We start from the raw sequence: 55,227 nt of genomic DNA, 5'->3' as shown, positions 1-55,227 counted from the left end.
AGGTCCGCAAGGCGCTCCAGGACGACTCCGGCCACGGACCCGATGTCATCGAGGTCGGCAACACCCAGGTGCCGCTGTACGCCGACGGCGGCAGGCTCGCCGACCTCACGCTGGAGTCGATGCGCGACTGGGGCAAGGACACCTGGCTGCCGGCCCTCGCCCAGCCCGGCAAGGACGGCAACGCGCAGTACGGCATCCCCTGGTACGCGGCCAACCGCGTCGTCATCTACCGCAAGGACCTGTTCGAGGCGGCCGGCATCACCCGGGTGCCGAAGACCCGCGAGGAGTGGCTCGCCGACACCGAGAAGCTGAACTCCCGCGGCAACCAGGGAATTTATCTGGCCGGCCAGGACTGGTACACCCTCTCGGGGTTCATCTGGGACGAGGGCGGCGACCTCGCCCGGCAGAAGGACTACAAGTGGGAGGGCGCCCTCGACACCCCCGCCGCGCTGCGCGGCATGGACTTCTACCGGCGGCTGCAGGCGCTGGGCCGGGGCCCGGTCGGCGCCGACGAGGAACACCCGCCCCAGGCCGGGGTGTTCGCCGGCGGCAGGGTGGCGCAGATCATCGCCGTACCGGGGCTCGCCCAGTCGATCGTGCGGCAGAACCCCGGTCTGCAGGACGAGCTGGGGTACTTCCCGGTGCCCGGCACGACCGCCGCGCGGCCCGGCACCGTCTTCACCGGCGGCTCGGACCTGGTCGTCCCGGAGAACACCAAGGACCAGTTCGCCGCGACCGCGGTCGTCGGGGCGCTCGTCGGCGCCAAGTGGGACACCGAACTCGCCCGCACCATGAACTACGTGCCCAACAAGAGCACGCTGGCGAGCGCGGTCGCGGGCGAGGAGGGGGTCGCCGCCATGGCCGCGGGCGCGGCACACGGCCGGGCGACCCCCAGCACCCCTCAGTGGGCCGACGTCGAGGCCGACAACCCGATCAAGGAGTACATGACCCGGGTGCTCCAGGGCGCGGACCCGGTGACGGAGGCCCGCCGGGCCTCCGCGAGGATCACCGAGGAACTCACCCCGGACGTGTGACTCACCGCACCACGCTCAACGACAGCGCGAAGCGGCCCTGGGCGTCCGTCCACCAGTGGGTCAACTCAAGCCCGGCGGCCGCCAGTTCGCGGGTCACGCCCTCCTTGCGGAACTTCGCGGAGACCTCGGTGCGCAGCTCCTCGCCGGCCGCGAAGTGCACGGCCAGGTCCAGCGCGGGCACCTTCACGGTCTGCGCGACCCGGGAGCGCAGCCGCATCTCGATCCACTCGCGCCCGGCGTCCCACAGCGCCACATGGTCGAAGGCGTCCGGGTCGAAGTCGGCGTCCAGTTCACGGTTGACGACGGCCAGCACGTTCTTGTTGAACGCGGCCGTCACCCCGGCCGCGTCGTCGTACGCCCGGACCAGCACCCGCTCGTCCTTGACCAGGTCCGTGCCGAGCAGCAGCCCGTCGCCGGGGGCGAGCAGGGAGCGTACGGAGGCCAGGAAGCCGGCCCGTTCGGCGGGCAGCAGGTTGCCGATCGTGCCGCCGAGGAAGGCCACCAGCCGGGGGCCGGGCGTCTCGGGCAGGGCCAGCGGGGCGGTGAAGTCCGCGATCAGCGCGTGGACGTCCAGGCCCGGGCGCTCCGCGACGAGCGCCTGCCCGGCCTGGGTGAGGGCGCTCTCGCTGACGTCGACCGGGACGTACGCCCCGGGCGAGAGCGCGTCGAGGAGATAGCGGGTCTTCTCCGAGGAGCCGGAGCCGAGTTCGACCAGCGTGCGGGCGCCGCTCGCCGCGGCGATCTCGCCGGACCGGCCGGCCAGGATCTCCCGCTCGGCGCGCGTGGGGTAGTACTCGGGCAGCTCGGTGATCTGCTCGAACAGCTCGCTGCCGCGGGCGTCGTAGAACCACTTGGGCGGCAGCCGTTTGGGGTGGACGGTGAGGCCGTGCAGGACGTCGGCGCGCAACGCCGCGTCCGTCGCGTCCTCGGGGAGTGTGCGGGTGACGTGCAGGGGGCTCACGTACAGGGCTCCTTCGTTGGTGCGGCCGCCGGATCCTCCAGCGGTGCGAGCAGCACGCCGGCGCGGCTCGCGGTGAGCACGGTGCGGTCGGGGACCTCCTGCCAGAGGGGGTCGTCGTCGTAGGGCTCGGAGGCGACGACCGTGCTCCGGCCGGGCTCCGTGCGGTACCAGAGGGTGTCGCCCCAGGCGGTGGCGGCGATCGTCGTGCCGTCCGTCAGCAGCAGGTTCAGCCGGGAGGCCGGGGCCGCCCCGGCCAGCTGACGAACCGTTTCGCCGAGGGCCTGGTCGAGTTCGTCGCCGCCGCGCAGCCGGTGCAGGACCAGCGCCCACACGAACGCCGAGTCGGTACGGGCCTGCAGCGACAGCAGCTCGACCGGGGGCAGGGCGGAGACCAGCGGGGCGACCGAGTCGGGCCAGCCCGCGAGGGCGCCGTTGTGGCTGAACAGCCACCGGCCCGAGGCGAAGGGCGCCGCGGCGGCCTCGGCGTCGGCGCCCGCGAGCGTCGCGTCCCGTACGGCGGCGAGGACGCACCCGGAGCGCACCACCCGCGCCAGGTCCGCGAAGGACAGGTCCGCCCAGATCGGCCCGGCGCGCCGGTAGCGGGCCGGGACGGGGTCGTCGGGGGCGTACCAGCCGACCCCGAAACCATCGGCGTTGACCGTCCCGTAGCGCTGCCGCCGGGGCGCCCACGACTGGCGCAGCAGGCTGTGTTCCGGCTCCACGAGGATCCGGCCGAGCGGTGCCTCGGGCCCCAGGTAGGCCAGGTGACGGCACATCAGACGGCCTCCGAGCGGGCGGTGCGGAACCCGGAGAAGATCTGCCGCCGGATCGGGTGGTCCCAGTTGCGGAACGTCCCCCGGCAGGCCACCGGGTCCACGGCGAACGAGCCGCCGCGCAGCACCTTGTAGTCGGAGCCGAAGAACACCTCCGAGTACTCCTTGTACGGGAAGGCCTGGAAGCCCGGGTACGGCAGGAAGTCGCTCGCCGTCCACTCCCACACGTCACCGATCAACTGCCGTACGCCGAGCGGTGACTCACCGGCCGGGTAGCTGCCGGCGGGTGCGGGCCTGAGGTGCCGCTGGCCCAGGTTGGCGTGCTGCGGTGCCGGGTCCGCGTCGCCCCACGGGTAGCGCAGGGAGCGGCCGGTGGCCGGGTCGTGCCGGGCGGCCTTCTCCCACTCCGCCTCGGTGGGCAGCCGCCGCCCGGCCCAGCGGGCGTAGGCATCTGCCTCGTACCAGCACACGTGCAGCACCGGCTCGTCCGGCGGGACCGCCTCGGTGAGCCCGAAGCGGCGCCGCAGCCAGTGGTCGCCGTCCCGGCGCCAGAACAGCGGCGCGGTGATCGCGTGCCGCCTGATGTGCGCCCAGCCCTCCGGCGTCCACCAGCGCTCGGTGTCGTAGCCGCCGTCCTCGATGAACGCCTGGTACGCCGCGTTCGTCACCGGCGTGGTGTCGATCCAGAACGGCGCCACCTCCCGCGCGTGCGCCGGGCGTTCGTTGTCCAGCGCCCACGGCTCGGCCGAGGTGCCCATGGTGAACGGCCCCCCGGGGACGAGGACTTCGGCCGGGCCGGTGAACAGCGGGGCCGGCTCCGGGTCCGGGGCGGTGAGGGCCTGCGGGCCCCTCCTGAGCTGATGGGTGATCAGCATGGTCTCGTCGTGCTGCTGTTCGTGCTGGGCGATCATCCCGAAGGCGAATCCGGCCTCGGTCAGCCGGGTGCCGTGGAAGTCGGCCTTCTCCAGCAGGTCCATCACCCGGCCGCGCACCTCGGCCGCGTAGTGCCGGGCCTCGGCGGGCGGCAGCAGCGGCAGCGAGGGGCGCTCGGCCCGCGGGTGCTCGAAGGCGTCGTACAGGCTGTCGATCTCGGGCCGCATGGCGTCCCGGCCGCCGACCGCCCGGAGCAGCCACAGCTCCTCCTGGTTGCCGATGTGCGCGAGGTCCCACACCAGCGGGGACATCAGCGGCGAGTGCTGGGCGGTCAGGTCGGGCTCCTCGACGCAACTGGTCAGCAGCGTGGTGCGGTCCCGTGCGGTGGTGAGGGAGGCCAGCACCCGCTCGCGCAGCGTCTCGGTGTCCGCCTCGGTCGTCTCGGTGTCGGTCTCGGGGGCGGTCATGTGCGGATGTCCTTCCTCCCGTGGGCGGTGCGGCCGGACCGGTGCGCCGGCAGGCCCCTGCCCGCCGGCCGGTCCAGCAGGTCGTCGGCCGGGCAGCGGCCCCGGGCGACATAGCGGTCCAGATACGCGGCCACCGCGCCGGTCACCTCGGCGGTGGCGCCGAGCCGGGGCAGGGCCTGGAGCGCCGCCGCGAAACACACGGCGGCGACCTCGCGCAGCTCCGGGTCGGCGAGACCGAGGCGGGCCGCGTCGGTCCACAGCGGATTGTGCGGGGCGGGCAGGTTCAGGGCCCGTTCCGCGAGGCGCTTGACGCTCCGGTACGCCGTCTCGGCGGCCGCCGGGTCGTCGAACAGCGCCGCCGTCACCGCGAGCGGCACGATCCAGCCGTCGTCGCCGGGCTGCGCGTCGATCATCCGCAGCTCCAGGTGGCCCCGCGGCCGGACCGGCGGGAACAGCGTGGTCAGGTGGTACTCCAGGTCCGCCCGGGTGGGCGGCCGGGGCGACCGGGAACGGGTCCACTCCCGGAAGGTGAGCCCCTCGGGCACCTCCCACGGCCCGCTGTCCCGGCGTACACACATCACCGGGGAGTCGAGCACGTGCCGGGCCCACGCGGCGCGCGGCTCGCCGTCCAGCGGGGGAGCGCCCGCGCGTCCGGCGCCGATCTCCATCCACATCAGCTGCCGGCTGGACCGCCAGCCCGTGGGCTCGCGGCCGATCAGCGGGGAGTTGGCGAACGCGGCCACCAGGACCGCCCCCAGCTGATGGGCCAGCCACCAGCGGCGCCGGTACCCGAGCGGGCCGGGCTCCTCGTGGCCGGCGTCCACGCAGACCTGCACGGAGGCGGAGGCGCACATCATGTGCCGGCCGGCCGGACCGGTGCGGTCCAGGCAGGCCTCCATCGCGTCGTAGCGCGGCTCGTGCAGGAACCGGCGGGGGGCGTGCCAGGGGTCGTGGCCGATGCCGACCAGACCGAGGCCTTCCTCGGCGAGGACGGCGCGGACGGTGGCCAGGTCGGCGGAGACGGTGCCGATGCACTCCATCAGGGAGGCGGCGGGCGGCGAGCTCAGCTCCAGCTGGCCGCCGGGCTCCACGGTGAGCGGCGAGCGCAGGGGCAGGGCCCGCAGCGCGGCGTACACCGCTTGGAGTCGTTCGGGTGTCACGGGGAGCTGCGGGGCGCGCAGCTCATGGACGAGCCACTCCAGTTCGACACCGAGCGCGCGGGGCGGCCCGGTCTTGAAGCAGATGCCCCGGACCAGGGCCTCCACCTCGGCTTCGGCGACGGCGGTGCGGTGGTCCGTACAGTCGCCACCGTCGCTCTGTGAATCGGACATGTCGGGATCCTCCTGAGATTCCACCATGCCACCGGCCCCGTTCGGACGCGGGGCCGGTCAGGCGCGCGTTCCACCCAAGACCCTCGAGCCGATTCGCACAAGGGTGCCCCTCGGTACGTTCCGGTTCGGTCATCTCCGTTTCCGTACGCGTTCTCCGGACCGTTCCGGGGGCGGGAAACTCCGTTGCACCGCATCACCAGCATCACTCAGGATGCGTGCATGAGCACGACGGGGGAGACCGCGCAGGCCGCGGACACGGCGCCCACGGGGGTGGCGCCATGAGCGCGCGCCTGCGCGGGATCGCCGCGGAGACGGAAGCGATCGTGGCCGCGGGCCGGTACCGCGCGCCGGACGGCCGTGAGGTGTCCCTCGCGGCGGAGATCGAGGCCGCGCGGGCCGGTACGCGGATGTTCGGTCCGGAACCGGTCTCCGTCCCGGAACGGGTCTCCGTCCCGGAACCGGTCTCCGTCCCGGAACCGGATTCCCGGGCGGCCGCCGGTACCGTCTTCGAGGTCACCGGGGAGAGCAGCCTGGAGGCCGCCCGCCGGCTGGCCGGGGCCCCGGTCGCCGTCCTGAACTTCGCCTCCGCGCGCAATCCCGGCGGCGGCTATCTGAACGGCGCGCAGGCGCAGGAGGAGGCCCTGTGCCGCGCCTCCGCGCTGTACGCCTGCCTGCTGGCGGCCCGCCCCTTCTACGACCACCACCGCGCCCACCGCGACCCCTTCTACACGGACCGGGTGATCCACTCCCCGGCCGTGCCGGTCTTCCGCGACGACCGGGGCCGGCTGCTGGCCGAGCCGTACCTCGCGGGCTTCCTGACCGCCGCCGCCCCCAACGCGGGTGTCGTACGGCGTACGGAACCACGGCGGGCCGCCGAACTGCCGGGCGCGCTCGCCGTGCGGGCCGAGCGCGTCCTGGAGACGGCCGCCGCGCACGGCTACGGCCGCCTGGTGCTCGGCGCCTGGGGCTGCGGGGTGTTCCGGAACGAACCGGTGCAGGTCGCGGGCGCGTTCCGGGCCCTGCTCGGTCCCGGCGGCCGGTTCGCCGGGACGTTCGCGCACGTGGTGTTCGGGATCCTGGACAGGACCCCGGGTACGGCGGTGCGGGAGGCGTTCGTCAAGGCGTTCCCGGCCGCGACCGGCGCGCCGCGCGCGGGTCAGGTCCAGCCGTAGCGCTCGTGCAGCCGCTGCCGGACGAGGTTGAAGCGCATCCGGTCCAGCGCGCACGCCTCCCGGCGCATGCCCTCCTCGTGGAGCCGCAGGACGCGGTCCACGTCCACCCATGAGTCGCGGCCCGACCGGTCCCACGGCCCGCTGCCGATCGCGACCCACTCCCGGTCGCGGTCGTGCCGCTTGCTGGACAGCTGTACGGCCAGCAGCGTGCCGGTGGCCTCCCGGGCGACGACCAGCACCGGGCGGTCCTTGCCCCGGCCGTCGTTCTCCTCGAACGGCACCCAGGTCCACACGATCTCGCCGGGGTCCGGGTCGCCGTCATGGGCCGGGGAGTACTCGGTGCGCACCCGGCCGACCGCGCGCGGGTCGGCCTCGGAGGTCGCGTGGGGGCCGTGGCGGCCGGGGACGTTCTCATCGGTAAACGTGGTCACGGGGGCACCCTAATGGGCGGCTCGCGGGGTGCAAGGGGCGCCTGCCGTGAGGGCGTTGCCGAGGCGGCCGCACGGACCGGGACGGCCGGTGAGTACCCGGTGGCCGCTGGGGAAGGCGGGCCGGTGAGTACCTGGTGGCCCGGGCCTGGAAGGCCGGTGGAGTGGGTGTCAGGTGCCGGGGCGGGTGCCGATGCGCATTCCCGGGCGGCGCTGATGCACGGTCACATAGGTCAGGCCCGCCTCGCCGGCGGTGATGCTGCGCGGTGCGCCGTGCGGCAGCCAGGCCAGGGCGCCCTCCGTGAGGGGCCGCGGTTCGTCGGCGTGGCCCGCGCCGAGCACGCCGTCCCCGGAGACGACCAGGAGCATCACGTCCAGCTGTGTCTCGGTGTGCGCCGTGATCCGGTCGCCGGGGGCGAGCCGGACCACGTTGGCGTCCAGCTGCCGTCCGCTCTCGGCGAGCTTCCACAGCACCCCGCCCGGCAGCGGCGGACACTCCGCCAGGGCCCGGGTGTCGCACAGCACCCGGGCTTCGTCCACCTCGTCCGCCTCGTGCGCGGTGCGGCCGGCCGGCCCGGTGCCGGTCGCGGAACGCGACGTCATCTGGTGTTCCCCTCGACTCTTCCGTTTCCCCGTGGACACGTACCCACTGCTGACCCTGGATGTCCACTCTACAATTAATACATGTAGGCTTCGTGAAAAATCAGCGCAGGTGGGAGCGGAGGTTCGCAGATGACCACGCGGGAGAGCCCGCGCCGCCGGGAGGTGCTCGACGTACTGCGCGCCGCACCCTCGCCGCTCGGCGTCGCCGAGACGGCCGAGCGGGTGGGCGTCCACCCGAACACCGTGCGGTTCCATCTGGACACCCTGGTGGCCCAGGGCCTGGTCGAGCGCCGGGCCGAGCCGTCCCCGGGACCGGGCCGGCCCCGCACCGTCTACACCGCGCGTCCCGGCATGGACCGCGGCGGCGTGCGTGACTACCGGCTGCTCGCGCGCATCCTGCTCAGCCGGTGGGCGTCCGCCGACCCGGCGGCGGCGCGGGAGGAGGCCATGCGGACGGGCCGGGCGTGGGGCGGCCACCTGGTGCAGCCGCCGCCCCCGTCCGAGGCACCGACGGCAGACGGCTCGGTGGCCGTACTTCTCGCTCTGCTGGGCGACTTGGGCTTCGCCCCACAGGCGGAGGGAGCGGACAAGCCCGGCGGGCCGCCCCGGCGGATCCGGCTACGGCACTGTCCCTTCCTGGAACTGGCCGAGGAACACGGCGCGTTGGTGTGTCCGCTCCACCTGGGCCTGATGCAGGGCGCGTTGGCCCGGCTGGACGCCCCGCTGACCGCCACCGGCCTGGAGCCCTTCGCCGAACCCGGCGCCTGCGTGGCCCACTTGACCGCCACCCGGGCCGCATAGCCGAGGTCGCTCCCTCTCCTGCACGTACCGCACCGCCGCCCCCGGCGGAGAAAGGCCCCCGCACATGAACGTCACGTCCGCCGCCACCGCGAGCGCGGTCACCTTCGTCTGGCTCGGCATGGTGCTGGCGATCTCCTTCCTGGAGGCGCCGCTGAAGTTCCGTGCCCCGGGCGTGACCATCCCGGTCGGCCTCGGCATAGGCCGGCTGGTCTTCCGCGCGCTGAACGCCGTGGAGGCGGTGCTGGCCGTCGTCGTCATCGCCGCGATCGCCGTGGGCGGCGCCCCGGCCGGGATCACGGCGCTGACCGGGATCGTCGCCGTACTGCTCCTCGCCCAGCTGGCCGCCGTCCGGCCCTGCCTCAACCGCCGTTCCGACCGGATCCTCGCGGGCGAGGAACTGCCCCGCTCCCGCAGCCACTTCTGGTACGTGGGCCTGGAACTCCTGAAGGTCGTCGTGCTGATGGCCCTGGGCATCGGCCTGCTCACGGTGTGACGCCGCAAGGCCGTCCGGCCGTCAGGCGGCGCGTGGCGCCGAGGCGGGCTCCGGCGGCCACCGGTCGTGCCAGTGCAGCTCCGCCTCCAGCTGGGCGGCGACGGACACCAGCAGCGGTTCGCTGTTGGCCGGGCCGAGCAGCTGGGCACCGACCGGGAGGCCGTCCCCGGCGAACCCGGCGGGCACGTTCACGCCCGGCCAGCCCAGCACGTTCCACGGCCAGGCGTACGGGCAGGCGGCGATCATCGCCCGGTCGGTGGCCAGCCCGCCGAGCCGGGAGAAGGCGCCGATCCGGGGCGGGGGAGCGGCCGTCGTGGGCGCGAGGACCACGTCGTACGACGCGAAGAACCGGCCGATCCGCCGGTGCAGCACCGCCTCCGCACGCCGGGCCACCCGGAGCGGGGCCCCGCCGAGCAGCCGGCCGAGCCGGGCCGCGTCCCGGGTGCGCGGATCGAGCAGCGCGGGGTCGGGCGCCTCGCGGACGTACTCGGCGATACCGGCGGTGGCGCGCGGCACGAAGGTCAGCCCGATCTGCCCGTACGGCGGGTCGGCCTCCTCCACGTCGTGCCCCAACTCGGCGAGTTTCCCGGCGAGTTCGAGGACCCGGGCGCGGATCTCCGGGTGCAGCCGGGCCGGTACGGCGGTGAACGGCGGCTTCAGGGACAGGGCGACGCGCAGCCGGCCCGGGTCGCGGCCGACCGCGTCCGCCACCGTCAGGGCGGGCGGCCGGTGCGGGTCGCGCTCGTGGTTGCCGCTCGCCGCGTCCAGCAGCAGGGCCGCGTCGGCGACCGTCCGGGCGAGGGTGCCGTTGACCGTGATGCCCTGGAAGGCCTCACCGCGCGGCCAGGTGGAGACACGGCCCCGCTGCGGCTTGATGCCGACCAGACCGGTCCAGGCCGCGGGGATGCGCACCGAGCCGGCGCCGTCGGAGCCGAGCGCCGCGGGGACGAGCCCGGCCGCGACGGCGGCGGCCGAGCCCCCCGACGAACCCCCGGGCGTGTGCCCGGGGTGCCAGGGGTTGCGGGTGTCCCCGAACGCGGGTCCCTCGGTGAACGGCCACTGCCCCAGCTCGCAGGTGTTGGTCTTGCCGACGATCACGGCGCCGGCCGCGCGCAGCCGCCGTACCGCCTCCCCGTCCTCGGCGGCCGCGGGGAACTCGCCGGGGCAGCCGAACGCGGTCGGCTCCCCGGCCACGTCCATGTCGTCCTTCACCGCCACCGGCACCCCGAGCAGCGGGCGCCGCGCCCCGTCGGCCAACTCCCGGTCGGCGGCGTCCGCTTCGGCGAGCGCGGCCTCGGCCCGCACGATCCGGAAGGCGTTCAACGTGCCCTGCGCGGCCTCGATCCGGGCCAGCGCCCGCTCTACCAACGCACGCGAGGTCACCTCCCCTTCGGCGAGCGCACGCCGCGTCTCCATGAGTCCGGCGGAACGGTCGTGCGTCATGGGCGGGCACCTCCGGGAGACTCCGGGACCTGTGTCTACCGAACGGTAACGTCAGGATCGAGCTGTTGTACGGGTTTCGCCGGGATGCCGGTCAGGTGGTGGGAGCGCGGGGCTCCCCGGCGGTTCCGGCGCGGGGCGGGGTCACGTCACCGCCGGGCGTCCGGGTGCGGTGCCCGGCGGGCCACTGTCAAGGCGTCGGCGGGCCACCGGCAAGGCGCCGGCGGGCCGTCTCGGCGGCCGCCCGTGCGGGAGTCACGCCTTCGCGTTCCGCGGTGTCGAGCAGTTCCGCGACGGTCTGTTCGATGGCCAGGACCCGGCTGCGGGCTTCGTCGGGTCCGACGCGGTGTTCCAGCAGGTCAGCAACACCACCCCCGCACCCCTGCCCTCCTGATCCGGAGCCGGCCGAGGTCCGCCGGGCGGTCCGTGCGCCCAGGTGCCGTACCAGCCCCAGCCCGGTCAGCAGGGCGGCCAGAGCGCACACCCCGGTCCAGCCGTACCCCGCGTACGCCCGGGAGCCGAGCCAGGAACCGAGGCCGCCGCCCAGGTAGGCGCAGGTCATGTAGGCGGTGTTGAGGCGGCTGCGGACGTCCGCGCCGAGGGCGTAGACGCGCACCTGGTTGGCGACCATGCCGGACTGCATGCCGACGTCCAGCAGCAGCGTGCCCGCCACCAGGGAGACCAGGCCGGGGGTGCCGCCGAGGCCGCCGAGGGCGAGGATCGCCGCGGAGGCGAGGACCAGCAGGAAGCAGACCACGTTCACCGCGTCGGCGCCGCACCGGTCCACCAGCCGGCCCGCGACCGGCGTGACGAGCATGGTCACCGCGTTGACCAGCGCCAGCAGCCCCACCGCGTCCGCGCCGAGGCCGTACACCGGGCCCGTCAGCAGCAGCGCCACCCCGGTCCACACGGCGGAGAAGCCGGCGAACACCGTCGCCTGGTGGAACGAGGAGCGGCGCAGGGCCGGTTCGGTGCACAGCAGGCGGACCGGCTCGGTCAGCAGCCGCGGGTAGCGCTGCCGGGACGGCGGTGCCGTGGCCGGGAGCGCGCGGGCCAGCAGCAGCGCCACCGCGAGGGTGAGCAGGGCCGCCAGGACGTACGGCGCCCGCCAGCCCAGCCGGTCGCCGAGGGCGCCGCCGGCCGTCCGGGACAGCAGCATGCCCGCGAGGGCCCCGCTCAGCAGCGTGCCGCCCGCCAGGCCCCGCCGCTCCGGCGGCACCAGACCGGCCGCCAGCGGGCCGGCCAGCGGGGCGATCACCGTGCTCGCGCCGACCAGCACGCTCGCCGCGAGCAGCGGCGGCAGCGCGGGCGCGGCGGCAGCGGCGCACAGGCCGAGGCCGGTCAGGCAGAGCAGGGTGACCAGCAGCGGGCGGGGCGGCAGCCGGTCGCCGAGCGGGACGAGCAGGAAGATGCCGGCGGCGTACCCGAACTGGGTCGCGGTGACCACCCCGGCCGCCGCGCCGGGGGAGACGCCGAGGCCCGCCGCCACGAGCGGCGCGACGGCCTGCGGAAAGTACACGTTGCCGACCGCGACCCCGCAGGCCAGCGCCAGCAGCGGAACGAGGCGCGGAGTACGCTGCCCGGTGTGGTGATCCGTCATGTGCCGAAGTCCACGCCCCGCGCGGGCGGTTGGCGAAGGATGTAGCCGGGGGCTAAATGATCAGCTTCCGGCTCGGGGCCGACGACCTCGCCGACACCCGGTTCGCCATCTCCCCGCTCAGCCAGCTCATGGAGAGCCTGCGCGTACTGCGCGCGCCCGCCCTGCACCTCCTGCACCGCGACTGGCGCCGCCGCGTGCTCGCCGCCCTCGACCCCGCCGATCTGCCCCTGCTGTCGGCCCTCGTCGGTCCGGCCCTGGCGCTGCCCGACTTCCTGACCCCCCGCCCCACCGGCTACGCCCCCACCCTGGACGAGGAGTTGACCGTCGTACGGGCCACGCCCCCGCAGGTCGTACGGGGCGATCTGCGCGCCGCGCACGCCCCGCGTCCGCTCCCCGGCGCGCTGCGGCGGGCCACCGCGCCCGGCGACGGCCCGGTCCTCGAACTCCTCGACGCCCTCTGCTCGTTGCTGCACCGCTACTGGCAGACGGCCCTGCTGCCCCACTGGCCCCGGATCCGGCTGGTGCTGGAGGCCGACATCACCCATCGCGCGGGCCTGCTGGCCACCGGCGGCGCGGGGGCGCTGTTGTCCGGTCTGCATCCCAACCTCGGCTGGCGGAACGGCGTCCTGACCGTCGACAGGATGATCGGCCGGCACGCGGTCGACGGCGCCGGGCGGGGGCTGCGGCTGGTCCCCTCGGTGTTCGCACACAAGCCGGCGCCCCCGATCAGCGCCGACGCGCCGCCGATGCTCGCCTACCCGGGCCGGGGCACCGCCACGCTGTGGGAACCGGAACCCGCGCCCGACGCCGACGCCCTCACCGCGCTGCTCGGCGCACCGCGCACCACCCTGCTGCGGCTGCTCGCGGAACCCCTGCCCACCGTGGAACTGGCCCGCCGGCTGGGCGTGACCCCCAGCGCCGTCTCCCAGCACCTGCGGGTCCTCGACGCCACCGGCCTCGTCACCCGCGCCCGGGACGGCCGCAGGGTGCTGTACCGGCGCAGCACGCTGGCCGAGCGCTTGGTCACCCGCCGGGGTGACGCGGGCGGCTGACAGTTGGCGGCCGACGGCGGACGGCTGACGGCTGACGGCTGACGGTTGGCGGCTCCGGCCATGCGAACGCGGAAAGGGGCCGGACGGGATCCGGCCCCTTCGCATGCTGCGTGCGGACGGCTCAGGCGGCCGCGACCTCGCCCACGTTGCCGTGCAGACGGGCGACGACCTCGGTCAGCTGGGCGGCGACCTCGGCGTCGTCGACCGGGTGAGTCTCGGCGAAGCGGGTCAGGGAGCCCGGGATGGACAGCTTGATGTCCTCGATGACCTTGCCGCCGGCGATGCCCACGGCCTTGCGGGCCTCGTCCTGCGCCCAGACGCCGCCGTACTGGCCGAAGGCGGTGCCGATCACGGCGACGGGCTTGCCGCCGAAGGCGCCGGCGCCGTACGGGCGGGACAGCCAGTCGATGGCGTTCTTCAGGACGGCCGGGATGGTGCCGTTGTACTCGGGGGAGAAGAGCAGGAAGGCGTCGGCGGCCTGCGCGGCCTCGCGCAGCTTGGCGGCGGCGGCCGGGACGCTGCCCTCGACGTCGATGTCCTCGTTGTAGAAGGGGACGTCGCCCAGGCCCTCGTGCACCACGACCTCGGCGCCCTCCGGAGCGAGCTTGACGGCGGCCTCGGCGAGCTGGCGGTTGGTCGAACCGGCACGAAGGCTGCCGACGAGCGCGAGGATGCGAACAGACATGGGGACTCCAAGGAGGCTGAAACATCGCCGTTACGAACCGGACCGAGGTCCGGTTTAAGTTTGTAGCACTCTAAGCGGACCGTGGTCCAGTTTTGTTCCCGATGCTTTACGCTGTCTTCATGTCCCGCGCGCTGCCGCCCTTCCCGTCGCCTCAAGAACCCCTCGACGCGCCTCAGTTGCTCGAGGTCGGCATGGGGCCCGAGGAACCGTGCCTGCGGGCCGACGCCGCGCGCAACCGGGCCCGCCTGCTGGAGGCCGCCGCGCGGCTGATCGCGGAGCACGGGGTGGCCGGGGTGACCATGGAAGCGGTCGCGGCGGCGGCCCAGGTGGGCAAGGGCACGGTCTTCCGCCGCTTCGGCGACCGGACGGGACTGCTGATGGCCCTGCTCGACCACTCGGACCGGAAGCTGCAGGCCGACTTCCTGGGCGGGCCCCCGCCGCTGGGGCCCGGAGCGCTGCCCCTGGAGCGTCTGCGGGCGTTCGGCGTGGCGGTGCTGTACCGCAGGGTCGAACAGCTCGACCTGTTCCTGGCCGCCCAGACGGAACCGACCCGCCGGTTCTCCCACCCCGCGGTCACCGCGCTGCGCACGCACGTCACGATGCTGCTGCGGCAGATCGTGCCGGACGCCGACTGCGAACTGCTCTCCCAGACCCTGCTCAACTCGCTCGACCCCGCCCTGATCCACCACCAGACCAGGCAGTGCGGGATGCCCATGGAGCGGCTGGAGGCCGGCTGGATCGACCTGGTCGCCCGCGTCACCGGCACGAGACCGCCCCGCTGAGCTCGGGTCGGCGATCCTCGGGGGGCTCGGGGGCTCGGGGGCTCGGGGGTGTTCGGGTGCCGGCGGGTGATCGGCGCTTGCGGGGGGGCTCGGGTGCGGTGCGGACAGGCGGGCCGTGCCGTGTGCGCCGCGGTTCGGTCGCCACCCCGCGCTCCTGCCGGTCGGCACCCTGCTCCGCGCCCGTCAGCCGCCCCGGCCGGTGAACATGTCGAGGAGCCCCTGGGGCGCGTCCGGGCGGAACAGCAGGGCGGCGCTGTGCGCGGACTCGGCCGCGGACTCCTCCGCGCGCCGGAACATCCGGTCCTCGTAGGCGGCCAGCGCGGCCTCGGTGTCGCCGGGGTGCGCGGTCAGAGCGAGGCCCAGTTCGGCGCCGTCGAGGAGGGCCAGGTTGGCGCCCTCGCCCGCGAACGGCGACATCAGATGGGCCGCGTCCCCGAGCAGCGTGACCCCGGGCACCCGGTCCCAGCGGTGGCCGACCGGCAGCGCGTGGATCCGCCGGGGCACCAGGGCCCCGTCCGCGTCGGCGACCAGGGCCCGCAGGCTCTCGTCGAAGCCGCCGAACTCCTTCAGGACCGCCGCCTTCGCCGCCTCGGTGTCGCCGAAGTCGATGCCGTCCAGCCAGTCCTCCGGCGCCTCGACGGCCGCGTACACGTGCAGACTGCCGTCGGTCTCGCGGTGCGCGAGGAAGCCGCGGCCCGCGTCGAGCGCGAAGAGCATCCCGCCGCCGACGACCCCCGCGCTCGCCGGATGCCGCAGATCCGCCTCCAGCAGGTCGGCCTCGACGAAGGACACGCCCGTGTACGCGGGCCGGGCGGCGGTAAGGAGGGTGCGGATCCGGGACCAGGCGCCGTCCGCGCCGATCAGCAGGTCCGTCGTGAACATGGTGCCGTCCGCGAGCGTGACCTCGTGCCGGCCGTCGCCCAGCGGGCGCGCGCCGGTGACCTTGGCGCCCCAGCGGACCGCGCCCCCGGGCAGGGAGCCGAGCAGCAGTGCGCGCAGGTCGCCGCGGTCGATCTCGGGCCGCCCGCCGGATCCGTCGTCGTCCTCGGCGAGCCGTACGGTGGCCTGCCGGTCCAGCACGCGCAGGGCCTGGCCCCCGGGGTGGACGCGCTTCAGGAACTCCTCGTGCAGCCCGGCCGCCCGCAGCGCCTCCTGCCCGGACTCGTCGTGGATGTCGAGCATGCCGCCCTGGGTCCGGGCGGTCGGCGCGCGGTCCAGGTCGAAGAGGGCGGCCTCGACGCCGTGCACGTGCAGCACCCGGGCGAGCGCGAGCCCGCCGAGGCCCGCGCCGACGACGGCGACCGGGTGGTGGGGGTGGCTGGTGGTCATGGGGGCCTCCGGGCGGGTCAGTCGGGTACGGCGGTGCGCTCGATGCCGTTGATCAGGGTCTGGAAGGCCCAGGACAGGCGGGCCTCGGGGGCGCCGGAGAGCAGTTCTCCGGCGCTCGCGGCGATGTGCGGATGGGTGTCGGACGGCGCCTCGCGCAGGGCGTGGGCCAGTGCCCGCAAGCCGTCCGGGGTGTCCTCCCCGGCGTGCTCGGCGGCGGTCGCGGCGGCGTGCTGCAGCAGCAGGTCGACGCCCCACGCGGCCTGTGCGCGCGGGACCCCGCCCGACTGGAGCAGGCCCAGCAGGGTCTCGATGAGCCGCAGGTAGTTCGGCCCGCTCGGCCATGCCGTCAGCGCCGAGCGGGCCAGGCTCGGATGCTCCAGGAGCATCGCGGTGTAGCCGGTGAGCACCTGCTCCAGCCGCTCCCGCCAGGTGCCCTCGGCCGGGGCCGGGGCGAGCCTGCCGAGCAGCTCGTCCAGGACGGCCGCGTGCAGTTCGTCGGTGTTGCGGACGTAGACGTACAGCGAGGCCGGACCGGTGTCGAGTTCCTGTGCCAGCCGCCGCATGGTCACCTTCCGCAGCCCTTCCGCGCGCAGGATCGCGACGGCGGCGGCGACGATGCCCTCCCGGGTCAGGGCGGGCTTGGCGGGGCGCTCGCGGCGGGAGCGGGGAGAAGCGGTCATGCCTCCACCGTAACGAACATGTTCGTCGCGAACAAGTTCGTTACGAACGCGTTCGCCGTGCGTCGGGGGCTGTATCGGCGACTGCTTCGGCGAGTGCTTCGTCGAGTGCTCAGGCGTCTGCTTCGGCGGCGGATCTCGTCGAACGGTGAACCACGTCGCCCCGCCTCTTCCCGGCCCCCGCCCCTCTGCCAAGATGCGGTCTGTCATGGTGCAGATACCGAACACGCCCACGAGTGCCGATGTGGCCCGCCTGGCGGGCGTATCGCGCGCGACCGTGTCCTACGTCCTCAACAACACCAGCGCCGTACGGATCAGTGAACCGACGCGCCGCCGCGTGCGCGAGGCCGCGCGGGAACTGGGGTACGTCCCGCACGCCGCCGCCCGCAGCCTGCGCGCCGGACACAGCCGTATGGTCCTCATGCCCGCCCCGGCGATCCCGGTGGGCCCGCTCTACAGCGGGTTCCTCAACGAGCTGCAGTGGGGGCTCGGCCGGCTCGACTACACCGTGGTGCAGTACGGCAGCGTCGGCCTCCAGGGTGACGAAGCCGCCCGCGCCTGGGCGGAGTTGCGGCCAGTCGCCGTCCTGGTGCCCGGTGCGGAACTCGGGCCGCAGGGCGTCGGCGTCCTCAAGCGCTCCGGTGCCCGGGCCGTGCTCACCCTCGGCCCCGAACGCGTCGACGGCGCGCACGCCCTGCTCATGGACCACGCCGCCGTCGGTGAGTGCGCGGGCGCCCACCTGTATGCCCGGGGCCGGCGCCGGATCGGTGTCGTGGTGCCCGAGGAGTCCGGCCTGGAGGCGTACTCCCGGCCCCGGCTCGCCGGGGTGCGCCGGGCGCTGCGGGGCACGGACGCCGTCGTCACGGAGCTGCCGCTCGCGTACACGGAGGAATCGGCCGCTCAACTGGCCGCCCGCTGGCGGGAGTCGGGACTGGACGCGGTGTTCGCCTACAACGACGAGTACGCGATGCTCCTGATGCGCGCCCTGCAGGACGCGGGTGTGCGCGTCCCCGAGGACGTGGCCGTGATCGGCGCCGACGACCTGATGCTCGGCCGGCTGCTGCGGCCCCGCCTGAGCACGGTGCACATCGAACTGCCCTCGGGCCGCGACCTCGCCGAACTGGTCGACCGGGCCGTCCGCGACCCCGGCGGCGAGCCGGAGGTGCACAGGGTCCTGGGCGCCTCGGTGGTCCAGCGCGAGTCCACCTGACGGTGGGCATTCGTGCGAGCCGGAGCGCGGGTGACGCCGGCGGGGTACACCTCCCGGTGGTGACGGGGTTCCGGAGCGGCGTCACCGCGATGTAGTTTCGCGCTCAACCAAGTAGCGTCGGGGGGAGGTTCCGCACCTCCCGGCGACCGATCGGAGAGCCGTATGCCGCTGCTCGACCCGAAGACCTGGCAGGACCGCGGTCCTGCCGGACCCGCCCACACCGTCACCGAGCCCGCCACCGGTGACGCGCTCGGCACCGTCACCCTCGCCGCGCCCGGGGACGTGGGTGACGCCGCACGCGCCGCACGCGCCGCCCAGGGCGACTGGGCCCGCGCACCGCACTTCCAGCGTGCCCAGGTGCTGCGCAGAGCGGGCGACCTGTTCACCGAGCACGCCGAGGAACTGCGCGACTGGCTGGTGCGCGAGTCCGGATCCATCCCGGGCAAGGCGGACTTCGAGCTCCACGTGGCCGCCCAGGAGTGCTATGAGGCCGCCGCCCTCGCCTCCCGTCCGACCGGGCAGGTGCTGCCCAGCGAGGCCCCCCGGCTGTCGTACACCCGCCGGGTCCCGGTCGGGGTCGTGGGCGTGATCTCCCCGTTCAACGCGCCGCTGATCCTGTCCATCCGCTCCGTCGCGCCGGCCCTGGCGCTCGGCAACGCCGTGGTCCTCAAGCCGGATCCGCGCACCGCCGTCTGCGGCGGCCTCGCCCTCGCCGCCGTCTTCGCGGAAGCCGGCCTGCCCGGCGACCTGCTGCACGTGCTGCCCGGTGGCGCGGAGACCGGCCGGGCGCTGGTGGAGGACCCACTGGTCCCCGTCATCTCCTTCACCGGATCCACCGCGGCGGGCCGCGCCGTCGGCGAGGCGGCCGGCCGCCACCTCAAGCGCGCCCACCTCGAACTCGGCGGCAACTCGGCCCTGATCGTGCTCGACGACGCCGACCTCGACGCCGTGATCTCCACGGCGGCCTGGGGCTCGTTCTTCCACCAGGGCCAGATCTGCATGACGACCGGCCGTCATCTCGTGCACGCCTCGCTCTACGACGAGTACGTCGAACGGCTCGCCGCCAAGGCCGACGCGCTGACCGTCGGCGACCCGCACCGCGAGCGGGTCCACCTCGGGCCGGTCATCGACGCGGGACAACTCGCCAAGATCGACGGGCTGGTGCGCACGAGCACCGCCCGCGGCGCGAAACTCGCCGCGGGCGGCACCCACGAACAGCTCTTCTACCGGCCGACCGTGCTGGCCGACGCGGGCGACGACGCCCCGGCCTACACCGAGGAGGTCTTCGGCCCGGTCGCGCCGGTCCGCTCCTTCACCAGCGCCGACGAGGCGGCGGCACTCGCCGCGGACAGCCCGTACGGCCTCTCCCTCGGCATCGTCACCCGGGACACCGCCCGTGCCCTGGACCTGGCCGAGCGGATCCCCACCGGAATCGTGCACGTCAACGACCAGACCGTGAACGACGAGGCGGTGGCGCCCTTCGGCGGCGTCGCCGCGTCCGGCACCGGCGTCCGCTTCGGCGGCGAGGCCAACCTGGACGCCTTCACCGAGCTGCGCTGGACGACCGTACGCGGCGACGTGGCGCCGTACCCCTTCTAGGGACTACTGAGCGGGGCCCTCCTGGGACTGCCTGCCCGCGCCGCCCTGGGTCTCCTGGGCCGCGATGCTCCTGCGGACCTCGTCCATGTCCAGCTTCCGGGCCTGCCCGATGAGGTCCGCCAGGGCGGGCTCGGGCAGGGCGCCCGGCTGGGCGTAGACGGCGACCTTGTCGCGGACGATCATCAGCGTCGGGATCGACTGGATGCCGAAGGCCTGGGCCAGCTCCGGCTGGGCCTCGGTGTCCACCTTGCCGAAGACCAGGTCCGGGTTGTCCACGGCGGCCTTCTCGTACACGGGTGCGAACTGGCGGCACGGCCCGCACCAGGCGGCCCAGAAGTCGATCAGCACGAAGTCGTTGTCGGTGACCGTCTGGTCGAAGTTGTCCTTGGTCAGCTCCACGGTGCTGCTCATGGCGTGAGTCCCTCTTCCTGGGTGGGGGTGTGCCGACGGCGGAAACACGGCCGCCGGACCGCCTATTCCACACGCGCACGTTCTGTGTGTCGCGCGCGTACCCATGTGGCCGTCGCGCACACCACCCACCAGACTGACCCCATGACGGAAACGAGGGAAACGGAATCCATCGCGTACGACGTCGTGGTGCTCGGGGCCGGTCCCGTGGGGGAGAACGTCGCCGACCGCACCCGCGCGGCCGGTCTCACCACCGCGGTCGTGGAGAGCGAACTGGTCGGCGGCGAGTGCTCGTACTGGGCGTGCATGCCCAGCAAGGCCCTGCTGCGGCCGGTCATCGCCCAGGCGGACGCCCGCCGGCTGCCCGGCCTCGACCGGGCGGTCCAGGGCCCGCTCGGCACCCCGGCCGTCCTCGCCCGCCGGGACGAGTACACCTCCCACTGGAAGGACGACGGTCAGGTCGGCTGGCTCGACGGCATCGGCGCCGACCTGTACCGCGGCCACGGACGCCTCGCCGGCCCCCGCACGGTCACCGTCACCGCCCCCGACGGCACCGTCACCACCCTCACCGCCCGGCACGCCGTCGCCGTGGCCACCGGCACCCGCGCCCAGCTGCCGGACCTGCCCGGCCTCGCCGGAGTGAAGCCGTGGACCAGCCGCGAGGCCACCAGCGCCAAGGCCGCCCCGGCCCGGCTGATCGTCGTCGGCGGCGGTGTCGTCGCCACCGAGATGGCCACCGCCTGGCAGGCCCTCGGCTCCCGGGTCACCCTGCTGGTGCGCGGCAAGGGCCTGCTGAACCGCATGGAGCCGTTCGCCGGGGAACTGGTCGCCGAGGCGCTCACCCAGGCGGGCGCCGACGTCCGCACCGGCACCTCGGTGGAGTCCGTCACCCGCGAGAACGGCACGGTCGTGGCCGTCACCACCGCCGGCGACCGTTTCGAGGCCGACGAGATCCTCTTCGCCACAGGCCGCGTCCCGCACACCGACGACATCGGCCTCGACACCGTCGGCCTGGAACCCGGTTCCTGGCTGGACGTCGACGACACCCTCCGGGTCACCGGCACCGACTGGCTGTACGGGGTCGGTGACGTCAACCACCGTGCCCTCCTCACCCACCAGGGCAAGTACCAGGCCCGCATCGCGGGCGCCGCCATCGCCGCCCGCGCGGCCGGCGACCCGCTGTCGGCCGGGTCCTGGGGCGCGCACGTGGCCACCGCCGACCACCACGCCGTACCCCAGGTGGTGTTCACCGATCCCGAGGCCGCCGCGGTCGGCCTCTCCCTCGCCGAGGCCGAACAGGCCGGCCACCGCGTCCGCGCGGTCGACGTCGAGTTCTCCGCCGTCGCGGGCGCGGGCCTGTACGGCGACGGCTACAAGGGCCGCGCCCGCATGGTGGTCGACCTGGAGGACGAGATCCTGCGCGGCGTCACCTTCGTCGGCCCCGGTGTCGGCGAGCTCATCCACTCGGCGACCGTCGCCGTCGCCGGCCGGGTCCCGGTCGGCCGCCTGTGGCACGCCGTCCCGTCGTACCCGACGCTGAGCGAGGTGTGGCTGCGGCTGCTGGAGGCCTACCGCGACAAATGACCGGCCTCTTACGGCAGTTCGAAGCCGAGCGCCGCGGCCGCCGCCTCCGGTGTCGGACGGTTCCACAGCGCCGTGACCGCCTCGTTCGTGGACAGCGAGCGCAGTTCGGCGCGGTCCAGATAGAGGGTGCCGTCCAGGTGGTCCGTCTCGTGCTGGACGATCCGGGCGGGCCACCCGCTGAACACCTCGTCCACCGCGCGCCCCCGCTCGTCCTCGGCGCGCAGCCGGACCTCGGCGTGCCGGGCCACCACCGCCTGCCAGCCCGGCACACTCAGGCAGCCCTCGAAGAACGCGGCGCGAGCGGTGCCGGCCGGCTCGTACACCGGGTTGACCAGGACCCGGAACGGCTGCGGCACCCGGCCCCGGGCCGCCGCGACCTCCTCGGGCACCGGCGCCGGATCCTCGATGACCGCGATCCTGAGCTCCACGCCGACCTGCGGGGCGGCGAGGCCCACCCCGGGCGCGGCGTGCATGGTGACGCGCAGGGCCTCGACGAAGCGGGCCAGCAGGGCCGGGCCGAGCTGACCGTCGTAGGGCTCGGTGCCGCGCCGCAGCACCGGCTGCCCGGCGGCGACGATGGGCAAGGGGCCGCCGGCGGCGAGGAGTTCCTCGACCCGCTCGGCGAGCGGCGCGTGATCACGGAGAGGGGCCATCGCGTCAGCATGCCATGCCGCCCGGCCGCCGACGGGCGCATCCCGGTCATGACGCCGTGAAACAGCGGGGTCCGACAGGCCGGCACCGGCTTCGGCGTCCAGGAGTCGGACAGAGCCGCACGAGCGGGAGCACGGGACATGGCGCGGGACGGCGGCCATGCCCGGCGGCGCGGTCAGGGCGAGCCGGCGGGCCGGGTCCTCGGCGCCCTGCTCGACGCGGCCGGCACCGGTTCGCCGGACTCCACGGACAGGGGGAGGGCCGTACGGAAGACTGACGGACAGGGCGGGATTCGCCGCCGCATGCGATCCAGCCACCGGCCTGCACCTCGGTCGGCCTCGCTCTGACTCCGAGGAGGGGAAGATGGATTTCTCCGTACGGTCCCTGACCCCGGACACCTGGCCCGGCTTCGCCCGGCTGGTGGCGGAGCACGACGGGGTCTGGGGCGGCTGCTGGTGCATGGCGTTCCACGAGGAGGGCGTCGGCCGCACCAGGACGCCCGAGCAGAACCGGACGGAGAAGGAGGCACGGGTCCGCGAGGGCAGGGCGCACGCGGCCCTCGTGTACGACGGCCCCGACTGCGTCGGCTGGTGCCAGTTCGGCCCGCCCCGCCGTGCCTACGAGGCGGCCGCCCCGGCCCCGCCCGACTGGCGGATCACCTGCTTCTTCGTGCACCGCGCCCGGCGCCGCACGGGTGTCGCCTCGGCCGCGCTCGACGGTGCCCTGCGCGAGATCGCCCGGCTCGGCGGCGGGACGGTGGAGAGCTTCCCGCAGGACACCGAGGGCACCAGGGTGTCCGCGTCCTTCCTGCACAACGGCACGGTCGCCCTGTTCGAGAGCCGGGGCTTCACCCGCGCGCGGCGGCTGGGCAAGAACCACTGGGTGGTGACCCGCACGGTACGGCCGGCCGCCTGAGACGTGCCGAGGGCCCCTGCCGGGAACCGGGCCGCCGTCTGAGACGTGCCGAGGGCCCGGCCCCCTGCCGGGAACCGGGCCCTCGCCCCGTGGCTCACTCCTGCGGGAAGTCCCCGGCGAGCGCCGAGGCGATCCGCAGGTGCCGCTCCGCCTCCTCCTGCAGGCCCTGCCGCTGGAGCGTGCGGCCCAGCATCAGCCGGGCGTAGTGCTCCACCGGGTCACGCTCGACGATGCGCCTCAACTCGGCTTCCGCGCGGCTCAGTTGGGCCGAGTGGTAGTAGGCGCGGGCCAGCAGCAGCCGGGGTCCGGTCTGCTCCGGCACCTCCTCGACCAGTCCGGTCAGGACCCGCGCCGCGCCCGCGTAGTCCTTGGCGTCGAAGAACCGCCGCGCTCGCTCCCAGCGTTCGGCCGGGGCGCCGTGGTCGTAGTACGTGGTCTCCCGTTGCGTCACCGCTCGCGTCTCCACTCGTGACCTCCTTCGGCGGCCACAACAGAACGAGGTTGTTCAATATTCCACTAATCCTGGCTGGGGGCAGTTCCCGATCATGCGATACCGTGCCGGGCATGGGGGAGCTGATAGTGATCAGGCACGGCCAGACCGAATGGAGCCTGTCGGGCCGGCACGCCGGGCGTACCGACGTGCCGCTGACCGCCGCCGGTGAGGCCGCGGCCAGGGCGCTCGCTCCCAGACTGGCCCGACGCCGTCCGGTCGCCGTACTCAGCAGCCCGCTGGGCCGGGCCATGCGGACCGCCGAGCTGGCCGGCCTGACCGGAGTGGAACCTGATCCCGACCTGCTGGAATGGGACTACGGCGGCTACGAGGGCCTGACCGCGGAGCAGATCCGGGAGGCGAGGCCCGGCTGGGAGCTGTGGCGGGACGGTGTCGTGCCCGGTGACGCCGACCATCCCGGCGAGCAGCTCCCGGAGGTGGCCGCGCGCACGGACGCGGTGCTGGACCGGATCCGGCCACTGCTCGACGACGGCGATGTGGCGGTCGTCGCCCACGGCCATCTGGCGCGGGTGCTCGCCGTACGCTGGCTCGGGCTCGACGCGTCCGCCGCCCGGCTGCTCGGCCATCCGCATCCGGGAACGCTCGGTTTCCTGGCGACCGAGGACGGGCAGCCGTGCGTCTCCGCCTGGAACGTCCCGTAGCGTCACTTGAGTTCGATCACCAGGCCGAAGTCGTTGCCCGGGTGCCAGCCCGTGACGATCTCCGGGCTGTGCCGGGTGTCGTCGCCCCAGCCGTAGAAGTGCTCCCAGGTCACGTCGTCGCCGTACCAGTGGTCGTAGTCCGTCTCCGCGTACGCCTGGACGGCCTTGCCGTCGTGCTTGGTGTCCCAGAGGTAGAAGGCGCCGGAGGCGTACGACTTGCCGTTGACCTTCTTCGTGCACTCCATGTACTTGGCGGCGCCGCCGGTGATGTGGATCTCCTTCCAGCCGGAGCACTTGCCGGCCGCGGACGCCAGGCTCCCGGCGGAGGAGGACGACTGGGCGGACGGGGCGGCGGTCGCGGACGGTGCGGCGGTCGCGGCCGGGGCGGCGGCGAGGCCACCCGCCAGGGCGAGTCCGGCGACTGCGAGGGCGACGCGCTTGCGGGACATCATGGTGGATCCTTTCCGTCGGCCGGCGGACGGTCCCCCGGTTGGGTCCCCTCGAGGCCCGTCGGCACAACCCCACCGTGCCCCGGCGCTTCGTCCCGCCCCAGCGCCCACGGCACATTGCGGCGTTCCCGGGATCCTGCCCCCGTGACCTGCGGGGACGCCCGCGATGGTGAGGCTCCGGCGGGACGGATCGGCGGGCAGCCCACCTCACGTCGACGTGTCGTCAACCTCGGGATGCCGGTGCCGTGGTGGCGCTCCTCCGGATCCGGGCCAGTCGCTGTTCCAGCTTCGTACGGCAGTCGGGCCACTCCTCCGCGGTGATCGAGAACATCGCGGAGTCACGGAGCAGGCCGTCCTCACCCGGTGCCCACGACCGGGACCAGTTCCGCAGCACCCCCTCGAACCGCGCCCCCACGCCCTCGATCGCCGCCCGTGACCGGCCGTTGCGCGCATCCGTCTTCAGGTCGACGCGCGCGACGCCCCAGTTGTCGAAGGCGTGCCGGAACAACAGGAACTTGGCCTCGGTGTTCAGCCCCGTGCCCTGGGCCGAGGCCGCCAGCCAGGTGAAACCGACCTCGATCGCACAGAGACCGTCACCGCTCGGCCAGGGACGCGGATCCCAGTAGGCGGTGGCCCCCACGGCCCGCCCCGACGACCTCTCCACCTGCGCGTACGGAGCCAGCTTCCCGGCGGCGGCACGGGCGAGCTGCAGGTCGATGTACCCCTCGACCTCGGCCGCCCGCGGCACCCAGGTGAACGCATAGGGGGCCCGGTCCTCCTCGGCCGCCGCCGCCAGGTCCGCGGCATGGCGCCGGCCCAGGGGCTCCAGGCGCACCAGCGACCCCTCGAGAACCGGGCCCTCGAGCGTGAAACCCACCGCTCATCCCTCCATGCCCGCGTGCCGGGCCAGTTGTGTGGTGAGGAAATCCAGCAGGGCGCGGTTGAAGGCCCCGGGCTGCTCGGCGCCGGGCAGATGGCCCGCCTTCTCGATGACGACCAGGGTGGCGTGGGGGACGAGACGGTGGATCGCCTCGGCGTCCGCGACCGGCGTGTAGACGTCGTCCGCCCCGACCACGATCAGCACCGGTTCCCGTACGGCGGCCAACGTGTCCCGGTAGTCGGGGCGTTCGGCCCGTCCGCGCAGTGCCGCCGCCGCGCCGCGGGGGTCGGTGGCGCGCATCATGCCGAGGACTCGCTCGGCGACATCCGGCAGCGCGGCGACGTTGTACGGGGCGAGCATCTTGTCGATCACCTCGCCCGCGTAGCAGTCCATCCCCTCGGCGAGGAGCCGGTCGGCCAGCCGGTTGCGGAACTCCTTGCCCTCATCGGTCTCGGCGGGGGCGGAGGTGTCGGACAGGACGAGGGCCTGCACCCGCCGCGGGTGCCGGTGCTGGAACTCCATGGCGATCTGACCGCCCATGGACACACCGCCGACCACCGCTCGCCCGATGTCCAGGTGGTCGAGGAGCGCGGCGAGGTCGTCGGCGAAGTCGGAGAGGAAGACCTTGCCCGGGGTGACGCTGCTGCGGCCGTACCCGCGCAGGTCAGGGGTGATGACCCGGTATCCGGCCGCGGTCAGCGCCTCGGCCTGGGGTGCCCACAGGGTGCGGTTGAAGGGGTGCCCGTGGATCAGCAGGACCGGCAGCCCGGTCGAGGGCCCGAGATCGTCGTAGTGGAGGGTGGCGCCACGCAGAGCTGTGGCGTTCAGGTCAGGCACACGGACTCCATGATCGGCAGATCGGCATACGAGCTGTTCCAGCGTCAGCCCACGGCAGCGTAAACCTTGCCCCTGAGGGCAAGGTCAACTCTCCCGTACGCCTTGTTCCGGATCGGCGTCACCGGAGCTACGCCCTGTTCCGTCGCAGATCCCGGCCGGCGCTGACCGCCACGGCGGCCAGCACACCCAGTGCCGCGCTTTCGGCCAGGGAGCCGGGGTGAAGAGTGGTGGCGGCGAGGAGGTTCTGGCTCGCCGCGAGTGTCAGTCCGGTGCCGATGCACAAAAGGGCCGTGGACAGCCGGCGTGTGCTCGGCAGGTGCGCGGTGCGGGCGATGCGGGCGACGAGGACGCACAGGCGAACTGCGACGAAGGCGAGGGTGAGCCAGTAGGAGGTGACCGTGGCGGCCTCGGTGGTGCCGGTGAGGTGTTCGGTTCTGCCGCTCCATGCCGTCAGGCACAGGGTCGCGACCGCGGTGGCCGGGGCCGCCAGGGTCCGGGCCGCCGTGGTGGTCAGGTGGCGGAGGGCTGCGCCGTGCGGGGGTGGCAGCGGTGCGGCGAGGGCGATGCCGGTCAGGAGCGGGAGGAGCCACAGGCTGGTCGGGGGGTGGTGGAGGTCGGCCGTGAGGGTGGTGGAGGGTTCGGCCGAGCGCAGCAGCAGTCCGGTGGCCGCGGTGAGCGCGAACAGGGCGACGGTCAGCACGCGGCGGGTCTGTCCGCTGGTCGTCTCGGGCCAGTCGCCGGGGTGCAGCCACAGCCGCGCGGCCCCGGCGAGGGTGTCGGGCCAGGACCGGATGCCGGACGCGGACACCTCGTGGCGGATGTCCTCGCCCCATCGCTGGCGTACGGCGGGTGGGTAGAGCCGGATCAGCAGCGCGGCCGCGTTCATGCCGGGGTGATCCCGAGCGCGCGCAGGCCGGCGGCGGAGATCCTGGCCAACTGCTCGAGTTCGGCGCGCAGTTGGTCGCGGCCCGCGTCGGTGATCCGCAGGGTGCGGTGGCGTTCCTGGGCCTCGGCCGCCTGGTCCGCGGGCCGGATCAGCCCGCGCCCCTCCAGGCGGGACAGGGCGCCGTAGAGGCTGCCGGGGCCGAGTCTGCGGCCGGTGAGTTCCTCGATCGCGGTGTTGATGGCGTACCCGTGCCGCGGGCCGTCCGCGAGGACGGTGAGCACGAGCATCTGGGCGTCGTTGCTGTGCATGGGTCTCCTTGCGTCCGCTCCGGACATGGTACGAGCCGCGATACTACTTGTCATGTAGTACGTGGCTCGTACTCTGATGCCCCCTACGGGCGACGGAGCCTGACCGCCAGGAAATGCGGCTCGCGGTGGGTCTTCTCGTAGCGACGCGGATCGGCCGCTCGCGCGGACTCCTGCGCTCGCGGCTCCTCCAGAGCCTCCAGGACGAACCCGGCCCGCAAGAGCTCACCGAGGAACTGCTCCAGCGTCATCCGCCAGTAGCTCAGGGCGAAGCCGTCGCCGAAAGGCAGCTCCACGCGTTCGTGGGCGAAGTACGAACCGCCGAAGTAGCCCCAGTCGCCGGTGGGATGGGTCGTGGACACGAGCAGGGTGCCGCCCGGCCGCAGGACGCGCCGGATCTCGGCGAGGAGTTGTCGGCGCGCGTCGATGTGGTGGTACACGAGTGCCATGACGACCAGGTCGAACGACTGGTCCGCCAGAAAGGCCGCCGGCTCCTCCAGATCGTGACGGTGCAGGACGGCATCGGCCCCGGTCCGCTCCCGCGCGCAGTGCAGGAGGCTCTCGCTCCCGTCGACCCCGACGACCTGAGCAGCTCCCCGTTCCAGGAACTCCGCGAGGTAGTGGCCGGCCCCGCACCCGAGATCCAGGACCCGGAGCCCGGTCACGTCACCGGCGAGCCTCAGCATGGCCGGCCGGTCCGTATGCGCGTGGTACGTGCTGTCCGTGGCCTGCGCCGCGAACTGTTCGCCCATCTCACCGTGGTACGCGGTCCCGGCTGTCATCCGGGCATTCTCGCAACGTCCCCCGGCGGTATGGTGCGCAGCGACGGAGACGCGCCGCATGGTGGCTGGGAAGCAGCGGTGGCAGCGGTGGCAAGGCTCGTCGGGTCCGTGAACGCGGAGGCGCTGTGGGGATGGATCAGCCGGTGTCCGGAGAGCGGGAGGCGGATCGGCCGTCGGTGCGGATGGGGCCGTGGCGGTTCGTGGTCTGGTTCGGCACGGTCAGCCTGCTCGCCGATGTCGTGTACGAGGGCGCCCGTTCGATCACCGGCCCGCTGCTGGCCTCGCTGGGCGCGTCCGCCCTGGTCGTCGGAGTGGTCACCGGCGCCGGTGAGTCCGCGGCGCTGGGCTTGCGGCTGGTGTCCGGGCCGATGGCCGACCGGACCCGCCGCTTCTGGGGGCTGGCGATCGCCGGATACGCGCTGACGGTCGTCTCGGTCCCGCTGCTGGGCGTGGCCGGGGTGCTGTGGGCCGCGTGCGTGCTGGTGATCGCCGAGCGGGTCGGCAAGGCGGTGCGCTCACCGGCGAAGGACACGCTGCTCTCGCATGCCACCGCCGCCACCGGGCGGGGCCGGGGCTTCGCCGTCCATGAGGCGATGGACCAGATCGGCGCCCTGGTCGGCCCGCTGCTGGTGGCGGGCATGCTCGCGCTGACCGGCAACGACTACGGCCCCGCGCTCGGTGTGCTCGCCGTCCCCGGCATCGCCGTACTCCTGCTGCTGTTCCGGCTGCGGGCCCGGGTGCCGGACCCGGAAGCCTACGAGCGCGAGGTGACGGCCGCTGCGCCCCGGGCACCGGACGGGCGGGAGGGGCGGTTGCCGAGGGCGTTCTGGACCTACGCCGCCTTCACCGCGGCCACCACGACCGGCTTCGCCACCTTCGGCGTGCTCTCCTACCACCTCGTCCAGCGCCATCTGCTGTCCACCGCGTGGGTGCCGGTGCTGTACGCGGCGGCGATGGCCGTCGATGCGGTCGCCGCGCTGGCCACCGGGTGGCTGTACGACCGGCTCGGCCCCCGCGTGCTCATCGCCCTGCCCGTCCTCACGGCGGGCGTGGTGGCGCTGGCGTTCACCGACACGGTCGCCGTCGCGGTGCTCGGGTCGCTGGTGTGGGGCGCGGCCATGGGCATCCAGGAGTCGACCCTGCGCGCGACGGTCGCGGACCTGGTGCCCAGCGGGCGGCGGGCGACCGCGTACGGCCTCTTCGCGGGCGTCGTCGGCGTGGCGAGCCTGGCCGGCGGCGCGCTGACCGGCGGGCTGTACGGCTACTCGATCCCCGCGCTGATCACGGTGGTGGTCGCGATCCAGGCCCTGTCCGTGGTGCTGCTGCTGGTCACCTGGGCCGACGCTGACACCAGGGCCGCCCGGCAACGGGACTGCTGATCCGCGTCCGGTCCGCCTGCTCCTCGTCCAGCCCCCGGGGTGCGGCGGCGGTACAGGCGGGGACCCGGCGTGCGCACCCGATCCGCACCGCGAAGGGCCCGTCGGGCCCCGGCCCGGCTGGTTGCCTGCGCAGGCGCCCGGCAGGAGACTGCTGGTATCCGGCGACGGGGCTCGCCGCCGACCGCACCGACGCGGTGCCGATGGCCTCTACCCGCTGACCATGCTCACGTCCGAGGAGGTCAGGGCCATGCCCCGGATCACCGTCGACATCGACGCGACCGCATCCTCCACCATCCGGACGTCCGACGACGGCGCCTCCGGCCGGCTCACCTCGACCGGCTGGCCGGTCGGACTCGGACGGATCCCGGACACCCTCGACGCCGACGGGTCGCCCCTGGACGCCCTGGTGCTGATGCCCGAACCGGCCCTCGCCGGGGCCACCGTGCCCGCCCGGCCCCTGGGCGTCCTGCATCGCATCGGGGACCAGGCCGTGCCCGCCGCCCCCGTGCTGCTGTGCGTGGCCGAGGACCCTGCCTTCATCGGCCTCGTCGACACCGACGACCTGCCCCGCCGGGACGCCGAGGGCGACGCCTGGGCCGCCGTGCTGGCCCGCCTGCAGCGCCGGGACGCGGGCGAGGTCACCGGCTGCGGCAGCCGCGCCGAGGCCGAACACCTGATCAGCGCCGCCCATCACGCCTACGAACGGCTCACGGGATGCCTCGAGTGAAGGAGCACCGGGTACGGCCGGGTGGCTGGGACACCGCGCGGCAACGGGTCCGTCAAGATTCAGCCAAGCGCCGCACAGGAAGTCCTTAGGTAAGGCACGCCTAACCTATTCTGAGCTCGTCCCCAGGCGGCCGCCCCCACCAGGCCGCCACCTGAGCACGACCCGGAGTTCTCCCCATGTCCAGCGGCAACATCGCCCTGCTCGGCGCCATCGCGGGCCTCACCATCTACCTCGGCCTCCCGCTCGGCCGGCTGCGCACACCGACGCCCCGTCTGAAGGCCGGGCTGAACGCCGTCGCCATCGGCATCCTGATCTTCCTGGTCTGGGACGTCCTCACCCACGCCTGGGAACCGGTCGACGCGGCGCTGAGCGACCACCGGTGGGCGACGGTCGCCTCCGGCGGACTGGTCCTCGCGGCCGGACTCACCGCCGGACTCGCCGGCCTGGTGTACTACGACGCCTGGACCGCCCGCCGCCGAGCCGCCGCCGAGCGACCCGCCGGTCCCGGCGCCGCCGCGGCGACGGAGCTGGCACCGAGGACCCGCAGTCAGGCGGCCTCCCTCGCCCTGATGATCGCGACCGGCATCGGCCTGCACAACTTCGCCGAGGGCCTGGCCATCGGCAACTCCGCCGCCAAGGGCGAACTCTCCCTGGCCGTGCTGCTCATCATCGGCTTCGGCCTGCACAACGCCACCGAGGGCTTCGGCATCGTCGCCCCGCTCGCCGCCGAGGGCGAACGCCCCACCTGGGCCACCCTCTTCCGGCTCGGCCTGATCGGCGGCGGACCCACCTTCCTCGGCACCCTCGTCGGCCAGCACCTCGTCAACGACACCCTCTCCATCGCCTTCCTCGGCCTGGCCGCCGGTTCCATCCTGTACGTCGTCATCGAACTGCTCGCCGTGGCCCGCAAGGCCCAGCTGAAGACGCTCACCACCTGGTGCGTCCTCCTCGGTCTGCTCCTCGGCTTCGCCACGGACGCCGTGGTCACCGCCGCCGGAGCCTGAGCGCTTCCGGCCGGCCGGCCCTCGCCACGGGTGTCAGTCGTGCGGCGGCAGGTGGCCGATCTGGTGGTCGGCGATGTTCAGCGCCTCGTCGACCAGGCGGCGCAGATGTCCGTGCCGCAGGGCGTACACGACCCGGCGCCCCTCCTTCCGGGTGGTCACGAGCCCGGCCAGACGCAGCCGGGCCAGATGCTGGCTGACCGACGTCCGCGCGGCGTCGGTCGCCCCCGTCAGCGTCGTGACGTCGGCCTCGCCCTCGCCGAGGCGCCGCAGCAGCGCCAGCCGGGTGCGGTCGGCGAGCAGGCCGAGGACCTCCACGGCGACCGCGAGGCGTTCACTGTCGTCCGCTTGTTGCGAGGGGTGCGCACCTGACAGATGCATGCGTGCGTTCATGTGCACATAATGGGGGGACTGCAGTACCGACGTCCACCTTCGGCCGGCCCGCCGTCCGTGAAAGGCGCACCGTGAACGAGCAGACCCACACCCACGAGCCGCACGGACACCACCACGGCGGCCACGGACACGGGCATGACCACGATCAACCTCACGGAGGCGGGCGGTGGTCGAAGGTCCGGCACCGGCTCGCGCACCTGGTCGCTCCGCACAGCCACGAGGCGCTGGACAAGGTCGACCCGGCGATGGAGACCTCCCGCGAGGGGATGCGCACGCTGTGGCTGTCGCTCACCGTCCTCGGGGCCACCACCGTCGTGCAGGCGGTGATCGTGGCCGTATCGGGGTCGGTCGCGCTGCTGGGCGACACCATCCACAACGCGGCCGACGCGCTCACCGCCGTGCCTCTCGGCATCGCCTTCGTCCTCGGGCGGCGGGCGGCCAACCGCCGCTACACCTACGGATACGGTCGCGCCGAGGACCTGGCCGGCATCGCCGTCGTGCTGACCATCGCGGCCTCCTCCGCGCTGGCCGCCTACGAGGCCGTCGACCGTCTGCTGCACCCTCGCGACGTCAGCCACCTGTGGGCCGTCGCCCTCGCCGCGCTGGCCGGGTTCACCGGCAACGAGTGGGTGGCCCGCTACCGCATCCGCACCGGCCGCAGGATCGGCTCGGCCGCGCTGGTCGCCGACGGTCTGCACGCCCGCACCGACGGCTTCACCTCCCTCGCCGTCCTGCTCGGCGCCGGCGGCGCCGCCCTCGGCCTGCGCTGGGCCGACCCGGCCGTCGGGCTGCTGATCACCGCGGCGATCCTCATGGTGCTCAAGGACGCCGCCCGCGAGGTCTGCCGGCGTCTGATGGACTCCGTCGACCCCGCCCTGATCGACCGCGCCGAGCGGGCCCTGCACGCCGTCGAGGGCGTCGAGCACGTCGGCTCGGTGCGGATGCGCTGGATCGGCCACTGCCTGCGCGCGGAGACCGACATCGTCGTCGACCCGCGGCTGAGCGTCGCCCGGGCCCACGCCATCGCCGTCGAAGCCGAACACGCCCTGATCCATGCGGTGCCCCGGCTGACCGCCGCCACCGTGCACACCGACCCGCACCCCACGCCCGGCAGCGGCGACCCGCACGCGGCCCTCAGCCACCACGCCACCCGCTGACGCCCCCATACGACCCGGTCGATCACCGCCGGGTGAAACAACGCCTGTGACAGAGGGGCCAGGACCCGCTGTCACAGGCGTCGGTCAGCTGAGCGTCTAGCCGCACGTCAGCGTCGGCATCGCCCAGTCGCCGTGGTCGTTGCCGTTGCCGTCACCGGCGTCACCGACCTTGAGGTCGACCACCTGGGCGCCGCTGACATCGACGTCGATCGGCCGCGCGGCCTGTTTGCCGCGGAGCGTCGGGGTGGTGACGAGGGTCTTGCCGTCGGCGATCACGGAGAACGTCACCGTTCCCGCACCACCCGTCTCGTCGTCGACACCGACGTCCGCCGTCAACCGCGAGCACGTTCCGGCGAGGTAGAGCTCGACATCGCTGACCGAGTTGGTGCCCAGGCCCTTGGCGTAGCCGACCCCGTTGATGCTGATCGGACGGCCGTCCCCGGCTGCCTGTTCGCCGACGCTGGTGTCTCGCTCCACCGGGCCCCAGCCGTTCGTGGACGACAGGAACGGCAGGTCGCTCACCGCGTTCTTCCCGGCCGGCGGAGCCGGTGGGATCCCGCCGACGATGCTCTCGTCGGCGCCGGCGGCCTGCCGTCCGTTCTGCACGTAGTGCACCGTGGCGGTGAGAGCCGAGGCGGAGGGCAGCTTCCCGGCCGGCGGCTGGACCTTCCAGGTGAAGGTGGCCGATCCGCCGGGCTGCACGCGCTCGACCGACGTGGGGCTCGTGGCACTCGTGCTCCAGCCGTCGGGCGCGGAGAGCGAGGCCGTCAGCCGGGAGGCGGACGGCCGGTCCTTCGGTACCCGGACCGTGGCCCGGGCCGTGAAGGCCTGGGCCGGCTGGGCGGTGTCCGGGACGTCCAGGGCGACATCCGCTCCCGGACGCTCGGGCATCGCGTACTTCTTGTGGTCGTAGCGGGGGCTGTCGTTCTGGGCGACCCGCAGGGACGAGGCGTAGCTGCCGTAGTCGGTGAGCGAGACCTTGCCCAGCCCGCCGGTGCTGCCGTCCAGGTTCCACACGGCGATGGCGATGCTGTTGCGGCCGTTCGGATCGAGGATCCCGTCGGGGACCGGGAAGGTGTGCTGGGGGCCGAGGTAGTTGACGTAGTTCCCGACCTGCCAGCCGTTCACGAAGATCGTCGCACGGTACCTGCGGGACGGGTCGTCGGTGAACGTGAGCCCGAGTGAGGTGTCCTGGCCGCGCGGCAGGTCCAGTGTCGCGTCGGTCCGGTACCAGGAGACTCCGGGACGGGTGTCGGTCGTCGGCAGGGACACCTGGTTCCATGTGCCGTCCGGGTAGCCGGGCAGGGACCACCCGGCGCGCTCGCCGTACAGGCCGCCCGTCGAGAGCGGGCCGCGCACGGTGTCCTGCAGCTCCTCGCCGCCTCGTACGCCCTGCACTCGCCAGGTGACGGAGGTCAGCGGCGCCCCCACGAGGGAGGCGCTGGTCAGGCCCCGGGCGGTCTTGTTGCCGTTGGTCGAGTTGTAGTCCTCCTCGTGCCCCATGTTCACGGTGAGCACGGAGATGACGTTGTCGCCCTTCGCCTTCACCGCACCGGCGGGGAAGGTGAAGTCGGCGCTGCCGGTGGTGGAGCTGCCCAGGAAGGTGCCGTTGAGCCAGGCGGAGAAGGCCTGCGCGTCTCCTCCGGAGTCCGAGACGAGGTGGATGCCGTTCTCCTTGCCGGTGGCGTGGAAGCGGCCGCGGTACCAGGTGTTTCCGGTGTGGAAGCCGTAGTCGTCCGCGTAGAGCACCGGCAGGGAGTTGACGCCGGAGACGCTGTTGGTGGTGGTCCTGTCGGCCACCTGCCAGCTGGTGTCGTCGAAGCCGGGGGCGGCTTCGGGGGACTCCTCGGCGTGCTTCCAGGTCGTCAGGGTCGGCAGATGTACGGGGGCGGCCACGGGGATCGTCCCGGTGAGGCTGTCCGTGTCGGTGGCCCGGGTCTTCAGTGTCCTGCCGTTCCAGGTGACGTGGTCGGCGGAGGTGAACACCTCGATGTTCCTGTCGTCGGCGTTGTCGCCGGTGAGCGCCAGAGTACGGCCGCCGTCGAGGCTGCTCGCCGTCCGCAGCAGGTGGGTGCCGCGTACGAGCACCGGGCCGCTCGCCGTGTCCTGATGCCAGAAGGTGTTCGCCGTGGCCTTGTCGCCGACGAGCAGCAGCAGCGGGGGCTTTCCGCCGCCGCTGACGCTGATGCGGATCAGGCCCTTGTGGGTGTAGTTCAGCCGCAGGTCACCGGTGTCCTTGTCCCAGGTCGTGGTGGCCGTGCCGCCGCTGGTGGTCACGCTGGGCTCGGAGGAGTAGCGCAGCACGGTCTCTCCGTCGCTGCCCGGGTCGCCGTAGAGCACGGCGACATCCCGGTTCCCGATGGCCGCGCTGGTCATGATCTCCGAGGTCGAGTACTGCAACTGCGCCTCGCCGAGCCGGTAGTTCGCCACGATCACGTGCGAGTCGCGCCCGTCGAGCGTGATCGCGGTGCCCGGCTGCTGCGGTACGACCGGGTAGGTCGGCGTCGCGGTGGCGGCCGTCGGCACGTCGATGGCGTCGACGGACACGTAGTTGTCCGAGGAGCCCGAGCTGTGGTTGCCGTCGACGACGATCTTCAGTGTGTGGGCCCCGTCCGCCAGGCCGGTCTTCTGGAAGACCACCGCCTGGTTCTCGCCGCCGGAGTCGTCGACCGTCGCCACCTTGGTGCCGTCGAGGTAGACGTCGGCGTTTCCGTGGTTGTCGGTCTTGGAGCCGATCCAGCGGATCGCGGTGCCGTCGAAGGGGACGGTGACCGAGTCACCGGCCTTGTTCGAGAACGACTCGGTGTGCTTGTAGTCGCCGCCGGTGTAACTCTGGTCGGCCACGTGCGACCACGAACCGGCGTACTGCAGCGCGGAGTCGGGGTCGTCCCAGGTGTAGGTGGTGTCCGCGGACGGCTGGGCGTTGAAGTCCAGCGAGATATGGGTCCGGTCGACCGCCGTGGACGTGGAGTTACCGTGCCGGAGCACATGGAACTGCGTCTTGGTGTCCGGGTTCATCCGGGCGGTGTCGACGACCGCGGAGTCGTCCGGCGGTGTGGCCCGGATCGCCTCGGTCTTGGTCAGCGGGGCGACCGACTGTGTGAAGTACCCGATCAGCTTGTCCTCGTAGTACTTCGGATCGAGCTGGCGGTTCTCGCGGATCGCGGCGCCGTAGTCGTACGACGTGTAGTTCTCCGGCATGCCGAGCCAGCCCCAGTTGGTGCCTCCGTAGGTCATGTAGAAGCTCTGCGCGGTGGCGCCGACGGCTATGTTCTGCTTGTAGAACACGTTGGCGAACCGGTCGTTGATCAGCTGGGCGCACTTGTCGTAGCCCGGCCCGCCCCAGGGGTCGAAGGCGCCGCCCTGGAACTCCGGGGAGTACAGCGGCTTGCCGTCCGGATGGTCGTAGCCGATGTCGGGAACGCCGTTCCACTTGGACGGGTTCGAACAGTTGAAGCCCTGCGGGTAGGAGTCCGGACCGTCGACGTCCAGGGCGCCGGTACCGGAGTTGAAGGTGCCGTTGTTGTTGCCGGTCAGCGGCACCGTGATGCCGTCGGCGCGGGCCTTGTCCTCCAGGTGTTTCATGTAGGACCGGCCGGCGGCCGAGCCGTTGTAGTACTCGTTCTCGACCTGGTAGGCGATGACCGATCCGGTGCCGTTGGTCAGCTGATGGCGGGCGATGATCCGGTCGATCCGCGTCAGCCACTCGTCCGCGTACTTCAGGAACTGCGGGTCGTCACTGCGGTTGTGCCCGGCCTTGGTGGTCAGCCAGCCGGGCAGACCGCCGCTGTCCACCTCCGCGTTGATGTACGGCGCCGGGCGCGCGATCACGTAGAGCCCGGCCTCCTGGGCCATGTCGAGCAGCCTGTCGACGTCCCGCACCCCGCTGAAGTCGTACGCACCCGGCTTCGGCGAGTGGTATCCCCAGTCGAAGTACAGCGAGGTGGCGTTGAACCCGGCGGCCTTCATCTTCTGGAAGATGTCGCGCCACAGATCCGGACTCGGGAGCCGGAAGTAGTGGAACTCGCCGGACCACAGGTAGGTGCGCTTGCCGTCCACGAGGAACGAGTAGCCGTCGAAACTCACCGTGTGCGCCCCCGGACCGGCGGCGGGCGCGGCGGCGGGCGCGACGGGCGTCCGCCCACCGCCGTCCTGCGCCACGGCGGTTGTGGTCATGCCCGTCGCCAGGGCGATGGTCGCGGCCGTCGCGAGGACCGCCCTCCACCGTCCACGGCGACCGGGTCTCGCAGCTTCTGAACCGATCCGATTACTCCGCACTGCGGCCTCCATACCGCCTGAGCAATCAACATCCAACAGACTCAGGCAAAGTCGAACAGTAAAGCCGCGCAAGGAGCAACACAATGGGGCGGGAGCACATGGTTGTGGCGGCGGGGGGCCGACTCCGTGGCGGGGCGTCAGAGTCTGCGGCGTGGCTCGGTGCCGGGGGTCCAGGGCGTGCGGTAGCGCGGGGCCGAGATCCCTGAGGTGAAGGCCCTGACGCTGCCGGCGGAGGTGGTGATCCGCCAGTCGATCACCTTGACCGCCTCGTACCAGATCACGCCGATGATGGCCGGGTGCCGGGGCAGCGACCGGAACATGTCCGCGATCCACTCCGCCTTGCGGCCGTCCGCGTCCGTGGCGCCCACCTCGGTGATCACGAGGGGCTTGACGGTGAGGCGGCGCAGTCGCTTCTCGGAGTCGGAGAAGAGCTGGTCGAACGACTGGTAGCTCTCCTTGCCGACGGTTCCGTAGTAGCCGGAGAGTCCCACCCAGTCCACGTACGCGTCGCCCGGGTAGAGCCGCTCGAACGGGGTGGCGTTCCGGTAGCCGACGTTGGGGCTCCACACCCAGATCGCGTTGCTCGCGCCCGCCCGCACGAAGAGGTCGTGCACGTGCCGCCAGGCCCGCACGTACTCGCCGCGGTGGTTGCCGTTGGACTGCTCGCACCACGGATACCAGTAACCGTTCATCTCGTGGGCGAGGCGGATGCCCACCGTGTAGCGGAGCGAGGCGATGCCCCTGGCCCATGAGCGGAGGTAGGGGTCGTAGGTGCCGTCGATGATCCGGGCGAGCCGGTAAGCGGGCTGGTCGCCGCGGAGTTGCGCGGCGGCTCCCGCTGCGCGGTGGTCCCAGGGTTCCCAGGCGAGCAGGGGCATCATGCCGCGGCGGGCCACGTTGTCGATCAGGTCCGCGTCGAACCGGTCGTGCGCCCAGTCCTGGGAGAACTCGTAGACCTGCGGCCGGTGGCCGGTGCGGCGGGTGAACCGGGCCGCCTCCGTGAGGTCGTGGACGCCCCCGGCGGTCATGATGCCGACGAAGGAGTCACCGCGGGCGGGGAACACCCGGTGCCCGCTGCCGGCCGCACGGCCACCGCCGGCGGGGGTCGGTTCGATGCTCGCGGTGGGCGGCAGCGCGGCATCGATGGCCGCCTCCCGCCGCCGCTCCCTCTCACCCGCGAGATGCGGCCCGACCACGAACACGTATCCCCCGAGGACCACGGCGAGCACCGTGGCGAGAAGCCTGGTGACCGTGAACCTCACCGGCCCTCCCACTGCTGGAGGGGAAGGGGAGCAGGCGCCGGGGCCTGCGGGACGCGGACGGACGGCTGCTGCGCCCCCGCACCCCGCGTGCCCGGCTCACCTTCGGTCTGGTCGGTGGCGGGGGCGAGGGACCGGGGGGCGGAACGTGTCGACGCCAGGAGAGGTGGCAGCAGCCCCGCCAGCAGGGCCAGCACCGCCCACAACCGAGGTGCCGGGTTGGTGTGCCCGAGGCCGTAACTGGCCACCAGCGGGGCGCCGATGAGGGTCGCCCACACCAGGTGGAGCCGGAAGGTGCGCAGTGAATCGGCGCTGCGCAGTGCTCCCTTGGCGGTGACCGCGTAGGCCAGGGGCCGGCGCAGCAGGGCGCAGACCGCTGCCGCCACGTACACGGGGCCGGCGAACAGCGCCAGGGCGAAGCCCTGGAGCCCCAGCTCGCGCCGCTCGTGCTCGGCGAGGTTGAAGCGGCGCAGCCACCACCACAGCCACAGCCAGGCACCCATCCCGGCGGACCACAGTGCCAGCCAGGTGGGCCCGGGCAGTCCGGCCGACATGACACCGAGGGTCAGCGCCAAGGCGGTTGCCGCGGTGCCGAGGAGCAGGGTCGCGGCCACGCTCGGGTAGTACAGCTGGACAAGGGTGTAGAGCAGCCGCTGGCGCCGGTCCAGACGGATCCCCTCGGTCAGGCGGCGGTTGAGCTTGATCTGCCAGACCCCGTACGCCCAGCGCTTCTGCTGGTTGAAGTAGTCGGTCCAACTGGTGGGGCCCTCGCCGACCGCGATCACGTCCGGGGTGTAGACGCCTCTCCACCGGTTGCCGGTGGAGGGGTTGACCGTGCCCTGGACCCGCATGCTGGTCAGGTGGTCCTCGATGATCGAGTCCTGGTAGCCGCCGATGCTCCGCCACGCCGTCGCCCGGTACACGTGATTGGTCCCGATGAGCAACGGCGCGTCCAGTCCGTTGCCGCCGCGCTCGACGATGCCGCTGAAGAAGTACTGCTGGACGGAGGCGCCGTGGGCGATCCAGTTGTCGTACATGTTGCCGTACACCTGGGGTGCGACGACGAACGCCACGTCGGGGTCCCGGAAGTAGCCGAGGGTGCGCTCCAGGAAGCAGGGCAGGGGGACGTGGTCGGGGTCCATCTGCGCGACCACGTCGTAACGGCGCTCGTGCTCGGCGCGCCACGCGTTGTGGTTGCCGGCCTTGGTACGGCTGCGGAAGATGCCCCACGGCCGGTTGTACTCGGGGCGTCCCTTACGGGTGAAGTGGTGCACGCCGAGCCGGGCGGCCAGGGCTCGGACCGCGGGGTCGTCGCCCTCGTCGAGTATCCACACGTCGACGCTGCCGCCGTAGTAGGTGACCCGCAGCATGGCCCGAAGGGTGTCCTCGACGACGTCGAGGGGTTCCTTGCTCGGCACGATGGTGGTGAGCATCGCGATCCGCAGACCGGTGGGAGGCGTGAGCGGCAGCGGGTCCTTGGCGTGCCAGGCGAACGTCCAGACGGCGCAGACCTGGACCACCTTGATGAGTTCGACGGCGACGACCGCGCAGAAGGCGAGCCGGGCGAGGACGAGTCGCCAGTCGCCGGCAGCGGCGAGCCCGGGGCCGGGGATGTGCCCGGGCAGCAGCAGCCAGCCGGCGAGGGCCATGCCGCCGACCGCGGTGAGCGCGGCGAGCGCGGTGAGCAGGATGCGCCGGCGTGTGCTCAGCACGGCCCGGAACCGCACCCGCACCGGTCCCTCCGGCGCGGCCGCCAGTGGTCCGGTGATCCAGGCGCAGCGCCGGTAGGCGGTCCGCGCGTCCTCGTCTCGAAGCCGGGAGACCGGCATGGTCCCTCCCCCTTGGCGCACCGCACGCCTGCGGTGCAGAACTCCGGCCGAACTCTACGCACCGTTTCAGACACGGTGCGCGGTCGGCCGGTTCCGGCTGCCGGGCGCGCGGGAGCGTGCCAGAGGCGTGCCGGGGCGCGCGAGAGGTTACGCCCGGACGGCGTAGAGCCGGCTGTCGGCGCCGCCGAAGTACACGGCGTCCGCGGTGGCCACCGGCGGGTGCACCTCCGCGCCCGCGGTGAAGGTCCAGCGCTGTTGTCCGTCGACGGCGTCCACCGCGTACAGCCTCTGATCGCCGCTGCCGGCGTACACGACCCCGTCCGCCACCACGGGTGCGCCCACGTCGCCCCCGGTGCTCAGCGACCAGCGCTGCCTGCCCGTGCCGGCGTCCCAGGCTCGCAGCTCCCGGCCGCCGCCGCAGTAGACCAGGCCGCGCGCCACCGCCGGCCCGGCCTTGGCGGCGACCCCGCCGGCCCGCCACACCTCCTGGCCCGTGGCGGCACGGACGGCGTACAGGGTCTGGTCGGTACTGCAGAAGTACACCAGTCCGCCGGTGACCACAGGGAACCAGGAGATGGCGCCGGCCGTGGTGAACGTCCAGCGCTTGCTGCCGTCGTAGGCGTTGACGGCGTACAGGCGCGTGTCACTGCACCCGACGTAGACGGTGTCCTCGACGACGGCAGGGCAATGGGTGTCATGGCCGGTCCGAAACCGCCACAGACGCCTGCCGTCGGACACCTGGACGGCGTACAGGTATCCGTCGGAGCTGCCGACGTAGGCGACTCCGCCGGTCACCACCGGCGAGTGCACGATCCCGCCGGTGGTGAACGTCCACCGCTGCGCGCCCGTCCTCGCGTCGAGCGCGTACAGCTTGCCGTCGTCGCTGCCCAGGTAGACGACACCGCCCACGAGGTACGGGGCCGAGCCCAGCGCCGCCTTGGTGGTGTACGACCAGCGCCGCTCGCCCTTGGCGGCGTCCACCGTGTACAGCGTGCCGTCATTGCTCGCCGCGTACACCAGATCGCCCGCGACCGCGGGATGGTTGACGAGGACGCCGGTGAGCGGGAAGCGCCACAGGCGGGTACCGGCCTTCGGGGGGTCGCCGTCCAGCAGCCGCCAGCCGGTGAAGCCCAGGGCGGCGGAGGCGGCGAGACCGGCGGCGGCCAGCAGGACCCGCCGCCGGCCGGACGCCGCGTTCGCCGGAGCGGGAACCTCGTGCGGACCCGGTCCGGTCGTCGGCAGGCGGTCACCGGTGCCGCCGCGGTCGCCCGGCGCGCGCACGAGGATGTGCCGCGGGTCCGTGCCGGGCGTGGCCGCCAAGGGGCGGGGCAGCCAGCCGGGTTCGAACAGGGCCGTCGCGGGCCGGCCCCGGCCCAGCGCCGCCCCGACCTCGGGCAGCCCGGGGCGCCGCGCGGCGTCCTTGTCCAGGCAGCCGGCGGCGATCGCGCGCAACCGCTCCGGTACCGCGCCGAGATACGGCTCCTCGTGCATGATGCGGTACAGCAACAGGTGGGCCGTGCCCTCACCGAACGGCCCCCTCCCGGTGGACGCGAAGACGAGGACCGCGCCCAGCGCGAAGACGTCCACGGCGGTCCCGATGCCCTTGCCGCGGATCTGCTCCGGCGCCATGTATCCGGGTGAGCCCATCGTGGTCCCGGTGCCGGTCAGCGCGCTCGCCTCGACGACCCGGGAGATACCGAAGTCGATGACCCGGGGACCGTCGGCCGCCAGCAGCACGTTGCCCGGCTTGAGATCGCGGTGCACCACGCCGGCCGCGTGCACGGCGGTGAGCGCCTGGACCAGCCCAAGACCCAGCTCCCGTACGGCCGACTCCGGCAGCGCCCCGCCGGCCAGGACCGCATCCTGCAACGAGGGGCCGGGGATGTAGGTGGTGGCCAGCCAGGGCGGCTTGCCGTCGGGCTCGGCGTCGACGACGCCGGCGGTGTAGGGCCCGGACACCGACCGGGAGGCGGCGACCTCCCGAGCGAACCGCCGGCGAAAGAGGGGATCCTCCGCGAGATCGGGCCGGATGACCTTCAATGCGACCTGCTGGTTCTGCGGCGACCGGGCCAGGTAGACCCGTCCCATACCCCCGCTGCCCAAGCGGGCAAGCACTCGATAGCGGCCGACCTCACGAGGATCGTCCGGCGTCAATGGCTCCATGCCGCCCGCCCCTCCCTGACTCCGCGGGGAAGGAACCTTCCCCGAGCCGCACACGTACACACGGGCCCCCGCGCCTGCCCGGACCGGAGTCCAGGACCAAGGCCCGCAGCGCACCGACCGCACGCGTCCGTGAATCAAACAGGAGTCCGTAAACTTCCTCCTTGCGGTGAACGCGCCGTGTGGCATCCGGGCGGACGCGTCGTGACTCGGCAGGATGGGGCCCCGTTGTCTGCCCGTCGATGACCGGCCGGGTCAGGAACGGATCTCTGGGGACTCTCATCTCGCATAAGGACCACGCACGTTGACCAGAATCTCAGCCCTGACCCCATCCGCCCGCCGCCTGGCTGCCGTCGCGGCCTCCGGCTTCCTCGTGGCCGGCTCGGCTGTCGCGGGAGAGGCCTCCGCCGCCGAGGCGGCCGACGCGTCGAAGGGCGGCGCCACCGCGACGGCGTTCCGCGCCGCGCTGGACGTCTCCGGGCCGACCGGAACGGTGCCCGTCCACGCCTCGCTCAACGAGGTCCGGGCTCCGGCGACCGCCGAGAAGAAGACCCTCGACGTCGCCCTCGACAAGGTCGACGGCGACCGGCCGGTCAATCTTCTGCAGGCCGACGTCGCCATGGCCAGGGGCGAGGTCGCGCGGGGCCGGGCACGGGGCACCACCCACCTCGTGCGGGCGCGGGTCCATGTGCCCGGCCTCCCGGTGCTGCCCGTGGTGGAGGTGGAGGAGGTGACGGCCACGGCGACCTGCGTCGCCGGACAGCAGCCGACCGCCGAGTCCCAGGTCGTCGGCCCCGTCACGGCCCTGGGCAAGTCGTTGCCGGTCACGGGCGACGGCACGACCGTGGAGGTTCCCGGGGTGGGCAGGGTGCGCCTCGCGTTCTCCCACAGGGAGACGACCAGCAGCACGGCCGCCGCCACCTCGGTCCAGCTGCAGGTCTCGGTGGATCCCTTGCACCTGGGCGTCGCGAAGGTGGAGGGAACGGTGACCCTGGCGGAGGCCACCTGCCGGTCCCCCCGGGCGAACGCCCCCGTGGCGCCGGCGCGTTCGGCGCCCCGTCCGCAGATGGCCGGCCGCGCCACGGAGAGCGACCTCGCCAAGACCGGCGGCACCGGGCTGACCCCGTACGTCCTGTCGGCGGGGGCGACCCTCGTCACCGTGGGCGCGGGAGCCATGCGACTCGCCCGCCGGGGCCGCCGCAGGCACCCCTGACGTCATGACCGGCGGCAGGGCCCGCCCCGGCGCGACGGAGCCGTCGTGTTCGGGGCGGGCTCCTGTCGTCATGCGGGCGGTGCCCACCCTCTGGGCCTCCGCAGGTCAACAACCTGCGTCGACTGCTCCTTGTCAGCAAAAGGTCAGCATCAGTCGCGAGGAGTCGGTCGGACGTGGCGCGGGATACGTTGGTTCATGGGATGGGCTCGTTCTTCAAGGAGTGCGAGCACCCGCGGTCTCGGTGGCCGAGGTGCTCCCACCCCTACAAGACAGATGCCACCACCCAGCGCGCTCCTCGGTGAGCCGGTGTTCCAACCGAAGTGGGACGGTTCTCCAGACACTTGAAGTTGTCTCATCCGAGTGACGGCTCGGCGTCTCTCGGCACGCCTCCGATCGGCACCAGGAGACCGCACAGCCCTGCAGCCTCGCGGCACAGGCGTGGACGCGAACCCTGACGCCCACATAACATGTCACCGTTAACTTAACGGCGACAACCTGAGGGGCCGCGATGACCATCACCGCGCAAGACGTCTACACCTTGGCGCCGTTCGCCAGGACGCTCGGGATACGCTTCGGGGCCCTCGAGGCCGACGCTGTCACCGCGCAACTCGCCTACACGCCCGAGCAGTCCACCGTGGGCGCCGCGATGCACGGCGGGGCACTGATGGGGCTGGCCGATGTAGCCGGCGCCGTGTGCGCCACGCTGAACGGGACCGCCGACACCGTCCCCGCGACCATGGAATCCACCACCCACTTCCTGCGGCCCGTACACGGCACCGGCGCCTTCGCGACCTCCCGCCCGCTGCACGTCGGCAAGTCGACGGTCGCCGTGGAAATCGACATCAGGGATGACAAGGACCGGCTCTGCGTCCGCGTCACTCAACTCGTCGCCCTCCGGAAGCGCCATGACTGAGGGACCCGGCCACACCACGGCCGACGGCCGCGCCGGCACATCCGAAGGCCGCCGGCGCAGTCGCGCCAAGCGAGGCCACGGCGGCCGACTGAGGGACGAGCTCATCGAAGCGGCCGGCACGCTGCTCGACGACGCCGGCGAGGACGGCGTGACCATCCGTGCGGTGGCACAGGCTGTCGGGGTCAGCACCCCCTCGGTATATCTGCACTTCGACAACCGACTGGAACTGCTGCACACCGTGTGCCTCGGGGTCTGGGACGAGCTCGGCCGACGGATGCTGAGCATCAGCGCCCAGACCACCGACCCGTTCGCCGAACTCCACCAGCGCAGTGTCGCCTACATCAGGTTCGGGCTCGACCATCCCCTGCGCTACCGCCTGGTCGCGACCGGACCCGCGACAGCCGCCACTGAGCAGGTCGCCGACGCCTGCTTCCGGTTCCTGCGGGAAACGGTGCAGCGATGCGCCGACGCCGGCGTGCTCCACGGCGATGTGACGGCGCTGACCCGGACCATCTGCGCGTGTCTGCACGGTGCCGTCTCGTTGCTGATCCTCCAGCCGACCTCGAAATGGCCCGACGACATCGCCCAGTACGCAGAAGATGTCGCCACCCTCGCCTGCCAGGGCGCCGCCGCCCTCTCACGCGCGCACCATGGCCGCTACGAAACGTGAACTGTGCTGCCCTGGGCAACGCTCCGCTACGCCTCGCCCACGTACTCATCGGCCGACGCTTGGCGCAGCGGTCGGCGGCCGGCCTGAGCGTCATACCTGCTGACCTGCAGAAAGGAAGGCGGATCGGCACAGAAGGGTGCGCCATGACTGTGATCCTTGTGCCCCGCAGACCCCCATGGTGTTCGTCGAGCCGCGGGAGGAGCCCGCGGGTGACCGCCCCTACCGTTGGCTGCTCAAGAACCAGCTCCGGAGGCCGACCGATCGGCCGCCTCCGCCAAGCGCCCGCCCCCGAGCCCGGGGACGGGCGCCGCGCTGTTCGGGTGTTCCGTCAGCCGGACACCGCTGTGGAGGTCACCTCAGCACCTTCTGCCGGACGACGATGTGCCCGGCGTCGGGGTTGAGGCTGCCGCCGAGGCGGCGGAAGGCTCCGTCGGTCAGGTCCAGGCACAGGGGTGTCTGCTTCGTCCGCCGGAAGGTGCCCCGGTCGTTGATGCGCACGACCAGGGACTTGCCGTTGGCCACGTTGGTGACCTTCACTTTGGTGCCGAACGGCAGCTGGGGCCTGCGGGTCAGCGATGTCGCCGCGGTGTTCTTGCTGTTGTCGAAGACGTCGCCGTTGGACGTCTGGGTGCCGGCGGGTATCGGGCCGTAGTGCGACGCCCAGCACGTCCTCCTGTGGGCCTGCGCGGAGTCGGGGGCGGCCGAACTCGCCGGAGCGAGCACCACCGTCGCGGTCAGCGCGGCGACGCCGGTCGCGAGCGACAGTCGCAGGATCCGCTTCCTCATGTTTCTTGCCTCGTTTCCCTTGCAGTTGGATCCGGGTGGGAGTGAGTGGGTTCTGGGGCGCATGTTCCGTTCAGCCCGCCACGCGGTAGGCAGCGCCCACTCGGTTGGCCTTCGCGCCGTGGTAAAGACCGGTGCCGTCGCCGCGGTTCGTGGAGAGGGTGAACCACGCATACCGGTGGACGTAGGACAGGTTCTGGAGCATGGCCGTCGACTGCTTTACGAACGCGGCCTGCTGCGCCTTTGTCGGATAGCGCGGGGAGCCGGCGGAGAAATCGGTCAGCGCGTATTCGGTGAGCCAGATCGGCTTCTTGTAGCGCTGGTGCACGGCTTGGAGATAGCTGCGCAACTGTGCCGTCGCGCGCTGGGCGTTGAAGTCGGCGCCGTACCAGTGCAGGGGGATGAAATCGACCCGGTAGTGACGAGCGGCGGCACCCTTCATGAACCGGTCCAGCCAGCCACCGGCGACATCGCCTCCGGTGGCCACGGCGGGCGCGCCGAGCCGCATACCGGTCGACTGCAACCGGGGCCACAGGTCGAGTGCCTGACGTACCGACATGTGCGCCTGGTCCGGCCTGTCGGGCTCATTGAAGCCGAGCAACGTCCCGCCCTGCTTCTTGGCCCGGTCGAGTTCCCTCTCGGTCACCGAGCCCGCGTCGTGGATCATGGGTACGAATTCGACACCGCGCGGAGCCTTGATTCCCCCCTTGTCCGAGGACCAGGTGTAGAACCAACCGACCTTCGCATCAGCCAGTGCCTTGGTGACCCCCTGGAAGTTCCAGGCACTGATGCCCTTCTTCTTCACCGGGGCGGCGGAGACACCGGTATGGCTGCCGGACGCGAGCGCCGTGGATGTGCCGCCCGGACCACTGACCGCGAGTATCGCGGTCAGCACGAGCATCAGGGCCAGGGTGGGTAATTTTCGCATGACGTCTCCAAGTGGCTGACGGGCGCCGCGAGGCGCCGATCAGCGATGGGTGAATCAGCAATGCACGGAGAATGTCGACGTGCCGCCGCGGTCATGGGGCGTCAACAGCCGAGGTTTCCGCCCGTGCTGACGTGGAGCATCTTGGTGAACTTCTTGTACTTCGCGATCCGGTCGTGCACCTCGGCCGGGTTGCCGCCGTTGCACTCGACACCGCCGTTGATGCTGCGGATCGTCTCGCCGAAACCGCGGTTCTTGACCATCGCGTGGTGCGACGACATGGTGCCCGGGCCGGACTGGGTCATCCAGTACCAGAGCGCCAGCTCCCACGTCACGGTGGGGTTCTTCGCCGCGAGGTTCGGGTGGTGCAGCAGGTCGACGTGGAACGCGTCGCCGGCGGCCTTGTAGTTGTAGTTCCAGCTGATCTGGAGCGGGCCACGGCCGTGGTACGCGGACTGGCCGGCCGGGCAGCCGTACGGTTCGACGGCGCAATAGGTCGGCCAGGCGGCCTTGTTCTGCTCATTGATGTAGATCAGCCCGCTGGTCTCGTGGCTGACGTTCGCGAGGAATGCCGCGGCCTCACGCTTCCTGGTCTTGGCGTCGCCGGTGTGCGCGAACGCCGGGAAGGCCTTCATCGCCTTGACCAGGCCCTGGTAGCTGTAGACCTTCTTGTGCTTCGGGAACATCTTGTTGTACTGCGCCTTGCTGACGACGAAACCACCCCGGTGCTCCGCGGCCGACGCCGTGGTGGCGGTCAGATCGACCCCTGTAACGGCAATCAGTACGGCGGTGAGCACGGCGTAGACAGCGCGTGGCTTTCGCATGCCAAAACTCCTCGGAATAAAAGCGGGTCGCTCAAAGCGGGTTGCCCTGCGGGCATCCGGTGATGAACCTACCTGTCGAAGCCCGGAGACAATGGTCAGAAATTGCTGCGCAAGCGGCAGTTGTTGCTCGACGCGTGAGCGCAAGAACTGGCAGTCGCACAGCAGTAGTTCGCCAACCGGCTGTGATGAGCCGGCCCGTATTTTTCGAGGCGCACTGGGCCGTTTGCTCGACCTACTCTGCTGAAATTCGCGTCGCTACACAGAGGATTCCCATGACGAGCGTGAACCACAGCGCGGCAGCCGCATTGGCGGCACTCGGGGCAGGCACGGGCCATCACGATGGGAGCAGGCGTCAGCCCCTACACGCTGGCAGTGGTTGAGCCGCTCACCATTGCCCTCGGCAGCCGTACCGACGCAGCGGAAGGAGTGGAGATGACGCCCGGTCGGGGCGTTGAACCTGATGGCCTGCGCGCCCACGGTGCCGAAGACGGGTGAGGGCCCGGCGTCCAGCCCAGGGCGGACAGCGTGAGCGCACTCACGAGTGCTGCGGTGCGCCGTATGCGATGGGTTCCTCAACTGTTCGGATCGGCCGGGCGGGGCGACTACCAGAAGGTGACGACGAAGCCCTTGCACCGACTGCACTGGCGCATCGTCTTGTTGCCGGTCTCCGCGTCCTGCTTGGACCAGGCGTACGCCTTGGGGCAGTGCTTCTCGATGGCGTCGCTGTAGGCGCTCCGCGCGTCCCGGCTCGGGTTCACGCACAGCACCACCTTCCCGGAGGCGTTGCGCACCCGATCGTTCTTGGGGCAGTAACGGAGCAGGCTCTTCTTGCAGCCCTGCTTCGAGCACGAGCCGTTCGCGGTGACGTTCTCGGCGCCCCTGGGCGCAATGGTGATGGGCAGTGAGAACCCGTTGACATAGCTGACGTCGTACCAGGGGGCGTCGCGGTCCTTCATGTCAAAGTTGAACTCCGCCAGGCTGACCGGCTGTTCGCCCGTCACGCATCGCCGGGCGAACCTGCCGCAGTCGCCCACGGCGCAGTGGAACGTACTCCCGTCCCTGCCGGAACACCCCTGGCGGGCGAAGAACTTGCCACGCCAGTGATGGGGCGCGGTGTTCTCCGGGATCTTCACGGTCGCCGACTGCCCGGGGTTCAGCGTGGGCAGCGACTTCAGGCTCTTCGAATCGCCGTCGGGTTCTCCCTTGTTGACGGTGCTGCCGATCCAGAGCTTCTTGCCGGAGCGGTTGACGAACGTCACCGTGTGGGGGACTGCTGCTGCCGCACCGGTCTCGGGCGGGGCGGCGGTGGGCACGGCACGGAAATCGTCGGCCACGGCAGCGTGCACGGCACCGGCGGTCGCGGCGGCCGGCGCGAGACACAGGACGGCCGCGACAAGCAACTCACGGAACTTCTTCACTGGTACTCCCTCGACGGTCGCACGGTTCAGAACGCGGTCAGCGTCAGGTGCATGTGCCGGGGCCTGGCGTCCTGGATGTAGGAGGCCCAGCCGGCGACGTCGTCGAAGGCGAAGCCGTAGGCCTTGCCGTTGGTGGTCGCGGCGTGGATGGCCTTGGCGTAGTGGTTGGTGACGGCGGTGTCGTAGAAGGCGCCCGCGTGGGTTGTCGGCTGCTTGCTGTGGTTCACCAGTGTCGAACGGTTGAAGCCGGCGCCCAGGACGGCGGCCACGGGGCCGGTGATTCCGTCGTTGGGAGCGGCGAGTGCGCCGTCGCAGTACAGCACGTCGCGGGTGGAGGGCTTGGTGAAGGACACCGATGCGGGGCCGCTGAAGGTGAGCCTGTGGTCCCTCACCCGGCCGGTGAAGGTTCCGGCGTCCGTCCTGACGACGAGGTTCTTGTTCCGGTAGATGTGCCAGACCTTGTCGATGTAGGCGTCGAAGTAGTGCTGGGGGAACCGGCCGGCGTCGAGGCCGTGACTCGGGGCGATGATGCGCCGGTCGCCGACGACCAGGCGAGAGAAGTCCGGCTCGTTCTTCAAGGTGTGGAAGACCTGGGCACGGCCGCCGTCGCGCAGCCTGCCGGTGCTGTGGTCCTTCGTCCCGTTCAGCCGGATCATCATCGGCACACTGAACATGTCGACCATGGTGGTGTTGCAGAACATGCCGGACGCGTTGTGGGTGAACTCGACGAAGTCGTGCAGCACGGGGTAGTTGGGGTCGGACTCCACCCAGCCCGCGGGCTGCTGCAGGGCGACCTTGCCGTCCGCGCCCGTGACGGCCTTGAACTTCAGCTTGTGGCCCAGCGCGACGTAGATGCGACCGGACATGAACGGCAGCCGCAGCGTGGTCTTTCCCCGGGCGGCCAGGGGGATGGCGTAGTCGGTGAAGCCGCCCGCGTGGTTGTCGGAGAGCTTGACGGGTGCCAGGGTGCCGCGCCGGGTGACTCGCACCTGCCGGTCTCCCGCGGTGCCCACGATGTACAGGTGGACCGAACGGTTGGCGAACTCTCCGCTGTTGTTGAGGACCGTCAGCGGCAGCCCGTGGCCGGCCTCGGCGGCCAGGTCGCCGTCGGAGTCGGCGAAGGCGCGTGGGGCGGCGGAGACGATCGCGGATCCTGCTACGGCGGCAGCGGCCATCGAGCTGAGCAGGCTCCGCCGGGTGAACACGTAGGGGTCGGGCGGGGTCATGCAGGGGTTCCTCTCTCTTGCACCGTGCGGGACGGAGGACGGGCGGGAACGGGCGCGCACAGGGCACCCCTTGGGATCCGGCGGGAACGGCCACCGGCGAGAAGGGACGTTACGCAGCGTGAATTTTTCCGCCAAGTGGTGACAGAAATGACGTGCCGCGAAACGGTGAGGGGCGCGTCACAGTCGGCCGGTCAGCACACCGGAAGATCACAGAATTCGCACAAGAACGCCCTCTAGCTTCCTCGCGCCACAAGCGACGGACTCCCGTCCGTCCCAGCGCGTCACAGCTGTGATCACAGAGGGGACATACCTTCCGCGATGTCGACTGAGATGACACGGTCCTCCGCCTCGACCGCCGTACCGCGCCGACAGGACCCGCCGGCCCGGTCACGGGCAGGACATGAGGCCCTGGTGCTGCGTCTGCTGCGCGAACACGGGCCGCTGACGCGGGGACAGTTGGGGACCCTGTGCGGCCTGTCCCGCACCACGCTGTACGACGTCGTCGCGGCGCTCATGGACAACGGCACCGTCGTTGCCTCGGTACCGGAGACGGCCCGGCGCAAGCGGGGCCGCCCGGCGGAGTTACTGGCCCTCAACTCCGCGGCCGGACACGTGCTCGGCATCGAATTCGCGCGACGGGCCGTGCGGGTGGCCGCGATGGACGCGGGACACGAGATCGTCGGTACCGCGGGGGAGCCGCACGCTTCCGACACCCCGTGGCAGGACCGTGTCGACACCGCGTGGCGACTGGCGGACGCGCTGACGGGCGGGACACTGCGATCGGGCGCTCTGAACGGCATCGGCGTGGGGGTGTGCGGCCCGGCCGGCTCGCCGGACCGCCGCGCACGGCGGACGCCCCCGCACGACACCGTCGCCGCGCTGGTGCGCGAGCGCTTCGGAGTACCGGCGCTGATCGACAAGAGCACACGGCTGGCCGCGTTGGCCGAGACGGTCTGGGGTGCCGCCGCGGGTGAACAGAACGTGCTGTACCTGCGGTTGTCGCACGGCGTCGGCGGCGGCCTCGTGGTGGCCGGGGCACTGCACCGGGGCGCTCACGGCGCCTCCGGGGAGTTCGGCCACGTCTCCGTGGACCCGGACGGTGTGCGGTGCGCGTGCGGCGGAACCGGGTGCCTGGAGACGGTGGCCTCGGTCGGGGCCGTGCTGGACGCCTACCGCACCGCCGGGGGCGCAGCGGCGGATCTACCGGAGCTGGTGGCCGCGCTGGACTCGGGTGACCGGGCCGCGCACGCGGTTCTGGCACAGGCCGGCGCACACGCTGGGAGGGTGCTGGCGGATGTGTGCCATGCGGTGGGCCCGGACGTGATCGTCGTAGGCGGTGAGCTGGTGGAGGCCGGACCGGCCCTGATGGAGCCGATCAATCGCACGCTGAACACGACCGTGCTGCACGGCTCGTGCGGGCCGCTGCGGGTGCGTCCGGCCGGGCTCGGTGATTCCGGCGCAGCCCTCGGCGCCATCGCCCTGCTCCAGCAGCACATGAACCACGTGGTGCCCGGGCTGCGGGGGACAGCCCGGGCACCACGTGGTCCCTTGTCGCTCCTCTCGCGGTGAGAACTCGTCCTGACGCGGCCCGTCAAAGGCCGCTGCGTGAGGACGGGGTGACGCTCCCAGGTCACCTGATGACCTGGGAGCAGGAAGAAGGGCTACGGGTGTCCAGCGCTCCAGCAGCCGTCGCCACGGCAGTCCTTCAGGCGGGTCAGCGCAGCGTGCAGCTCAGCGAGGCGGGCCCTGCTCAAACGACCGACGATGTTGTGCAGCTCGTTGGGGTCGGTGCGCAGGTCGTAGTACTCCTTCGCACCACTGTCGTACTCGACGTAGGTGTAGGAAATCGTGCGCATGGCATGGTAGTTCGGCGGGCTGATGCTTTCCCCGCCGTGGTTGTCGGGGTCGTCCGGCGACTTCTTGGCGTGGCGGTGCTCGATGAGGTTGGCGGTGCGCCACTCGGCGTCCGGTCCGCCGTCCAGGAGCGGGAGCAGGCTGTGCCCGTCCACCCGGGACGGCACCGCGGCGCCGCCTATCTTCCGGAAGGTGGGCGCGAAGTCGATGTTCGACACCTGGGCGTTGCTGGTCCTGCCGGCCGCGACCCCCGGACCGGCGATCACCAACGGCACCCGGACGTCGGTGTCGAAGGCCGTCTGCTTCCCCGCCTTGAGCCGGTACTCACCCAAGTGGAAGCCGTTGTCGGAGCTGAAGACGATGTACGTGTCGTCGGCGACGCCGGCCCTGGCCAAGGTGTCGCGCAGCTTGCCCACCATCTTGTCGACCGCCTGGAGCGACTGCGCGCGCTTGCGGAACTTCTTGTCGATCGTGTCCTTCTCACTCTGGGTCAGCGGGTTCTGCCTCGCCAGCCACGGCGGGGCGCTGGTCGGCAGCCTGTCGAAGGCGGGGCCGTGCGGCGCCTTCAGACCGGGGAAGTCGTGCTTGTCCCGGCGGGCCGGGACGGACGGTCCGTGCGGTGTGAAGAGGGCGACCTCCAGCATGAACGGCTTGTGCGCCGCCGCGGATTTCCTGATGAACGACTGACCCTTCTCGCTCAGGACGTCGGTCAGGTAGTCCTTGGCCCTGTTGCCGTGCGGCTCGATCTTGTGGTTGTGGGCGAGCTTGTAGTTGTACCCCTTGTACCCGTCGCCGACGACGTCCCACTGGCTCCAGCCCGGCGGCACGTACGGCTGCTGTCCGTCGACGGTGGCCTTGGGGTCGTACCCGTTCAGGTACTTGCCCATCATCGCGGTCCGGTAGCCCTCGGCCTTCAGGGCCGTGGCGAAGGTGTCCCGCTCAAGGCCGTTCTTGTGGAAGGCGTCGAAACCGCCGTTCGGTCCGTCGTTGCCGAGGACTCCGGTGTTGTGGGGGTACTGGCCGGTGAAGATGGTCGAACGGGAGGGACAGCAGAGCGAGTTGCTGACCACGTAGTCGTTGAACGTCATGCCCTGGGACTGAAGTTTCTGCACCTGAGGCATGTACGGCAGGAGGTTGGAGGACATGTCGTCGGTGAGCACGAAGACGATGTTCGGTCGTTGCGCCGCGGCTGCGGCCGGCTGCGTGACGGAGGTCGTGGTCGGGGTGGTGACGGCGGCGCTGGTCGTCGCCGCACTCACTCCGCTCTGGGCGGCGAACACCAGCGCCGCCACGCCGACGATCCCTGTCAGTAATTGACGAGTGCGAATCATGCGAGCAGCGTGCCAGCGTGATTCCGCAACGGTCAATATCCGATTGGCCTCGGCGGAATTATTCCGAGTCCAGGCGAAATAATCCGGCACCGGACGCCTTGCGACCGCTTCCGTCGTGCCTGCATTCTCAATGCAGTGCGTATGCCGAGAGTCGGTGGGAACCGGCAGAGAGGAATCCGGGCGGCCTTGGAGGTGGTCAGCGGGATGGGCGCAGGAAGGTGGCGCTGCCTTCAGGTGTGGAAGCGAACGTTTCAAAAGGGCGTCCACACGCTCCATCTACCGTCTTCATCGGGAATCACACTGAACGCTCACCTGAGCGGTCGGATGGGAATCCGCGGGTACCTGGAAAGGGTTGAGAAAAAGGAGACGTTCCTGCTCCCCGACGACGTGTGCATCATCCCTCCGGGGCTCGGCCGGACGCTGATCGTCGCACCGAAGGGAGACGAGCCCGCGACGATCGCCTCCCTGACCGTCTCACTCGAGACGCTGCACCGGTTCATCGGCGAGGAGGACCTGCAGTCACGCGTTTCGCAGCTGCGGGACAGGTATCCGGCCATGCGGTTCGACCCGGTTCTCGCAGCGGTGGTGAAGGCGGTCGTGGCCGCGAACGAGGTCGGCGTGGACGACCTGTACGCGCAGTCCGCGGCGCAGTTCATCGCCGCCCATGTCCTTTCACCGCACATCGCAGGTGCGGCGAAGGCCGCCGGGACTCTGAATCCGCGGCAACTGGAGACGATTCTCACGTACATGCGGGAGAACCTCGGGCGACCCGTCTCGGTCGACGACCTCGCGTCCCTGGTCTCTTTCAGTCGCTTCCACTTCGTACGGTGTTTCAAGGCCACCACGGGTTCAACTCCGTATCGCTACCTCACCGAACTCCGGATCGACCTGGCTCGCGAATATCTGGAGAGCGGCAACGACACGGTCGCCCGCATAGGTCAGCGCTGCGGATTCTCCGGGCCCGAGCATTTCTCGCGGAGCTTTCGCCGAATCATGGGGTGCACGCCGTCCCAGTATCGGGCGACGCGTGCCTGAAGCCCCACGGAGCTCGACCGGTTACCAGGGAGTGCGTCCCAGGTGCAAAGGACTCCTAGGAACGGGCCTGTTCGCTGCGACGCTTCCGGCGCCATGTGGCGGCCGTCACGCGCCACCCATGGTTCAGCCCCGCACCGTCGCTGGGGACTACGGTCGGATGCTGTTCGGCCTGGAGTCCGGGGCCACACCTATGTGGTGATCGGACCCCTCCGGCAAGACTCGTTCAACGCGGCGAAACCGAGGTGTGCATGGCAGGCAAACCCAGGCGGACGCAGGTCGTCGACGACGACGCGGCCTCACGGCGGTTCCTGGAGCGAGGACCCAGGCTGAACGGATTCCCGGTGGCACTCGCCGACGGCGGTCACGCCGGTCCGGCAAAGGCCCGCACCGACCGCCCTGACCACAACGGCATCGACGTGTGCCGGGCTCCGCTCGCCGACCGCGACGACATGCCCGTGCCGATGCACTCCGCACCGGACGGCGTGGCCGACCTGGTGGCCGGTCCGCAGGAAGCCACGGACGAGAACTCGGGCACCGTCTTCACCCAGGAGCGGCCGCTGGACCAGGTGAAGCTTCCAGCTCGGCCCGGCCTACCGCGGAGCTACGACCTCCGGGTCCACGGCGCGGTGGACACCTGCCTCGACCATCCGCGAAGCGAGGCGAAAGCAGGCGGCCGGCCCCGGATCGCGCACA

General features: G+C 72.2%; 52 protein-coding genes (2 of these 52 cut by a window edge). 21 read left to right on the top strand and 31 right to left on the bottom strand.

Annotated features, from left to right (window positions below; all coding sequences use genetic code 11):
• On the top strand, window positions 1–1,034 hold the 3' portion of the coding sequence (locus ABB07_RS03845) for an extracellular solute-binding protein (protein ID WP_208897273.1). The gene continues 220 nt to the left of window position 1, outside the view; only the last 1,034 of its 1,254 coding nucleotides appear in the window; its start codon lies beyond the left edge, outside the window; the stop codon is at window positions 1,032–1,034.
• A 1-nt stretch (window position 1,035) separates the two neighbouring features.
• On the opposite strand, the gene egtD is transcribed toward ABB07_RS03845, so the two are convergent.
• The 4 genes from egtD to egtA are packed head-to-tail and all read right to left on the bottom strand — an operon-like array spanning window position 1,036 to window position 5,439.
• Window positions 1,036–1,995 carry an L-histidine N(alpha)-methyltransferase gene (gene egtD, locus ABB07_RS03840; protein WP_208897271.1) on the bottom strand — a complete coding sequence of 320 codons (960 nt, stop codon included), beginning with the start codon at window positions 1,993–1,995 and terminating at the stop codon, window positions 1,036–1,038.
• A complete protein-coding gene (gene egtC / locus ABB07_RS03835) occupies window positions 1,992–2,771 on the bottom strand; it encodes an ergothioneine biosynthesis protein EgtC (protein WP_208897269.1) in 780 nt (259 codons plus the stop codon). The genes egtD and egtC overlap by 4 nt, the downstream gene beginning before the upstream one ends.
• Complete coding sequence (gene egtB / locus ABB07_RS03830) at window positions 2,771–4,108, bottom strand: ergothioneine biosynthesis protein EgtB (protein WP_208897267.1); 1,338 nt, start codon at window positions 4,106–4,108, stop codon at window positions 2,771–2,773. Before egtB ends, egtC begins: the two co-directional genes overlap by 1 nt.
• The gene (egtA, locus tag ABB07_RS03825; protein ID WP_208897265.1) at window positions 4,105–5,439 is read right to left on the bottom strand and encodes an ergothioneine biosynthesis glutamate--cysteine ligase EgtA; all 1,335 of its coding nucleotides are present in this window, start codon (window positions 5,437–5,439) and stop codon (window positions 4,105–4,107) included. Before egtA ends, egtB begins: the two co-directional genes overlap by 4 nt.
• 278 nt (window positions 5,440–5,717) lie before the next feature.
• On the opposite strand from egtA, the gene ABB07_RS03820 reads away from it, so the two are divergent.
• On the top strand, window positions 5,718–6,611 hold the full coding sequence (locus tag ABB07_RS03820; protein WP_208897263.1) for a TIGR02452 family protein: 894 nt from the start codon (window positions 5,718–5,720) through the stop codon (window positions 6,609–6,611).
• On the opposite strand, the gene ABB07_RS03815 is transcribed toward ABB07_RS03820, so the two are convergent.
• A complete protein-coding gene (locus tag ABB07_RS03815; RefSeq protein WP_208897261.1) occupies window positions 6,596–7,042 on the bottom strand; it encodes a type II toxin-antitoxin system PemK/MazF family toxin in 447 nt (148 codons plus the stop codon). The two genes, ABB07_RS03820 and ABB07_RS03815, sit on opposite strands and share 16 nt — an antisense overlap.
• A gap of 168 nt (window positions 7,043–7,210) precedes the next feature.
• Complete coding sequence (locus ABB07_RS03810) at window positions 7,211–7,642, bottom strand: cupin domain-containing protein (RefSeq protein WP_244189210.1); 432 nt, start codon at window positions 7,640–7,642, stop codon at window positions 7,211–7,213.
• 129 nt (window positions 7,643–7,771) lie between these two features.
• On the opposite strand from ABB07_RS03810, the gene ABB07_RS03805 reads away from it, so the two are divergent.
• Together ABB07_RS03805 and ABB07_RS03800 are read left to right on the top strand one after the other, a co-directional pair.
• On the top strand, window positions 7,772–8,443 hold the full coding sequence (locus tag ABB07_RS03805) for a helix-turn-helix transcriptional regulator (protein WP_208897259.1): 672 nt from the start codon (window positions 7,772–7,774) through the stop codon (window positions 8,441–8,443).
• Between the two features lie 64 nt (window positions 8,444–8,507).
• Window positions 8,508–8,936, top strand: a complete 429-nt coding sequence (locus ABB07_RS03800) for a hypothetical protein (protein ID WP_208897257.1) — start codon at window positions 8,508–8,510, stop codon at window positions 8,934–8,936.
• Between the two features lie 21 nt (window positions 8,937–8,957).
• On the opposite strand, the gene ABB07_RS03795 is transcribed toward ABB07_RS03800, so the two are convergent.
• Window positions 8,958–10,379, bottom strand: a complete 1,422-nt coding sequence (locus ABB07_RS03795) for an amidase (protein ID WP_208897255.1) — start codon at window positions 10,377–10,379, stop codon at window positions 8,958–8,960.
• 187 nt (window positions 10,380–10,566) lie between these two features.
• Window positions 10,567–11,976 carry an MFS transporter gene (locus ABB07_RS03790; RefSeq protein ID WP_208897253.1) on the bottom strand — a complete coding sequence of 470 codons (1,410 nt, stop codon included), beginning with the start codon at window positions 11,974–11,976 and terminating at the stop codon, window positions 10,567–10,569.
• A 56-nt stretch (window positions 11,977–12,032) separates the two neighbouring features.
• Between ABB07_RS03790 and ABB07_RS03785 the strand changes: the two genes are divergently transcribed.
• Window positions 12,033–13,028 (top strand): ArsR/SmtB family transcription factor, encoded by a 996-nt coding sequence (locus tag ABB07_RS03785; RefSeq protein ID WP_208897251.1) that lies wholly within the window; start codon window positions 12,033–12,035, stop codon window positions 13,026–13,028.
• 121 nt (window positions 13,029–13,149) lie between these two features.
• On the opposite strand, the gene ABB07_RS03780 is transcribed toward ABB07_RS03785, so the two are convergent.
• Complete coding sequence (locus ABB07_RS03780) at window positions 13,150–13,713, bottom strand: NAD(P)H-dependent oxidoreductase (protein WP_208897249.1); 564 nt, start codon at window positions 13,711–13,713, stop codon at window positions 13,150–13,152.
• 101 nt (window positions 13,714–13,814) lie between these two features.
• On the opposite strand from ABB07_RS03780, the gene ABB07_RS03775 reads away from it, so the two are divergent.
• On the top strand, window positions 13,815–14,495 hold the full coding sequence (locus ABB07_RS03775; RefSeq protein ID WP_208897247.1) for a TetR/AcrR family transcriptional regulator: 681 nt from the start codon (window positions 13,815–13,817) through the stop codon (window positions 14,493–14,495).
• A gap of 183 nt (window positions 14,496–14,678) precedes the next feature.
• Here the strand turns inward: ABB07_RS03775 and ABB07_RS03770 are convergent, their stop codons facing one another.
• The gene (locus tag ABB07_RS03770; protein WP_208897246.1) at window positions 14,679–15,824 is read right to left on the bottom strand and encodes an FAD-dependent oxidoreductase; all 1,146 of its coding nucleotides are present in this window, start codon (window positions 15,822–15,824) and stop codon (window positions 14,679–14,681) included.
• A gap of 17 nt (window positions 15,825–15,841) precedes the next feature.
• Window positions 15,842–16,504: a TetR/AcrR family transcriptional regulator gene (locus ABB07_RS03765; RefSeq protein ID WP_208897244.1), complete on the bottom strand. Its 663-nt coding sequence runs from the start codon at window positions 16,502–16,504 to the stop codon at window positions 15,842–15,844.
• A 193-nt stretch (window positions 16,505–16,697) separates the two neighbouring features.
• Between ABB07_RS03765 and ABB07_RS03760 the strand changes: the two genes are divergently transcribed.
• Both ABB07_RS03760 and ABB07_RS03755 read left to right on the top strand, forming a co-directional pair.
• Entirely contained in the window at window positions 16,698–17,711 is a 1,014-nt protein-coding gene (locus tag ABB07_RS03760; RefSeq protein ID WP_208897242.1) for a LacI family DNA-binding transcriptional regulator, read from the top strand.
• A gap of 162 nt (window positions 17,712–17,873) precedes the next feature.
• Window positions 17,874–19,310 carry a benzaldehyde dehydrogenase gene (locus ABB07_RS03755; protein WP_208897240.1) on the top strand — a complete coding sequence of 479 codons (1,437 nt, stop codon included), beginning with the start codon at window positions 17,874–17,876 and terminating at the stop codon, window positions 19,308–19,310.
• A 3-nt stretch (window positions 19,311–19,313) separates the two neighbouring features.
• Here ABB07_RS03755 and trxA read toward each other — a convergent pair whose 3' ends face one another.
• Entirely contained in the window at window positions 19,314–19,721 is a 408-nt protein-coding gene (gene trxA / locus ABB07_RS03750) for a thioredoxin (protein WP_208897238.1), read from the bottom strand.
• 141 nt (window positions 19,722–19,862) lie between these two features.
• Between trxA and ABB07_RS03745 the strand changes: the two genes are divergently transcribed.
• On the top strand, window positions 19,863–21,302 hold the full coding sequence (locus tag ABB07_RS03745) for a dihydrolipoyl dehydrogenase family protein (protein ID WP_208897236.1): 1,440 nt from the start codon (window positions 19,863–19,865) through the stop codon (window positions 21,300–21,302).
• Window positions 21,303–21,310: 8 nt separating this feature from the next.
• On the opposite strand, the gene ABB07_RS03740 is transcribed toward ABB07_RS03745, so the two are convergent.
• On the bottom strand, window positions 21,311–21,955 hold the full coding sequence (locus tag ABB07_RS03740) for a peptide deformylase (RefSeq protein ID WP_208897234.1): 645 nt from the start codon (window positions 21,953–21,955) through the stop codon (window positions 21,311–21,313).
• Window positions 21,956–22,316: 361 nt separating this feature from the next.
• Here ABB07_RS03740 and ABB07_RS03735 point away from each other — a divergent pair, with 361 nt between their 5' ends.
• Entirely contained in the window at window positions 22,317–22,868 is a 552-nt protein-coding gene (locus ABB07_RS03735) for a GNAT family N-acetyltransferase (protein WP_208897232.1), read from the top strand.
• A 94-nt stretch (window positions 22,869–22,962) separates the two neighbouring features.
• Here ABB07_RS03735 and ABB07_RS03730 read toward each other — a convergent pair whose 3' ends face one another.
• The gene (locus tag ABB07_RS03730) at window positions 22,963–23,334 is read right to left on the bottom strand and encodes a tetratricopeptide repeat protein (RefSeq protein ID WP_244189209.1); all 372 of its coding nucleotides are present in this window, start codon (window positions 23,332–23,334) and stop codon (window positions 22,963–22,965) included.
• A gap of 98 nt (window positions 23,335–23,432) precedes the next feature.
• Here ABB07_RS03730 and ABB07_RS03725 point away from each other — a divergent pair, with 98 nt between their 5' ends.
• Window positions 23,433–24,020, top strand: a complete 588-nt coding sequence (locus ABB07_RS03725) for a histidine phosphatase family protein (protein WP_208897230.1) — start codon at window positions 23,433–23,435, stop codon at window positions 24,018–24,020.
• 2 nt (window positions 24,021–24,022) lie between these two features.
• Here ABB07_RS03725 and ABB07_RS03720 read toward each other — a convergent pair whose 3' ends face one another.
• The 6 genes from ABB07_RS03720 to ABB07_RS03695 all read right to left on the bottom strand — a co-directional run bounded on the left by ABB07_RS03720 (window position 24,023) and on the right by ABB07_RS03695 (window position 28,159).
• Window positions 24,023–24,472, bottom strand: coding sequence for a hypothetical protein (locus ABB07_RS03720; protein WP_208897228.1), 450 nt, complete (start codon window positions 24,470–24,472; stop codon window positions 24,023–24,025).
• A gap of 220 nt (window positions 24,473–24,692) precedes the next feature.
• A complete protein-coding gene (locus tag ABB07_RS03715; RefSeq protein ID WP_208897226.1) occupies window positions 24,693–25,346 on the bottom strand; it encodes a GNAT family N-acetyltransferase in 654 nt (217 codons plus the stop codon).
• A 3-nt stretch (window positions 25,347–25,349) separates the two neighbouring features.
• On the bottom strand, window positions 25,350–26,177 hold the full coding sequence (locus ABB07_RS03710; RefSeq protein WP_208903263.1) for an alpha/beta fold hydrolase: 828 nt from the start codon (window positions 26,175–26,177) through the stop codon (window positions 25,350–25,352).
• Between the two features lie 136 nt (window positions 26,178–26,313).
• Complete coding sequence (locus ABB07_RS03705; RefSeq protein ID WP_208897224.1) at window positions 26,314–27,072, bottom strand: hypothetical protein; 759 nt, start codon at window positions 27,070–27,072, stop codon at window positions 26,314–26,316.
• Complete coding sequence (locus ABB07_RS03700) at window positions 27,069–27,380, bottom strand: PadR family transcriptional regulator (protein ID WP_208897222.1); 312 nt, start codon at window positions 27,378–27,380, stop codon at window positions 27,069–27,071. Before ABB07_RS03700 ends, ABB07_RS03705 begins: the two co-directional genes overlap by 4 nt.
• Window positions 27,381–27,463: 83 nt before the next feature.
• The gene (locus tag ABB07_RS03695; RefSeq protein ID WP_208897220.1) at window positions 27,464–28,159 is read right to left on the bottom strand and encodes a class I SAM-dependent methyltransferase; all 696 of its coding nucleotides are present in this window, start codon (window positions 28,157–28,159) and stop codon (window positions 27,464–27,466) included.
• Between the two features lie 143 nt (window positions 28,160–28,302).
• Here ABB07_RS03695 and ABB07_RS03690 point away from each other — a divergent pair, with 143 nt between their 5' ends.
• From ABB07_RS03690 to ABB07_RS03680, 3 genes are all read left to right on the top strand, one after another.
• Window positions 28,303–29,538, top strand: coding sequence for an MFS transporter (locus tag ABB07_RS03690; RefSeq protein WP_244189208.1), 1,236 nt, complete (start codon window positions 28,303–28,305; stop codon window positions 29,536–29,538).
• Between the two features lie 220 nt (window positions 29,539–29,758).
• A complete protein-coding gene (locus tag ABB07_RS03685; protein ID WP_208897218.1) occupies window positions 29,759–30,265 on the top strand; it encodes an inorganic diphosphatase in 507 nt (168 codons plus the stop codon).
• Window positions 30,266–30,441: 176 nt separating this feature from the next.
• The gene (locus tag ABB07_RS03680; protein ID WP_208897216.1) at window positions 30,442–31,269 is read left to right on the top strand and encodes a ZIP family metal transporter; all 828 of its coding nucleotides are present in this window, start codon (window positions 30,442–30,444) and stop codon (window positions 31,267–31,269) included.
• Window positions 31,270–31,302: 33 nt separating this feature from the next.
• Here the strand turns inward: ABB07_RS03680 and ABB07_RS03675 are convergent, their stop codons facing one another.
• Window positions 31,303–31,659, bottom strand: a complete 357-nt coding sequence (locus ABB07_RS03675) for an ArsR/SmtB family transcription factor (protein ID WP_208897214.1) — start codon at window positions 31,657–31,659, stop codon at window positions 31,303–31,305.
• Between the two features lie 71 nt (window positions 31,660–31,730).
• On the opposite strand from ABB07_RS03675, the gene ABB07_RS03670 reads away from it, so the two are divergent.
• Window positions 31,731–32,816, top strand: coding sequence for a cation diffusion facilitator family transporter (locus ABB07_RS03670; protein WP_208897212.1), 1,086 nt, complete (start codon window positions 31,731–31,733; stop codon window positions 32,814–32,816).
• A 96-nt stretch (window positions 32,817–32,912) separates the two neighbouring features.
• Here ABB07_RS03670 and ABB07_RS03665 read toward each other — a convergent pair whose 3' ends face one another.
• The 4 genes from ABB07_RS03665 to ABB07_RS03650 all read right to left on the bottom strand — a co-directional run bounded on the left by ABB07_RS03665 (window position 32,913) and on the right by ABB07_RS03650 (window position 42,345).
• Window positions 32,913–37,094: a beta-galactosidase gene (locus ABB07_RS03665; protein WP_208897210.1), complete on the bottom strand. Its 4,182-nt coding sequence runs from the start codon at window positions 37,092–37,094 to the stop codon at window positions 32,913–32,915.
• Between the two features lie 137 nt (window positions 37,095–37,231).
• Window positions 37,232–38,356 carry a glycoside hydrolase family 26 protein gene (locus ABB07_RS03660; RefSeq protein ID WP_208897208.1) on the bottom strand — a complete coding sequence of 375 codons (1,125 nt, stop codon included), beginning with the start codon at window positions 38,354–38,356 and terminating at the stop codon, window positions 37,232–37,234.
• Window positions 38,353–40,182: a glycosyltransferase family 2 protein gene (locus tag ABB07_RS03655; RefSeq protein WP_208897206.1), complete on the bottom strand. Its 1,830-nt coding sequence runs from the start codon at window positions 40,180–40,182 to the stop codon at window positions 38,353–38,355. Before ABB07_RS03655 ends, ABB07_RS03660 begins: the two co-directional genes overlap by 4 nt.
• A gap of 147 nt (window positions 40,183–40,329) precedes the next feature.
• Window positions 40,330–42,345, bottom strand: coding sequence for an outer membrane protein assembly factor BamB family protein (locus ABB07_RS03650; RefSeq protein ID WP_279617372.1), 2,016 nt, complete (start codon window positions 42,343–42,345; stop codon window positions 40,330–40,332).
• A gap of 301 nt (window positions 42,346–42,646) precedes the next feature.
• On the opposite strand from ABB07_RS03650, the gene ABB07_RS03645 reads away from it, so the two are divergent.
• The 3 genes from ABB07_RS03645 to ABB07_RS03635 all read left to right on the top strand — a co-directional run bounded on the left by ABB07_RS03645 (window position 42,647) and on the right by ABB07_RS03635 (window position 45,138).
• Window positions 42,647–43,555 (top strand): SCO1860 family LAETG-anchored protein, encoded by a 909-nt coding sequence (locus ABB07_RS03645; RefSeq protein ID WP_244189206.1) that lies wholly within the window; start codon window positions 42,647–42,649, stop codon window positions 43,553–43,555.
• A gap of 508 nt (window positions 43,556–44,063) precedes the next feature.
• The gene (locus ABB07_RS03640) at window positions 44,064–44,468 is read left to right on the top strand and encodes a PaaI family thioesterase (RefSeq protein WP_208897202.1); all 405 of its coding nucleotides are present in this window, start codon (window positions 44,064–44,066) and stop codon (window positions 44,466–44,468) included.
• Window positions 44,461–45,138, top strand: a complete 678-nt coding sequence (locus ABB07_RS03635) for a TetR/AcrR family transcriptional regulator (RefSeq protein ID WP_208897200.1) — start codon at window positions 44,461–44,463, stop codon at window positions 45,136–45,138. The genes ABB07_RS03640 and ABB07_RS03635 overlap by 8 nt, the downstream gene beginning before the upstream one ends.
• A 351-nt stretch (window positions 45,139–45,489) precedes the next feature.
• Here ABB07_RS03635 and ABB07_RS03630 read toward each other — a convergent pair whose 3' ends face one another.
• The 5 genes from ABB07_RS03630 to ABB07_RS03610 all read right to left on the bottom strand — a co-directional run bounded on the left by ABB07_RS03630 (window position 45,490) and on the right by ABB07_RS03610 (window position 50,314).
• A complete protein-coding gene (locus tag ABB07_RS03630; RefSeq protein WP_244189205.1) occupies window positions 45,490–45,924 on the bottom strand; it encodes a septal ring lytic transglycosylase RlpA family protein in 435 nt (144 codons plus the stop codon).
• A gap of 70 nt (window positions 45,925–45,994) precedes the next feature.
• Window positions 45,995–46,822, bottom strand: coding sequence for a glycoside hydrolase family protein (locus ABB07_RS03625; protein ID WP_208897198.1), 828 nt, complete (start codon window positions 46,820–46,822; stop codon window positions 45,995–45,997).
• Window positions 46,823–46,950: 128 nt separating this feature from the next.
• Window positions 46,951–47,670 (bottom strand): chitinase, encoded by a 720-nt coding sequence (locus ABB07_RS03620; protein WP_208897197.1) that lies wholly within the window; start codon window positions 47,668–47,670, stop codon window positions 46,951–46,953.
• A gap of 602 nt (window positions 47,671–48,272) precedes the next feature.
• The gene (locus ABB07_RS03615) at window positions 48,273–49,088 is read right to left on the bottom strand and encodes a thaumatin family protein (RefSeq protein WP_208897196.1); all 816 of its coding nucleotides are present in this window, start codon (window positions 49,086–49,088) and stop codon (window positions 48,273–48,275) included.
• 26 nt (window positions 49,089–49,114) lie between these two features.
• Window positions 49,115–50,314: a beta-1,3-glucanase family protein gene (locus ABB07_RS03610; RefSeq protein WP_208897195.1), complete on the bottom strand. Its 1,200-nt coding sequence runs from the start codon at window positions 50,312–50,314 to the stop codon at window positions 49,115–49,117.
• A gap of 318 nt (window positions 50,315–50,632) precedes the next feature.
• Between ABB07_RS03610 and ABB07_RS03605 the strand changes: the two genes are divergently transcribed.
• Window positions 50,633–51,883: an ROK family transcriptional regulator gene (locus tag ABB07_RS03605; RefSeq protein WP_244189204.1), complete on the top strand. Its 1,251-nt coding sequence runs from the start codon at window positions 50,633–50,635 to the stop codon at window positions 51,881–51,883.
• A gap of 92 nt (window positions 51,884–51,975) precedes the next feature.
• On the opposite strand, the gene ABB07_RS03600 is transcribed toward ABB07_RS03605, so the two are convergent.
• Window positions 51,976–53,499 carry a sulfatase family protein gene (locus tag ABB07_RS03600; protein ID WP_208897194.1) on the bottom strand — a complete coding sequence of 508 codons (1,524 nt, stop codon included), beginning with the start codon at window positions 53,497–53,499 and terminating at the stop codon, window positions 51,976–51,978.
• A 192-nt stretch (window positions 53,500–53,691) separates the two neighbouring features.
• On the opposite strand from ABB07_RS03600, the gene ABB07_RS03595 reads away from it, so the two are divergent.
• A complete protein-coding gene (locus ABB07_RS03595; protein WP_244189727.1) occupies window positions 53,692–54,534 on the top strand; it encodes an AraC family transcriptional regulator in 843 nt (280 codons plus the stop codon).
• 248 nt (window positions 54,535–54,782) lie between these two features.
• Window positions 54,783–55,227 carry the 5' portion of a response regulator gene (locus ABB07_RS03590; protein ID WP_208897192.1) on the top strand. It continues 68 nt past the right edge of the window, so the window shows 445 of its 513 coding nt (coding positions 1–445); the start codon lies at window positions 54,783–54,785; its stop codon lies beyond the right edge, outside the window.

The organism is Streptomyces incarnatus (assembly GCF_001027185.1).
GTDB lineage: Bacteria > Actinomycetota > Actinomycetes > Streptomycetales > Streptomycetaceae > Streptomyces > Streptomyces puniciscabiei.
This window is presented reverse-complemented; position numbering and strand designations above follow the sequence as displayed.

Coding starts and splice junctions, on each gene's coding strand:
- ABB07_RS03620 (WP_208897197.1), bottom strand. CDS start 47,670: ATGCGAAAGCCACGCGCTGTCTACGCCGTGCTCACCGCCGTACTGATT.
- ABB07_RS03625 (WP_208897198.1), bottom strand. CDS start 46,822: ATGCTCGTGCTGACCGCGATACTCGCGGTCAGTGGTCCGGGCGGCACA.
- ABB07_RS03775 (WP_208897247.1), top strand. CDS start 13,815: ATGCTTTACGCTGTCTTCATGTCCCGCGCGCTGCCGCCCTTCCCGTCG.
- egtB (WP_208897267.1), bottom strand. CDS start 4,108: ATGACCGCCCCCGAGACCGACACCGAGACGACCGAGGCGGACACCGAG.
- ABB07_RS03755 (WP_208897240.1), top strand. CDS start 17,874: ATGCCGCTGCTCGACCCGAAGACCTGGCAGGACCGCGGTCCTGCCGGA.
- ABB07_RS03695 (WP_208897220.1), bottom strand. CDS start 28,159: ATGACAGCCGGGACCGCGTACCACGGTGAGATGGGCGAACAGTTCGCG.
- ABB07_RS03800 (WP_208897257.1), top strand. CDS start 8,508: ATGAACGTCACGTCCGCCGCCACCGCGAGCGCGGTCACCTTCGTCTGG.
- ABB07_RS03600 (WP_208897194.1), bottom strand. CDS start 53,499: ATGATTCGCACTCGTCAATTACTGACAGGGATCGTCGGCGTGGCGGCG.
- ABB07_RS03760 (WP_208897242.1), top strand. CDS start 16,698: ATGCGGTCTGTCATGGTGCAGATACCGAACACGCCCACGAGTGCCGAT.
- ABB07_RS03795 (WP_208897255.1), bottom strand. CDS start 10,379: ATGACGCACGACCGTTCCGCCGGACTCATGGAGACGCGGCGTGCGCTC.
- ABB07_RS03630 (WP_244189205.1), bottom strand. CDS start 45,924: ATGAGGAAGCGGATCCTGCGACTGTCGCTCGCGACCGGCGTCGCCGCG.
- ABB07_RS03655 (WP_208897206.1), bottom strand. CDS start 40,182: ATGCCGGTCTCCCGGCTTCGAGACGAGGACGCGCGGACCGCCTACCGG.
- trxA (WP_208897238.1), bottom strand. CDS start 19,721: ATGAGCAGCACCGTGGAGCTGACCAAGGACAACTTCGACCAGACGGTC.
- ABB07_RS03610 (WP_208897195.1), bottom strand. CDS start 50,314: ATGACCCCGCCCGACCCCTACGTGTTCACCCGGCGGAGCCTGCTCAGC.
- ABB07_RS03780 (WP_208897249.1), bottom strand. CDS start 13,713: ATGTCTGTTCGCATCCTCGCGCTCGTCGGCAGCCTTCGTGCCGGTTCG.
- egtC (WP_208897269.1), bottom strand. CDS start 2,771: ATGTGCCGTCACCTGGCCTACCTGGGGCCCGAGGCACCGCTCGGCCGG.
- ABB07_RS03735 (WP_208897232.1), top strand. CDS start 22,317: ATGGATTTCTCCGTACGGTCCCTGACCCCGGACACCTGGCCCGGCTTC.
- ABB07_RS03745 (WP_208897236.1), top strand. CDS start 19,863: ATGACGGAAACGAGGGAAACGGAATCCATCGCGTACGACGTCGTGGTG.
- ABB07_RS03720 (WP_208897228.1), bottom strand. CDS start 24,472: ATGATGTCCCGCAAGCGCGTCGCCCTCGCAGTCGCCGGACTCGCCCTG.
- ABB07_RS03765 (WP_208897244.1), bottom strand. CDS start 16,504: ATGACCGCTTCTCCCCGCTCCCGCCGCGAGCGCCCCGCCAAGCCCGCC.
- ABB07_RS03680 (WP_208897216.1), top strand. CDS start 30,442: ATGTCCAGCGGCAACATCGCCCTGCTCGGCGCCATCGCGGGCCTCACC.
- ABB07_RS03705 (WP_208897224.1), bottom strand. CDS start 27,072: ATGAACGCGGCCGCGCTGCTGATCCGGCTCTACCCACCCGCCGTACGC.
- ABB07_RS03820 (WP_208897263.1), top strand. CDS start 5,718: ATGAGCGCGCGCCTGCGCGGGATCGCCGCGGAGACGGAAGCGATCGTG.
- ABB07_RS03635 (WP_208897200.1), top strand. CDS start 44,461: ATGACTGAGGGACCCGGCCACACCACGGCCGACGGCCGCGCCGGCACA.
- ABB07_RS03790 (WP_208897253.1), bottom strand. CDS start 11,976: ATGACGGATCACCACACCGGGCAGCGTACTCCGCGCCTCGTTCCGCTG.
- ABB07_RS03675 (WP_208897214.1), bottom strand. CDS start 31,659: ATGAACGCACGCATGCATCTGTCAGGTGCGCACCCCTCGCAACAAGCG.
- ABB07_RS03685 (WP_208897218.1), top strand. CDS start 29,759: ATGCTCACGTCCGAGGAGGTCAGGGCCATGCCCCGGATCACCGTCGAC.
- ABB07_RS03725 (WP_208897230.1), top strand. CDS start 23,433: ATGGGGGAGCTGATAGTGATCAGGCACGGCCAGACCGAATGGAGCCTG.
- ABB07_RS03810 (WP_244189210.1), bottom strand. CDS start 7,642: ATGACGTCGCGTTCCGCGACCGGCACCGGGCCGGCCGGCCGCACCGCG.
- ABB07_RS03770 (WP_208897246.1), bottom strand. CDS start 15,824: ATGACCACCAGCCACCCCCACCACCCGGTCGCCGTCGTCGGCGCGGGC.
- ABB07_RS03605 (WP_244189204.1), top strand. CDS start 50,633: ATGTCGACTGAGATGACACGGTCCTCCGCCTCGACCGCCGTACCGCGC.
- ABB07_RS03740 (WP_208897234.1), bottom strand. CDS start 21,955: ATGGCCCCTCTCCGTGATCACGCGCCGCTCGCCGAGCGGGTCGAGGAA.
- ABB07_RS03785 (WP_208897251.1), top strand. CDS start 12,033: ATGATCAGCTTCCGGCTCGGGGCCGACGACCTCGCCGACACCCGGTTC.
- ABB07_RS03805 (WP_208897259.1), top strand. CDS start 7,772: ATGACCACGCGGGAGAGCCCGCGCCGCCGGGAGGTGCTCGACGTACTG.
- ABB07_RS03650 (WP_279617372.1), bottom strand. CDS start 42,345: ATGGAGCCATTGACGCCGGACGATCCTCGTGAGGTCGGCCGCTATCGA.
- ABB07_RS03640 (WP_208897202.1), top strand. CDS start 44,064: ATGACCATCACCGCGCAAGACGTCTACACCTTGGCGCCGTTCGCCAGG.
- ABB07_RS03700 (WP_208897222.1), bottom strand. CDS start 27,380: ATGCACAGCAACGACGCCCAGATGCTCGTGCTCACCGTCCTCGCGGAC.
- egtA (WP_208897265.1), bottom strand. CDS start 5,439: ATGTCCGATTCACAGAGCGACGGTGGCGACTGTACGGACCACCGCACC.